Source organism: Roseovarius sp. CAU 1744 (assembly GCF_039839345.1).
In the GTDB taxonomy this organism is placed as follows: Bacteria; Pseudomonadota; Alphaproteobacteria; order Rhodobacterales; family Rhodobacteraceae; genus Roseovarius.
In genome coordinates, this window is the sequence record NZ_JBDOQV010000010.1 from 112,156 (window position 1) to 168,085 (window position 55,930).

The 55,930-nt window shown below is 62.5% G+C and carries 56 protein-coding genes (1 of these 56 cut by a window edge); 30 read left to right on the top strand and 26 right to left on the bottom strand.

Annotation, left to right across the window (positions count from 1 at the left end):
• Positions 1–645: 645 nt before the first annotated feature.
• The 8 genes from AAFO92_RS19320 to AAFO92_RS19355 all read right to left on the bottom strand — a co-directional run bounded on the left by AAFO92_RS19320 (position 646) and on the right by AAFO92_RS19355 (position 6,571).
• Positions 646–1,659, bottom strand: a complete 1,014-nt coding sequence (locus tag AAFO92_RS19320; RefSeq protein WP_347537976.1) for a hypothetical protein — start codon at positions 1,657–1,659, stop codon at positions 646–648.
• Complete coding sequence (locus tag AAFO92_RS19325) at positions 1,659–2,909, bottom strand: hypothetical protein (RefSeq protein ID WP_347537978.1); 1,251 nt, start codon at positions 2,907–2,909, stop codon at positions 1,659–1,661. Before AAFO92_RS19325 ends, AAFO92_RS19320 begins: the two co-directional genes overlap by 1 nt.
• Positions 2,899–3,318 (bottom strand): hypothetical protein, encoded by a 420-nt coding sequence (locus AAFO92_RS19330; RefSeq protein ID WP_347537980.1) that lies wholly within the window; start codon positions 3,316–3,318, stop codon positions 2,899–2,901. Before AAFO92_RS19330 ends, AAFO92_RS19325 begins: the two co-directional genes overlap by 11 nt.
• Before the next feature lie 226 nt (positions 3,319–3,544).
• Positions 3,545–3,820, bottom strand: a complete 276-nt coding sequence (locus tag AAFO92_RS19335) for a hypothetical protein (RefSeq protein WP_347537982.1) — start codon at positions 3,818–3,820, stop codon at positions 3,545–3,547.
• Positions 3,821–3,979: 159 nt separating this feature from the next.
• Complete coding sequence (locus tag AAFO92_RS19340) at positions 3,980–4,276, bottom strand: hypothetical protein (RefSeq protein WP_347537984.1); 297 nt, start codon at positions 4,274–4,276, stop codon at positions 3,980–3,982.
• 100 nt (positions 4,277–4,376) lie between these two features.
• Positions 4,377–4,577: a helix-turn-helix domain-containing protein gene (locus AAFO92_RS19345; RefSeq protein ID WP_347537986.1), complete on the bottom strand. Its 201-nt coding sequence runs from the start codon at positions 4,575–4,577 to the stop codon at positions 4,377–4,379.
• Between the two features lie 96 nt (positions 4,578–4,673).
• Positions 4,674–5,372, bottom strand: coding sequence for a hypothetical protein (locus AAFO92_RS19350; RefSeq protein ID WP_347537988.1), 699 nt, complete (start codon positions 5,370–5,372; stop codon positions 4,674–4,676).
• The gene (locus tag AAFO92_RS19355; protein ID WP_347537990.1) at positions 5,369–6,571 is read right to left on the bottom strand and encodes an integrase arm-type DNA-binding domain-containing protein; all 1,203 of its coding nucleotides are present in this window, start codon (positions 6,569–6,571) and stop codon (positions 5,369–5,371) included. The genes AAFO92_RS19350 and AAFO92_RS19355 overlap by 4 nt, the downstream gene beginning before the upstream one ends.
• A 289-nt stretch (positions 6,572–6,860) precedes the next feature.
• Here AAFO92_RS19355 and AAFO92_RS19360 point away from each other — a divergent pair, with 289 nt between their 5' ends.
• From AAFO92_RS19360 to AAFO92_RS19390, 7 genes are all read left to right on the top strand, one after another.
• Positions 6,861–7,793 (top strand): aminotransferase class IV, encoded by a 933-nt coding sequence (locus AAFO92_RS19360; protein ID WP_347537992.1) that lies wholly within the window; start codon positions 6,861–6,863, stop codon positions 7,791–7,793.
• Positions 7,794–7,956: 163 nt separating this feature from the next.
• A complete protein-coding gene (locus AAFO92_RS19365; protein WP_299845301.1) occupies positions 7,957–9,003 on the top strand; it encodes a rod shape-determining protein in 1,047 nt (348 codons plus the stop codon).
• Positions 9,004–9,034: 31 nt separating this feature from the next.
• The gene (gene mreC / locus AAFO92_RS19370) at positions 9,035–9,961 is read left to right on the top strand and encodes a rod shape-determining protein MreC (protein WP_347537994.1); all 927 of its coding nucleotides are present in this window, start codon (positions 9,035–9,037) and stop codon (positions 9,959–9,961) included.
• Entirely contained in the window at positions 9,954–10,487 is a 534-nt protein-coding gene (locus AAFO92_RS19375) for a rod shape-determining protein MreD (RefSeq protein ID WP_347537995.1), read from the top strand. The genes mreC and AAFO92_RS19375 overlap by 8 nt, the downstream gene beginning before the upstream one ends.
• A complete protein-coding gene (mrdA, locus tag AAFO92_RS19380; protein WP_347537997.1) occupies positions 10,484–12,427 on the top strand; it encodes a penicillin-binding protein 2 in 1,944 nt (647 codons plus the stop codon). Before AAFO92_RS19375 ends, mrdA begins: the two co-directional genes overlap by 4 nt.
• Positions 12,424–13,563 (top strand): rod shape-determining protein RodA, encoded by a 1,140-nt coding sequence (rodA, locus tag AAFO92_RS19385; RefSeq protein ID WP_347537998.1) that lies wholly within the window; start codon positions 12,424–12,426, stop codon positions 13,561–13,563. The genes mrdA and rodA overlap by 4 nt, the downstream gene beginning before the upstream one ends.
• A 5-nt stretch (positions 13,564–13,568) precedes the next feature.
• Complete coding sequence (locus tag AAFO92_RS19390; RefSeq protein WP_347538000.1) at positions 13,569–14,501, top strand: glyoxylate/hydroxypyruvate reductase A; 933 nt, start codon at positions 13,569–13,571, stop codon at positions 14,499–14,501.
• Here AAFO92_RS19390 and AAFO92_RS19395 read toward each other — a convergent pair whose 3' ends face one another.
• Entirely contained in the window at positions 14,502–15,278 is a 777-nt protein-coding gene (locus tag AAFO92_RS19395; RefSeq protein ID WP_347538002.1) for an SseB family protein, read from the bottom strand.
• Positions 15,271–15,858: a uracil-DNA glycosylase family protein gene (locus AAFO92_RS19400; protein ID WP_347538004.1), complete on the bottom strand. Its 588-nt coding sequence runs from the start codon at positions 15,856–15,858 to the stop codon at positions 15,271–15,273. Before AAFO92_RS19400 ends, AAFO92_RS19395 begins: the two co-directional genes overlap by 8 nt.
• A 197-nt stretch (positions 15,859–16,055) precedes the next feature.
• Between AAFO92_RS19400 and AAFO92_RS19405 the strand changes: the two genes are divergently transcribed.
• The 3 genes from AAFO92_RS19405 (at position 16,056) to AAFO92_RS19415 (ending at position 18,781) form a co-directional block, all read left to right on the top strand.
• Positions 16,056–16,400 carry a metalloregulator ArsR/SmtB family transcription factor gene (locus AAFO92_RS19405; protein WP_347538006.1) on the top strand — a complete coding sequence of 115 codons (345 nt, stop codon included), beginning with the start codon at positions 16,056–16,058 and terminating at the stop codon, positions 16,398–16,400.
• On the top strand, positions 16,393–17,421 hold the full coding sequence (locus AAFO92_RS19410) for a permease (RefSeq protein WP_347538008.1): 1,029 nt from the start codon (positions 16,393–16,395) through the stop codon (positions 17,419–17,421). Before AAFO92_RS19405 ends, AAFO92_RS19410 begins: the two co-directional genes overlap by 8 nt.
• Positions 17,422–17,533: 112 nt before the next feature.
• Positions 17,534–18,781, top strand: a complete 1,248-nt coding sequence (locus AAFO92_RS19415) for a Na+/H+ antiporter NhaA (RefSeq protein WP_347538010.1) — start codon at positions 17,534–17,536, stop codon at positions 18,779–18,781.
• 45 nt (positions 18,782–18,826) lie between these two features.
• On the opposite strand, the gene AAFO92_RS19420 is transcribed toward AAFO92_RS19415, so the two are convergent.
• Complete coding sequence (locus AAFO92_RS19420) at positions 18,827–20,257, bottom strand: NCS1 family nucleobase:cation symporter-1 (RefSeq protein ID WP_347538012.1); 1,431 nt, start codon at positions 20,255–20,257, stop codon at positions 18,827–18,829.
• Positions 20,258–20,447: 190 nt separating this feature from the next.
• Here AAFO92_RS19420 and AAFO92_RS19425 point away from each other — a divergent pair, with 190 nt between their 5' ends.
• From AAFO92_RS19425 to AAFO92_RS19450, 6 genes are all read left to right on the top strand, one after another.
• Positions 20,448–21,134, top strand: a complete 687-nt coding sequence (locus tag AAFO92_RS19425; protein ID WP_347538014.1) for a GntR family transcriptional regulator — start codon at positions 20,448–20,450, stop codon at positions 21,132–21,134.
• Between the two features lie 282 nt (positions 21,135–21,416).
• On the top strand, positions 21,417–22,076 hold the full coding sequence (locus AAFO92_RS19430) for an ATP-binding cassette domain-containing protein (protein ID WP_347538016.1): 660 nt from the start codon (positions 21,417–21,419) through the stop codon (positions 22,074–22,076).
• Complete coding sequence (locus AAFO92_RS19435) at positions 22,054–23,670, top strand: capsule biosynthesis protein (RefSeq protein WP_347538018.1); 1,617 nt, start codon at positions 22,054–22,056, stop codon at positions 23,668–23,670. The genes AAFO92_RS19430 and AAFO92_RS19435 overlap by 23 nt, the downstream gene beginning before the upstream one ends.
• A 33-nt stretch (positions 23,671–23,703) precedes the next feature.
• Positions 23,704–24,537 (top strand): 3-deoxy-8-phosphooctulonate synthase, encoded by an 834-nt coding sequence (kdsA, locus tag AAFO92_RS19440; RefSeq protein WP_347538020.1) that lies wholly within the window; start codon positions 23,704–23,706, stop codon positions 24,535–24,537.
• 16 nt (positions 24,538–24,553) lie between these two features.
• On the top strand, positions 24,554–26,050 hold the full coding sequence (locus AAFO92_RS19445; protein ID WP_347538022.1) for a phosphomannomutase/phosphoglucomutase: 1,497 nt from the start codon (positions 24,554–24,556) through the stop codon (positions 26,048–26,050).
• 207 nt (positions 26,051–26,257) lie between these two features.
• Positions 26,258–26,851, top strand: a complete 594-nt coding sequence (locus AAFO92_RS19450) for a YceI family protein (RefSeq protein WP_347538024.1) — start codon at positions 26,258–26,260, stop codon at positions 26,849–26,851.
• Positions 26,852–26,962: 111 nt separating this feature from the next.
• Here AAFO92_RS19450 and AAFO92_RS19455 read toward each other — a convergent pair whose 3' ends face one another.
• The 7 genes from AAFO92_RS19455 to AAFO92_RS19485 all read right to left on the bottom strand — a co-directional run bounded on the left by AAFO92_RS19455 (position 26,963) and on the right by AAFO92_RS19485 (position 33,859).
• Positions 26,963–27,391, bottom strand: coding sequence for a DUF1330 domain-containing protein (locus AAFO92_RS19455; RefSeq protein WP_347538026.1), 429 nt, complete (start codon positions 27,389–27,391; stop codon positions 26,963–26,965).
• Positions 27,388–29,400: a M3 family metallopeptidase gene (locus AAFO92_RS19460; RefSeq protein WP_347538028.1), complete on the bottom strand. Its 2,013-nt coding sequence runs from the start codon at positions 29,398–29,400 to the stop codon at positions 27,388–27,390. Before AAFO92_RS19460 ends, AAFO92_RS19455 begins: the two co-directional genes overlap by 4 nt.
• A complete protein-coding gene (gene moeB / locus AAFO92_RS19465) occupies positions 29,378–30,445 on the bottom strand; it encodes a molybdopterin-synthase adenylyltransferase MoeB (protein ID WP_347538030.1) in 1,068 nt (355 codons plus the stop codon). The genes AAFO92_RS19460 and moeB overlap by 23 nt, the downstream gene beginning before the upstream one ends.
• A complete protein-coding gene (gene dut / locus AAFO92_RS19470; protein WP_347538133.1) occupies positions 30,445–30,906 on the bottom strand; it encodes a dUTP diphosphatase in 462 nt (153 codons plus the stop codon). Before dut ends, moeB begins: the two co-directional genes overlap by 1 nt.
• A gap of 40 nt (positions 30,907–30,946) precedes the next feature.
• The gene (gene coaBC / locus AAFO92_RS19475) at positions 30,947–32,140 is read right to left on the bottom strand and encodes a bifunctional phosphopantothenoylcysteine decarboxylase/phosphopantothenate--cysteine ligase CoaBC (RefSeq protein ID WP_347538032.1); all 1,194 of its coding nucleotides are present in this window, start codon (positions 32,138–32,140) and stop codon (positions 30,947–30,949) included.
• Between the two features lie 70 nt (positions 32,141–32,210).
• Positions 32,211–32,942 carry a ChaN family lipoprotein gene (locus tag AAFO92_RS19480; RefSeq protein ID WP_347538034.1) on the bottom strand — a complete coding sequence of 244 codons (732 nt, stop codon included), beginning with the start codon at positions 32,940–32,942 and terminating at the stop codon, positions 32,211–32,213.
• A gap of 38 nt (positions 32,943–32,980) precedes the next feature.
• Positions 32,981–33,859 (bottom strand): RNA polymerase factor sigma-32, encoded by an 879-nt coding sequence (locus tag AAFO92_RS19485; RefSeq protein ID WP_347538036.1) that lies wholly within the window; start codon positions 33,857–33,859, stop codon positions 32,981–32,983.
• Positions 33,860–33,964: 105 nt separating this feature from the next.
• On the opposite strand from AAFO92_RS19485, the gene cobU reads away from it, so the two are divergent.
• The 4 genes from cobU to AAFO92_RS19505 all read left to right on the top strand — a co-directional run bounded on the left by cobU (position 33,965) and on the right by AAFO92_RS19505 (position 37,695).
• A complete protein-coding gene (gene cobU, locus AAFO92_RS19490; protein WP_347538038.1) occupies positions 33,965–34,486 on the top strand; it encodes a bifunctional adenosylcobinamide kinase/adenosylcobinamide-phosphate guanylyltransferase in 522 nt (173 codons plus the stop codon).
• Entirely contained in the window at positions 34,483–35,055 is a 573-nt protein-coding gene (locus tag AAFO92_RS19495; protein WP_347538040.1) for a histidine phosphatase family protein, read from the top strand. The genes cobU and AAFO92_RS19495 overlap by 4 nt, the downstream gene beginning before the upstream one ends.
• A 58-nt stretch (positions 35,056–35,113) precedes the next feature.
• On the top strand, positions 35,114–35,995 hold the full coding sequence (locus AAFO92_RS19500; protein ID WP_347538042.1) for a glutathione S-transferase: 882 nt from the start codon (positions 35,114–35,116) through the stop codon (positions 35,993–35,995).
• Between the two features lie 185 nt (positions 35,996–36,180).
• Positions 36,181–37,695, top strand: a complete 1,515-nt coding sequence (locus tag AAFO92_RS19505; RefSeq protein WP_347538044.1) for a YifB family Mg chelatase-like AAA ATPase — start codon at positions 36,181–36,183, stop codon at positions 37,693–37,695.
• Here the strand turns inward: AAFO92_RS19505 and AAFO92_RS19510 are convergent.
• Genes AAFO92_RS19510 through rsmI form a run of 4 tightly spaced genes read right to left on the bottom strand, consistent with a single transcriptional unit; the run spans position 37,682 to position 40,820 of the window.
• Entirely contained in the window at positions 37,682–38,569 is an 888-nt protein-coding gene (locus AAFO92_RS19510; RefSeq protein ID WP_347538045.1) for an alpha/beta hydrolase fold domain-containing protein, read from the bottom strand. The two genes, AAFO92_RS19505 and AAFO92_RS19510, sit on opposite strands and share 14 nt — an antisense overlap.
• Positions 38,566–39,501, bottom strand: coding sequence for a glutathione synthase (gshB, locus tag AAFO92_RS19515; protein ID WP_347538047.1), 936 nt, complete (start codon positions 39,499–39,501; stop codon positions 38,566–38,568). Before gshB ends, AAFO92_RS19510 begins: the two co-directional genes overlap by 4 nt.
• A gap of 57 nt (positions 39,502–39,558) precedes the next feature.
• Complete coding sequence (locus tag AAFO92_RS19520) at positions 39,559–39,942, bottom strand: YraN family protein (protein WP_347538049.1); 384 nt, start codon at positions 39,940–39,942, stop codon at positions 39,559–39,561.
• Between the two features lie 14 nt (positions 39,943–39,956).
• Positions 39,957–40,820, bottom strand: a complete 864-nt coding sequence (gene rsmI / locus AAFO92_RS19525) for a 16S rRNA (cytidine(1402)-2'-O)-methyltransferase (protein WP_347538051.1) — start codon at positions 40,818–40,820, stop codon at positions 39,957–39,959.
• An 86-nt stretch (positions 40,821–40,906) separates the two neighbouring features.
• On the opposite strand from rsmI, the gene AAFO92_RS19530 reads away from it, so the two are divergent.
• The 6 genes from AAFO92_RS19530 (at position 40,907) to murJ (ending at position 48,663) form a co-directional block, all read left to right on the top strand.
• On the top strand, positions 40,907–42,076 hold the full coding sequence (locus AAFO92_RS19530) for a penicillin-binding protein activator (RefSeq protein WP_347538053.1): 1,170 nt from the start codon (positions 40,907–40,909) through the stop codon (positions 42,074–42,076).
• A 20-nt stretch (positions 42,077–42,096) separates the two neighbouring features.
• A complete protein-coding gene (locus AAFO92_RS19535; RefSeq protein ID WP_347538055.1) occupies positions 42,097–44,865 on the top strand; it encodes a [protein-PII] uridylyltransferase in 2,769 nt (922 codons plus the stop codon).
• Between the two features lie 193 nt (positions 44,866–45,058).
• Positions 45,059–45,877 carry a 4-hydroxy-tetrahydrodipicolinate reductase gene (dapB, locus tag AAFO92_RS19540; RefSeq protein WP_347538057.1) on the top strand — a complete coding sequence of 273 codons (819 nt, stop codon included), beginning with the start codon at positions 45,059–45,061 and terminating at the stop codon, positions 45,875–45,877.
• A 53-nt stretch (positions 45,878–45,930) separates the two neighbouring features.
• Positions 45,931–46,284 carry a dihydrodipicolinate reductase gene (locus AAFO92_RS19545; RefSeq protein WP_347538059.1) on the top strand — a complete coding sequence of 118 codons (354 nt, stop codon included), beginning with the start codon at positions 45,931–45,933 and terminating at the stop codon, positions 46,282–46,284.
• A gap of 162 nt (positions 46,285–46,446) precedes the next feature.
• Positions 46,447–47,043: a VPLPA-CTERM sorting domain-containing protein gene (locus tag AAFO92_RS19550; protein ID WP_347538061.1), complete on the top strand. Its 597-nt coding sequence runs from the start codon at positions 46,447–46,449 to the stop codon at positions 47,041–47,043.
• 81 nt (positions 47,044–47,124) lie between these two features.
• Positions 47,125–48,663, top strand: coding sequence for a murein biosynthesis integral membrane protein MurJ (gene murJ, locus AAFO92_RS19555; RefSeq protein ID WP_347538063.1), 1,539 nt, complete (start codon positions 47,125–47,127; stop codon positions 48,661–48,663).
• A gap of 8 nt (positions 48,664–48,671) precedes the next feature.
• Here murJ and AAFO92_RS19560 read toward each other — a convergent pair whose 3' ends face one another.
• Positions 48,672–49,358, bottom strand: a complete 687-nt coding sequence (locus tag AAFO92_RS19560; protein ID WP_347538065.1) for a rhomboid family intramembrane serine protease — start codon at positions 49,356–49,358, stop codon at positions 48,672–48,674.
• A gap of 73 nt (positions 49,359–49,431) precedes the next feature.
• On the opposite strand from AAFO92_RS19560, the gene trpS reads away from it, so the two are divergent.
• The 3 genes from trpS (at position 49,432) to AAFO92_RS19575 (ending at position 52,024) form a co-directional block, all read left to right on the top strand.
• The gene (gene trpS / locus AAFO92_RS19565) at positions 49,432–50,451 is read left to right on the top strand and encodes a tryptophan--tRNA ligase (protein WP_347538067.1); all 1,020 of its coding nucleotides are present in this window, start codon (positions 49,432–49,434) and stop codon (positions 50,449–50,451) included.
• 163 nt (positions 50,452–50,614) lie between these two features.
• A complete protein-coding gene (locus tag AAFO92_RS19570; RefSeq protein WP_347538069.1) occupies positions 50,615–51,103 on the top strand; it encodes a VOC family protein in 489 nt (162 codons plus the stop codon).
• Positions 51,104–51,157: 54 nt separating this feature from the next.
• The gene (locus AAFO92_RS19575) at positions 51,158–52,024 is read left to right on the top strand and encodes a branched-chain amino acid aminotransferase (RefSeq protein ID WP_347538070.1); all 867 of its coding nucleotides are present in this window, start codon (positions 51,158–51,160) and stop codon (positions 52,022–52,024) included.
• Positions 52,025–52,184: 160 nt separating this feature from the next.
• Here AAFO92_RS19575 and AAFO92_RS19580 read toward each other — a convergent pair whose 3' ends face one another.
• From AAFO92_RS19580 to AAFO92_RS19590, 3 genes are read right to left on the bottom strand one after another with little or no spacing between them, the layout of a single operon-like run.
• Positions 52,185–52,814, bottom strand: coding sequence for a class I SAM-dependent methyltransferase (locus AAFO92_RS19580; protein ID WP_347538072.1), 630 nt, complete (start codon positions 52,812–52,814; stop codon positions 52,185–52,187).
• The gene (locus tag AAFO92_RS19585; RefSeq protein WP_347538074.1) at positions 52,811–55,207 is read right to left on the bottom strand and encodes an FAD-dependent oxidoreductase; all 2,397 of its coding nucleotides are present in this window, start codon (positions 55,205–55,207) and stop codon (positions 52,811–52,813) included. The genes AAFO92_RS19580 and AAFO92_RS19585 overlap by 4 nt, the downstream gene beginning before the upstream one ends.
• A gap of 2 nt (positions 55,208–55,209) precedes the next feature.
• Positions 55,210–55,833, bottom strand: coding sequence for a helix-turn-helix domain-containing protein (locus AAFO92_RS19590; RefSeq protein ID WP_347538076.1), 624 nt, complete (start codon positions 55,831–55,833; stop codon positions 55,210–55,212).
• A 68-nt stretch (positions 55,834–55,901) separates the two neighbouring features.
• On the opposite strand from AAFO92_RS19590, the gene AAFO92_RS19595 reads away from it, so the two are divergent.
• A protein-coding gene (locus tag AAFO92_RS19595) for a hypothetical protein (RefSeq protein WP_347538078.1) crosses the window boundary here: on the top strand, positions 55,902–55,930 show its 5' end (the start). It continues 802 nt past the right edge of the window; only the first 29 of its 831 coding nucleotides appear in the window; the start codon lies at positions 55,902–55,904; its stop codon lies off the right edge, out of view.

The following is a 55,930-nucleotide window of genomic DNA, read 5'->3' on the forward strand; positions in this document are numbered from 1 at the left end:
ATTAGGTAGATGGCCGCTTTGATTTTAGGATGATACAGTCTCGGTTTCTCTATTCGTCATTAAGGGCGACCGCCGCACCACGGGCGGCAGCTAATTACTAAGCTATTCGTCACCAGTCTCACAAAACATCCTCGTGGCAGCGAGCGCATGTATTCTGGTATTTGTAGTAGCTCAACGGCCCCGTTCTCGGCTTCAGGTACACGCGACCACAGATTTCGCATCTGGCGAAAAACAGCCTCAACAGCTTACCGAACATTGTTTCCCCAATTTTTTGTTGTCGGCCCTCACAAGGGTTAGTTAATTTCCTAGTTTAGTTTCGCGTGTGTTAACAGGTTTCTTTCTTGCGATGGTTGTAGTTCGGGCTTTCAGTTGACGCTTTCGGTGCGGTCGGTGGTGAGTTCGCCTGCGTCACCCAGGAAATCGATATCCGGGATGAAGGCTTGGGCCAGCAAATGGACCTAACGTACAGACCTTGCCCAATCGTGCTAAAGCACCCACATAAGGCTTATGAGAGTCGAGTTTTTTAAACCTGGTTGCGCTCTGGGCAGGCATTATCTCCGCGTCTGTTTCGCCGAGTTTATTGCCTTACGTACTGGCATATTTCGTGGGCTGGATTTTGTGGTCCAGCACGAAAGTGCAACGCGCTTAAGGTTGCGGTACAGCCCGCACCCCCTGAGTGGCAAGAATTGCTTGAAGTAACCCCTGCCGCGATGGCGACGGCTGTCTCGCAATTGGCCTGCCGTTCCTTAGCAACCCCCCGAGCCGTTTGACCTGGCTGCGCAGCATGGCGTCACCGCCAAAGCGACCGGCTTCTCCCAATGCAGGCGGGATAAGGAACAGGGGATTGCCGGTGATGCCGCTTGTGGCCACGGCTGCACCGGCCCCACCTAAGGAAAGCCCTCCAGCCGATGGGGCAAGTCGTGACAGCAGTCGTAGACCGTTCTGCGTGGGTGTGCCCTTAACAATGTCCCTCATCGCTTGCAGTTCCCACTCATCGAACTTCCGACGCTCTTTGGGATTGTCGAGGATGCGGCGAATGTTCTGGCGAATGGCGTTGACTTCGTTGCCACCTGAACGCGGAATGCGCGCCACTGCCAGCGGAGACAACCCGCCAAGCAGCCCACCGAGGACCTCTGCCATGGTATTCCCACCCGTGAGGTCAGAGGCAGCCTGTGTGCCTGTACCAGCGCCTACAGCAGATGCTGCCAGACCACCCAACACAGGAGCAGTCTTTTTGGCCGCTGCGACAGCAGGTGTGCCGGGTATGGCGAGCGCCCCAGTTTCCCGAGCAATGCTTCGGGCATATCGTTGCGACCCAGTCTGAGGCTCTGCATCGGTAATGGCTCCAACTCCGCCCAGCATCCCCTCAAAGCTCTGCGAACCACCAACAGGGTTGGTTATTGGTTGAATGTTTGCGCCAGTTGCGCGGTTAATCCCCGCCGCGCCAAGATTGATGCCTGCGGTCATCAAGTCCACTGGCGCTCCAAGAGCAGCGGCTAGGCCCTCGTTCACCCCGTTACCAACTTGCTCGAAGATATTGGTCTGCGTGTCGGGGACAAGCCCTCGCCTACGCGCCTCTGCCAGCGGCGCTTTGTACTTGTCCGGCAGGATACCTCTGCGCTCTGCCTCCAACAGCAACTCAATGCGACTCTGTTCCATCACTGCGCTCCTTCCAGCAGTTTGAGCAGGTCATCATCGGAAACCCCCGTGAAGTCTCCCGATTGTATGGATTGCCCGGCCTTGGCTTTAGCATCGGCCCACCAGGTGTTGGTGAAGATTGGGTTCCGCGCGGAGAACTCGGCCAGTTCGTCTTCAAAGCCTAAATCAAGGCGGCCGTTCTTGCGTTCGTAGTCGCGTGCCATTTTGGCAATTTCCTGAGAGCGTTTGGCCATGGCGCGCTGCACTTCGATTAGCAGCGCGTTGCCTTCTGGCGTATTTCCAAGGCCCGGCACCTGGTCGAGCACAAAGCTGCGGTCTGCGTCTGAGAAACCAGCCCCGAGCGAGCCACCCATCACATCCAAAGCGGCTTGCTTGGAGACAGCGTTAAAGGCCTCCATACTGTCGATACCATCTGCGTCAAAGCCCAGCGCCCGCGCAGCCCGCTTGGCAAATTGAATGCCGCCCGAGCCAAAACCGGAGAAAAAGCCATCATCGCCCATACTACGGCTCATGGCGTCTAAAGCGGTGATAGTCCGCTGCGCTGTTCGTCCTGCGTCTTGGATGTTGTTGGCCAAGTCCCCGAAGGCCTTGCCGCGTGTCTTGTCATACTCAGTCTCTTGTTTGGAACCGCCTATGCTGATGCTCGTGTTGCCCCCGCCGATTTGTGTGGCTCGTAGGGATCCGTTTTCAGCAACCACGTTGTAGGAGTGCTGTGGATCGAGCCCCAGGGCGGCAGCCGTTTCACCTGACGCGATATAGCCCGTAGACTGTGGAACCTGCATATCCGGCAGCACCAACTCCTGTGTATCAGCGTAGTATTTCCGGCCGTCCGCACCTTCGACGATCCGGCGCTGCGGAGCGTGTTGCGGGTCACTGTAATCCGCAATCAACTCGCCGGTGTGCGTGTTGACCAGCCTGCCATTGACGACTGCGGTCTTAGGTTTGTCGCTCCCAAACATTGCTTCGTAGACAACTTTCAATGCCGCCCCGGGGGGCATGGCTGCCAATAACTGACGTTGCTCTGAGTTGAACTTCGACAGGACGCCGCTTTGCTCAAGCAATTTGCGCTGCTGATTGCTTTGCTCTCTTCTTGCGAGAGCCTGATGCGCTCGCGATAGATTTACTGGTTGACCATGTGCTAGTTGCGACAGGCCCACTCCCAAGCCCTGCAAGGCGATGCTTCTCTCTGGGGTGAGCCAACCGCTCGCGGGGCTCGGGAAGGAATTCGAGTTATTGCCCTCAGGTGACATGGTTACGCGCCTCAATGTTGATTGTGCTTGTATGTGGTGCATCGGGAAAGTGTTCGACGAAGCCAACCAGCTCCCAGATTGCAAGGAGTTCGATCCACGCTTCTTGGTCATCGATATGCGCCGGGATGTCGTCAGGGCGCGGGCGGATGATAAACCCGAGTAAATTCGTGCTGCTGGTCCCGCAGGCGAGATAATGCACTCGGTCTGCGTTAGCGACATTGGTTCCCGGAAAGGCTTGTGAGACGGATGGAGAAACCCTCGACACAGCCGTCTCCCCTGTCCGGATCACCTCCGCCACGGTGGAACGCAGTACCTCCTTCGCAGGTCGAGCAATACCCTCTGGCAGCATCGATCCGACAATACCGTCGATGTCCACCAAAAGGTCTAAGTCAGGTGTGCCTAGGGTCATGGCGATCCCCTTCTTCGGCGCGCCAAGGCGGCAGCTCGAAAACGGATTCTTCCTTCTGCTTATTGAGAGATAGCTTTTTGCCTGATTGCGCCCGTTTCATGCTTTCTACTTTTCGCTCCGCTCTGCTACGAACCTATCCGAGTATGTGCACCTTAACGGTAACATATTACCCCATTTTTGTACAGCATTTGGCTGAGAAATATTGGGGTGTGTAAGGTCCAAGCGGTTATAAATCCCGTACCTCATCTCCCAGCACGATGACAGTTTTTGCTGCGTTAGACAGACGTTCGTGACAGACCTCTTTGTACTCAGCTACAAACCGTCTTTTGAATGTTGCGATGTCCTCATCACGCTCGCGGTCAGCCATATACACAACCCCATCTTCCAACCTGGCTTCAGCGCCGGTGCAATCCACGCCCAGATACTCAATCTCAGGCACAACCACGACGAAGCCGACGCCGGAGTGATCTTCCAGTTTTTTGATCCGTGATGTCAGTCTCATGATCTTGCCTCCAGTGCAGACAGTCGTTTTTCCATTTCAGTTGTTTCCAGTGTACGCCTGTAGCTCTCCACTAGCCCCATCACACTTGCAGCCTCCAACGGGGTTAGCTCACCCCCTGAAACGGCCTGTAGGACCGCCTGAGCCGCTTCTGCTGCGTCGCTATGCACCTGCGCCGGTGATCGGGTTGCCGGGGTAGAACTTGGTATCGACTTCCAGCCCCGTTTCCCGCTTCAGGATGTGCACCACGTCCGAGAGACGGACGGGCGATGCACAAAAGAAAGGTGCCGCAATCAGCAGATCCATCACTTGGCGCTGACGTTTAGAAAGGGTGACCACCTTCGGTTTGCTGTCGCCATTCTGGAGTTCGTATTGAGCGGGGCTGCGTTCTTGGGGCAGATCCGCGATCCGCATGATGCGGACCGTGTTGGTTGGTGGTTTGGTTTTGATGTCGGTCATATCAACGTCCTTCTGTTGTAAGGACCGCCGAACTGCGCTAAACTCGCTGATGCTAGGCAACGAATTGAGCCCCAGTCCGGACAATCCGGCTGGGGTTTTCTTATGCGGCCTCACGTTGAGCTTTGGCGGCGTCTATGCGTTTGGCGAGTTCCGACAAAGACAGCCGAGTCATCGGACCAATTTTCATCGGTTTTGGTAGCGTTCCATCAGCAATACGACGCCAAACGGTCGCCACACTGCAATCCAGAATTTCGGCAGTTTCTTTGACTGAAACCAGTTTGTCTGTTTCGTCTGCAGTCATATTCAACACCTTGCTGTAATTTGCGTTGTGTTGAGAGGGTATGTTGCAGAATGGGAGCGTTCACGCAGAGCTAGGCCGCGCTTTTCGACTTAAGCTCTACCTAGTTTTGCTCCGATCCAACCAAGACTGAAACGTAGCCTCGACATTCCAATCGCGGCCAAGTGCCTCAATCAAGTCGGCGACAAACGCATAGTATCGCGAGCCGATAGATGGCTTTAGTGGTGGAGCTTCGCCAGTATAATTTTCCCAAATTTTTCGGGCGTTTTTGATTAACGCTACCTTGGCCCAGGTATCGTGCGCTTTCTCTTGTGTGTTGATACTACGAAGTCCTCCAACTTCTTTTCGCGCCGTTTCTATGGCGTTGACCTGACCATCCAAAACTCTTGCTGGGATATCGAATGACTCTGCGTCTCCGCCGTACAAACCCGCTAGGAGAGAAGTAAAGATAAGCTGAACAGGATCAAAAACCGCTAAAGGTTGGCCGCCATCGCTGTCGCTGACGGCGACTAATCTGCGCGCGAGTTGAAGTCGCTTCTTTGAGTTTTCTCTGTGCGCTGTTTCAAGAGTTTTTGTAATCTCTGGTTCAAGGTTTGAAAACGCTCGCCATGCTTGGCGCAATCCTGCATCCATTTCGTCCAGAAGGCGCTCTTGCTGACGTGTGTCAGTGGTACCTAGCCGCGTGTGATCTAGTAGAATGAGCTCGTTGTATAACAAGTGTGCGTAGTCTGGTATCTGCTGAGATCCAAAGTAGTTTTGAATAACGTTTAGTACTGAATTGCTACTGTCCACACTCACCGTACCATCCTCACGACTTCACCCGAACCACCAGTGACATGATCGGCCCAGCGCTCCATCAAAACGCGACGCTGCTCCAGGAAATCCGTCCTGCGATATGCGCGCTCAACCTTTGACCCGGTAACGTGGGCAAGAGCGGTTTCTGCAACCTGCTCCGGCGCATCGGTCGCTTCAGCGCACCAGGTTCTAAAGCTTGAACGGAAGCCGTGCGGGCGAAACTCCAATTCTCTGCGCTCCATCAGGCGGCTCATTGTGGCGTCAGAAGTCACACCCCTGCGCTGACTGGGAAACAGGAAGCCATCCCGCGCCAGGGGTTTCGCCTGCTCGATCACGTTCAACGCCTCTTTTGAAAGTGGCACCCTGAAATCCGCCTCATTGCCCTTGAGGGCCTTCATATTTTCTGCCGGTACCGTCCACACGTCGCCGTCGATTTGATCCAATCGGCAAAAGCGAATGGGCTTCGACCTGAGATTTGTCAGAATGAGCAAACGCAATGCCAGGTGCGCAATGGTTCCCTTGTTGAGGGTTTCGTAAAAGGCCGGAACTTCCTGCCATGGCATCGAAGGAATATTCTGGATCACGTGCCGGGTTTTACCCAACAGTTCCCTTGCTTTTTCGGTCGCCTGCATATCCACGTCCAGGCCCATCGCTGCTGCGTATCGCAACGTTATACGAAGCCTGTTCAGCGCCTTTTGCGCTGTGTCTGCCTTTTCGTGCCAGATGGGAGCCAGCGCGTTCTTTACATCGCGCTGGTCGATATCCTCAACCGGGACATTCCCAAGCTTTGGCAGAACGTAGAGCTTTAGGGGCGTGAACCAGCGCCCAGCTTTACCATCGTCCCGCAACTCGGCCTTGCGGGCTTCGAACGCTTCTTGGGCTATCGTGTCCAGTGTGTGATCGGCTTTAGCAGCTTCGCGCTTCTGCTTTTCTCGTACTTTAATCGGGTCCTTTCCCTGTCGGGCAACGGCCCGCCACTTCGCTGCCTTTTCCCGTGCTTCCTTCAAGGAAACTCCAAACTCGCCTTTGCTGTCGAAGCGACCTAACCCCATTTCCCTGCGCCGTCCGTGAACAGTGACGCGCAGAAACCACTGCCCGCCGCCATCAGGTCTCAAGTGCAACCATAGCCCGCCACCATCGGAATATTTGCCAGGAGAAGAATTCTTGATCCGGGTGGTGGTCAGTTTGTTCAATGCTCTCATTTTTCGATCCACCCAAGTGTCCACCTCTATATATAGTATAGGGTGCTACAGGATGAAACGGTTTGAGACACTAAACCGCTCTAAAAAATTGGAATCCTTAAATTTCTGATACAGCATGACACTACATGATATAGTGTTTCAATGCTCCCCAGCAGCACCATGATCCCGGACCTTCAGTACCAGAGCATGCCGTTTGCGCCGTTGGCTAAATCCGCCGGACGTACTAGACAGGGCTGTGCGCTGGATTAGCACCGGATCTGATCCGACATCGTGAGACAGGACAACGCAAATGACCGATCAGCAGAACCGGAAGACGACCCACGACTCGGAGGAGGATCTGCGCAATCGGGACATCAAGATATTCCTGAACGGCCGGATCGTCCCCAGATCCGAGGCCGTCGTTTCGGTATACGATTCGGGCTTCCTGCTGGGTGACGGCATGTGGGAGGGGCTGCGGCTTTATAACGGCAGATGGGCTTTTTTCGACGAGCATATGGACCGGTTGTTCAACAGCTGCAAATCTGTCTCATTGGATATCGGCATGACGCGTGAGGAAATCCTGCAGGCGCTCAACGCCACCGCCGAGGCCAATGGCATGACCTCGGACGCGCATTGCCGGCTGATGATCACGCGCGGGCCCAAGGCGAAACCATTTCAGCATCCGGGCCTGTCGCGGTCGGGACCGACCGTGGTGGCGATCCTCGAACATTCCAAACCCGCCGACAGCCTGCAAAGCAAGGGGATCCGCCTGGCCACCGTCCCGCAGGTGCGCGGCTTGCCGATGAGCCAGGACGCCAAGTATAACAGCCATTCCAAATTGAACTGCGTGATCGCCTGCCTGCAGGCGGAACAGGCCGGTGCCGACGAGGCGCTGATGCTGGACCCGCATGGTTTCGTGAACACCACCAATGCCTGCAACTTCTTCATCGTGCGCCGGGGCGAGGTCTGGACCTCGACCGGCGACTACTGCATGAACGGCGTGACCCGGCAAAAGGTGATCGACCTGTGCCGCGCCAATGACATTCCCGTCCACCAGAAGAACTATTCGCTCTACGAGGTCTATGGCGCCGACGAGGCGTTCCTGACCGGCACGTTCGGTGCCCAGACCCCGGTGGCGGCGGTGGACGGCAAACCCATCGGCACCCATGATGGGGCGGGCCCGGTGACGCGGCGCATCCGCGAGCTCTACAAGGCCCTGGTCAAGGAAAACACCACGGTCTGATCAGCGCCCGGGACCAAGGGGTGATCTGACATTCCGGCAACTACATGCTGAGCGCATTAAAACAGGGACTTTCGCCCATTCCCCATGACATCTATAAGGTCAGGCAAAGCACCGCTTCAATTGCGGGCCTATTGAGCACTTACACCACAGGACGACCCGTAACATGTCAATATTGCACAGAATTCCGGGACTGTTCTCGCAGGACATGGCCATTGACCTGGGAACAGCCAACACGCTTGTTTACGTCAAGGGCCGTGGGGTGATCCTGTCCGAGCCTTCGGTGGTGGCCTATCACGTCAAGGACGGTGTCAAGAAAGTGCTGGCCGTGGGTGAGGATGCCAAGCTGATGCTGGGCCGTACCCCCGGCAGTATCGAGGCGATCCGGCCGATGCGCGAAGGGGTGATTGCCGATTTCGACACCGCCGAGGCAATGATCAAGCATTTCATCCGCAAGGTCCACAAACGCTCGTCCTTTTCCAAGCCCAAGATCATCGTCTGCGTGCCGCATGGCGCCACACCGGTCGAGAAACGCGCCATTCGCCAGTCGGTGCTCAGCGCCGGTGCGCGCCGCGCGGGCCTGATCGCCGAGCCGATCGCCGCGGCCATCGGCGCCGGGATGCCGATCACCGACCCCACCGGCAACATGGTCGTCGATATCGGCGGCGGCACCACCGAGGTGGCCGTGCTTTCGCTGGGTGACATCGTCTATGCGCGTTCGGTCCGGGTCGGCGGTGACCGGATGGACGAGGCCATCATCAACTATCTGCGCCGGCAGCAGAACCTGCTGGTCGGCGAATCCACCGCCGAGCGCGTGAAAACGTCCATCGGCACCGCACGGATGCCCGATGACGGGCGCGGCAGCTCGATGCAGATCCGCGGGCGTGACCTGCTGAACGGCGTCCCCAAGGAAACCGAGATCAGCCAGGCCCAGGTGGCCGAGGCGCTGGCCGAACCGGTCCAGGCGATCTGCGAGGCGGTGATGACCGCGCTTGAGGCGACGCCGCCCGATCTGGCGGCGGATATCGTGGATCGCGGCGTGATGCTGACCGGCGGCGGGGCGCTTCTTGGGGATCTGGATCTGGCACTGCGCGAGCAGACCGGGCTGGCGGTTTCGATCGCCGATGACAGCCTGAACTGCGTGGCGCTTGGCACCGGCAAGGCGCTGGAATTCGAAAAACAATTGCGCCACGCGATTGACTACGACAGCTGAGGCGGCCACCTTTTAAACAAAGGGAGAGCCATTGGCAAAAGACCGAGGACATACCGGGGAATTCACCGGCCCGCTGAAGCGACTGCTTTTCGGGGTGCTCGTGTTGTGCCTGCTGGGTCTCTTTTTGCTGTGGCGCATCGACAGCCCGCGGGTGGAACGGTTTCGCGCTCAGGTGACGGATCGCGTCGTGCCCAGCTTTGACTGGGCGATGGGCCCGGTCACCGGCACGGTCAACATCCTGCGCGATTTTCAGAGTTACACGCGCATCTATCAGCAAAACCAGGAATTGCGGCGCGAGCTGCAGCAGATGAAGGCGTGGAAGGAGGCCGCGTTGCAGCTTGAGCAGGAGAACGCGCGCCTGCTGGATCTGAACAACGTGCAGCTTGACCCGCGGCTGACCTATGTCACCGGTGTCGTTCTGGCCGATAGCGGATCGCCTTTCCGCCAGTCTGTCCTGCTGAATGTCGGCGGTCGCGATGGCATAGTCGATGGCTGGGCGGCGATGGACGGGCTGGGGCTGGTCGGGCGCATTTCGGGCGTGGGCAACAAGACCGCGCGGGTGATCCTGCTGACCGACACGTCCAGCCGGGTGCCGGTGACTGTGCAGCCTTCGGGGCAACACGCGCTGCTGATCGGTGACAACACCGCCGCCCCGGTGATTGATTTCATCGAAGATGCCGATCAGATCCGGCCGGGGGATCGGGTGATGTCCTCGGGCGATGGCGGTGTCTTTCCCGCAGGTCTGCTGGTGGGACAGGTTGCCGAAGACCCTGGCGGCAGGATGCGTGTCCGGCTGGCGGCGGATTACGAGCGGCTGAAATTCCTGCGCGTCCTTCGCGACTATGGCAACGACGGCATCGCCGATCCGGGCAACCTGATCGCGCCCAGGGTCTTGACCGACCCGACCGAGACACCAGAGACCGCAGACGGTGCGGCGGCGGAGGGTGGCAATGGCTAGCACCGGTCAGCCCTGGCTCATGCGTATCGTCTACCTGCTGATCTGCCTGGTGCTGCTCTTCGTGCAGCTCTTGCCGCTGGATACCGTGCCCAAGGTGTGGGCAGCGCCCGAGCTGGTTGTCGTCGTGACCTTCGCCTGGGTGCTCAGGCGGCCCGAATACGCCCCGCCCTTCCTGATCGCGATGATCTTTCTGCTGGCGGATCTGCTGGTGCAACGCCCGCCGGGCCTGTGGGCCGCGCTGGTCCTGCTGGGCAGCGAAACCCTGCGCAACCGCGCCCCGGGGCTGCGCGATCTGACCTTCCCCGTGGAATGGCTGACCGTGACGACAACGCTGATCGTCATGACATTGGGCTATCGGATCATTCTCGGGGTCACCGTTGTCGATCAGGCACCGCTGGGGCTCAGCCTGATCCAGCTGGTGATGACGCTGATCGCCTACCCGGTGGTCGTCCTGATCACCCAGACGGTCTTTGGCGTGCGCAAGATCTCCCCCGGCGACGTCGAGGCGGGGAGGCAACGCATATGAGACGGCCCACGAAGGATACCGCCGACAGCCTGCGCGTCATCACAAGGCGCGGATTGATCCTGGGCGGCGCCCAGGCCGGGTTCATGGGGTTGCTGGCGCTGAGAATGCGCTACATGCAGGTCGAACAGGCCGACCAGTTCCGCCTGCTGGCGGAAGAGAACCGTATCAATATCCGGCTGATCCCCCCGGCGCGGGGCCGCATCTTTGACCGTACCGGCGCCATCGTCGCCGAAAACGCCCCCAGTTACCGCATTACCATGGTGCGCGAGGACGCGGGTGACGTTGAGGATGTGATTGCCCGCCTGTCGCGATTGGTCGAGCTGGACGAGGATCTGCTGAAGCGCGCCCGGCGCGAGCTGAAAGAGCTGCGCGGCGACACCCAGGTCACCGTTGCCGACCGGGTCAGCTGGGATGAAATCAGCCGTGTCGCGGTAAACGCCCCGGCCCTGCCCGGCGTCACGCCCGAGGTCGGGCTTTCGCGGCACTATCCCGGCGGCGGCGATTACGGCCATATCGTCGGCTATGTCGGCGCGGTCAGCGACCGCGACCTGGAAAAGATCGACGCGCCCGACGCGCTGTTGCTGATCCCGCGCTTCCAGATCGGCAAGATCGGCCTTGAGGTCAAGATGGAGGAGACCCTGCGCGGCACCGCCGGCACCAAGCGGGTCGAGGTCAACGCCGCGGGCCGCGTCATGCGCGAGCTGGACCGCAAGGAAGGCGAAGCCGGGAAAGACATCCAGATCACCATCGACAACAAGCTTCAGGCTTATGTCAACGATCGTCTGGACGGCGAAAGCGCCGCGGTGGTCGTGATGGATTGTCAGACCGGTGATTTGCTGGCCTGCGCGTCGGCCCCGAACTACGACCCCAACCTGTTCGTGCGCGGCATCTCGAGCGCGGATTACAAGGCGCTTCTGGAAAACAAGTATCGCCCGCTGCCCAACAAGGCGGTGCAGGGTGTGTACCCGCCCGGATCGACCTTCAAGATGGTGACGGCGCTGGCGGCGCTTGAGGGCGGTTTCGCCAACCCGGGCGAGACGGTCTATTGCCCCGGCCACCTGCGGGTCGGCGGCCGGCGGTTCCATTGCTGGAAACGCGCGGGCCACGGCAATGTCGATCTGCACCGGTCCCTGCGGGAAAGCTGCGATGTCTACTATTACGAGATGGCCCAGCGGGCGGGGGTCGAGCGGATCAGTGCAATGGCGCGCAAGCTGGGCCTGGGTGTGGTCCATGACCTGCCGATGACCAGCGTGTCCGAAGGGCTGGCACCCACCAAGCAGTGGAAGATCGAAAGCAAGGGCAGCGAATGGCTGCTGGGGGACACGGTCAACATCGCCATCGGCCAGGGATACGTGCTGGCCTCGCCCTTGCAGCTGGCGGTCATGACCGCCCGTCTGGCCACCGGAAAATCGGTCAAGCCGCGCCTGATCAAATCGGTGAACGGCGTCGAGGAACCGGTTGAACCGGCGGAATCGCTTGGCATCAACGAAAACCTGCTGCGGCTGGTGCGCAAGGCCATGTACGCGGTGTCGAACAGCAACCGCGGCACCGCCTATCGCAGCCGCATCATCGAGGACGCCTTCAAGATGGCCGGCAAGACCGGCACCAGCCAGGTCCGCAATATCACCAAGGCCGAACGCGCCCGCGGCGTCACCCGCAACCAAGACCTGCCCTGGGAACGGCGCGACCATGCGCTCTATGTCAATTTCGCGCCCTACGACAACCCCAGGATCGCGGTGGCCGTGGTGGTCGAACATGGCGGCGGCGGGTCGACGGCGGCCGCGCCCATTGCCCGCGACGTGACCCTGCAGACACTCTATGGCGGCGAGCCGCCCCTGACCGCCTATCCCGAACGCGACCGCGCCCGGATCAAGGCGCAGCAGGAAAAACTGCGCAAGGCGCGGCCCGAAAGCAGCACGGAAAAGAGCGACCGCGCATGAGTTATCTTGAATATACCGTCAAGACGACACCCAGTGGGTTTCGCAAGGTGCTCTATCTCAACTGGCCCTTGATAATCTTGCTGATCGCCGTCGCCTCCGCCGGGTTCCTGATGCTCTATTCCGTGGCGGGCGGGTCCTTTTCCCCTTGGGCGGCACCGCAGATGAAACGCTTTGCCCTCGGGATCGCTCTGATGATCTTTGTCGCGATGGTGCCGATCTGGTTCTGGCGCAACATGTCGGTGGTGGCCTATATCGTCTCGCTCCTGTTGCTGGTCGCGGTCGAGCTTGTGGGCATCGAAGGCAAGGGCGCGCAACGCTGGATCAACCTGGGGTTCATGCGCCTGCAACCCTCTGAACTGATGAAGATCGCGCTGGTGATGATCCTGGCCGCTTATTACGACTGGCTGCCGCTGAAAAAGACCTCGCGGTTCATCTGGGTGGTGATCCCGGTCATCCTGATCCTGATCCCCGTGGCGCTGGTGCTGAAACAACCCGATCTCGGCACCTCCATCCTGCTTATCACCGCGGGTGCGCTGGTGATGTTCCTGGCCGGTGTCCACTGGGGGTATTTCGCCGTCGTCACCGCGGCGGTCGTGGGGCTGGTTACCGCCGTCTTCCAAAGCCGGGGCACCTCGTGGCAACTGCTCAAGGATTACCAGTTCCGGCGGATCGACACCTTCCTTGACCCGGCCAGCGATCCGCTGGGCGCGGGCTATCACATCACCCAGTCCAAGATTTCGCTGGGGTCGGGCGGCTGGACCGGGCGCGGTTTCATGCAGGGCACGCAATCGCGGCTGAACTTCCTGCCCGAAAAGCACACCGATTTCATCTTTACGACCCTGGCCGAGGAGTTCGGCTTTGTCGGCGCCTTTTCCTTGCTGTCGCTCTATGCGCTGATCGTGTTCTTCTGCATCATCGCGGCCCTGTCGAACCGGGACAGGTATTCGTCGCTGCTGACGCTCGGGATCGCCGCAACCTTCTTCCTGTTCTTCGCGGTCAACATGTCGATGGTCATGGGGCTGGCGCCGGTTGTCGGCGTGCCCCTGCCGCTGGTCAGCTACGGCGGGTCGGCGATGCTGATCCTGCTTCTGGGCTTTGGCCTGATCCAGAGCGCCCATATTCACAAACCAAGGTGACCTGCATGCCGGTCAACGTGCTCTTTGCCGCCCTTCCCGAGCGGTGGAAAACCTACGAAGCGCCCCTGAAATCCGCGCTGACCGCCGCCGGTGTCGAGGCCGATCTGCGCATGGAGTTTCCGCCCGAGAAGGTCGATTACATCGTCTATGCCCCCAATAGCGAGGTGCAGGATTTCTCCCCCTTCACCCGCGCCAGGGCGGTGCTGAACCTCTGGGCCGGGGTCGAGGATGTGGTGGGCAATGAAACGCTCCGGATTCCGCTGGCGCGGATGGTCGACCACGGGCTGACCCAGGGGATGGTGGAATGGGTGACGGGCCACGTGCTGCGCCATCACCTGAATACCGATCTGCATGTGCATGGTCAGGACGGGGAATGGCGCCGATACGTGCCGCCGCTGGCCGGGGACCGCGGCGTGACGATCCTGGGGCTGGGCGCCCTGGGCACGGCCTGCGGCCAGGCGCTGGTGCGGCTGGGCTTCAAGGTTGCCGGCTGGAGCCGATCCCCCAAGAACGTGCCCGGGATAACCTGCCTGTCCGGCGAGGAGGGCCTGCGCGAGGCTCTGAGCAGCGCCGAGATCCTCGTGCTCCTGCTGCCGTTCACCCCGCAGACCGGGAACATCCTGAATGCCGCGACAATGGCGCAGATGCCCAAGGGGGCGGTCGTCATCAATCCCGGACGCGGACAGCTGATCGACGATGACGCCCTGCTGGCGGCACTGGACAACGGCCGGATCGGCCATGCCACGCTGGATGTCTTCCGGGTAGAACCCCTGCCCGCGGATCACCCTTACTGGGCCCATCCCCGCGTCACCGTAACACCGCATATCGCCTCGGAAACGCGGCCCGAAACCGCCGCGCAGGTGATTGCCGAGAATATCCGGCGGGGCGAGGCAGGCGCGCCGTTCCTGTATCTGGTGGATCGCGAGCGAGGTTATTGATTACCTGAGAAGCGGCGGTTTTGCCGGGTCCGATCCGGGTGCCTGACGCTGCCGCAACTCTGTCTGAGGCAGGTCGAAACGCAGGCCGACCCTGGCAAGGCTGGCCGCCGCGGTGTCGGTGCCATCGAAGAACCCCACGTCAATCGTGCCGGCCTCCAGCCCCGAAAATCCAAGCGCCTGTGATACGCTCTGCGCCAGTGCGCCTTGCGCATCGGCCCGCGCGCCCACGAAACCCAGCAGATGGCCGGCGCTACCGTTCTCATAGACGGCCCCGACAAGATAGGCGCTCTCGGCCAGGCCCGTGGCGGCGGCAAGACGGGTATCAAGCGCGGTCAGGAAGGTTTCGGGCAATCCGGTTGGCGGTGTGAAATGCTCGATTCGCGCGGTCACCTCGTCCGGGATCGTGTCCATCGCCGCCAGCCAGGCGACCGCTTCCGGCGGCAGCAGGAGGGACGAGGGCGCGACATCAAGGTTCAGGCCAAGGCCCAGCCGCTGCGGCGCCAGCATCTGACAGATCGCCCGGCCGGACAGCGCCGCATAGGGCGCAATTCTGCCGGTGAACTGCGCCAGCCGATCCTCGCGATCAAAGACCAGGACAAATGCCCCATCAGACAGTTCGAAGGTTTCCGGTGAGATCCGATCGCCAGCCGCGTCGGATTTCAAGAGCAGGAACAGCTCGGACCCGGCCAGCTTTTCATAAAACCGCAACCGCGCGGCATCATCGGTCTCATCGGCCTGCATGGCGGCATGGGTCGTGTCCAGAATCGTCTCAGTCATTCATGACCTTTTGGACTTGCGCGCGAAGTTTCGGCAAGAGCTCTGCCTCGAACCACGGGTTTTTCTTCAGCCAGCCAGTATTGCGCCAGGACGGGTGAGGCAAGGGAAAGATACGCGGCGCGTGTGTTTGCCATTCCTTCACGGTATCGGTGACGCCGGTTTTCACGCCCATATGGTATTTATGGGCATACCCGCCCACCAGCACGGTCAGCGCAACCTTGTCCAGCGTTGCCATGACCTTTTCATGCCAGGTCTTGCCACAGATCCCGGGCGGCGGCAGGTCCGAACCCTTGGCGTCATAGCCCGGGAAACAGAAGGCCATCGGCACGACCGCGACGCGCGCGCGGTCATAGAAATCATCCGGTGTCAGGCCAAGCCAGTCGCGCAGGCGATCACCGGACGGATCATCAAACGGTTTGCCGGATTTATGCACCCGCATCCCCGGCGCCTGCCCTGCGATCAGCAATCGCGCCGAAGGCCTGAACCAGACCACCGGGCGGGGCGCATGCGCCGTATGGGTCGCGGCAAAGCGGTCGGCACAAAGGCGGCAGTTGGAAATGTCGAGGGCCAGGTCGGTCATTGCTTTCTGTCTGTCTGGCACGGTTTCTACATAGGTTTCGCAGGTTTTGCACGCCGGCCGCTCACGCCATGCGAGATGGTGAATGGCGAGCCAGATAATTTGAACGATTGGCTGGGTTGGGTGCAGCCCGTCCATTATTTCGACAGTTATAGAAATAATGCTTGCAGGAGAAATTTAATTTCTATAATTCTAGAAACATGAAACAGACAGCGATTCCCGATCTTGACCTCGCCCTTGCGGCCTCGACCTTTGCTGCGCTTGGCAGCGAACAGCGGCTGGCGGTCCTGCGCAGCCTGGTGCGCGCCGGCCCGGATGGGCTGAGCATCGGCGCGTTGGGGGCGCGGACCGGCATCACCGGATCCACCCTGACCCATCACGTGAAAATCCTGACTCAGGCCGGGCTGGTCAAGCAGGAAAGGCGCGGGCGCAGCATCATCTGCGCGGCGGTCGCCTATGACGAACTAAAGACAATCTCTGAATTCCTGTTGCGCGAATGTTGCGCGGACAGTGATCACCCGCATGAAGGACATGGCCATGACTGACACGACACTGACGCCGCGCGCCCCTAAATGGCGGATCGACAAGGCCTGGGCGGCGCTGGTCGTGATACTGGCCCTCGTCGCGGTGCTGGACCGGGCGCAATTCTGGCCGACGGTGGTCTTTGCCAGCGGGGCGCTTTGGCACACCGCCCCGTTCATCGCCTTTGCGGTGCTGGCGGTGGCCTACATGAAGGCCAGCGGCGCCGAAACGCTGCTGGCGCGCGCATTCGAGGGGCGACAGGCGCGGATGATCGTGCTGGCGGCGCTGCTTGGCGGGCTTTCGCCCTTCTGTTCTTGCGAGGTGATTCCATTCATCGCCGCGATGCTGGCGCTTGGGGCGCCACTGGGGGCGGTGATGGCGTTCTGGCTGGCCTCGCCGCTGATGGACCCGGCAATGTTTCTGATCACCTCGGGCACGCTGGGCTGGGAATTTGCCATCGCCAAGACGGCCGCCGCCGTCAGCATCGGCCTGATGGGCGGGTTCGCCACGATGATGGCTTCGAATTCGCGGGTGTTTGCCGACCCGCTGCGGCAGAAATCGCAGGGCTGCGGCGGTTGTTGCAGCAGCGACAAGCCGTTCGAGGGCAAACCCGTGTGGACATTCTGGTCCGAGGGCGCACGGCGCGAGACCTTCCGCAAGACCACGCTCGACAATGCGCTGTTCCTGCTGAAATGGCTGGCCCTGGCCTATGTGATCGAGGCGCTGATGCTGCAATATATCCCGGCTGAACTGGTTGCCAGGGTGCTGGGGGGTGAGGGCCTCTGGCCGATAATTCTGGGGGCCGTCGTGGGCGCGCCCGCCTACCTCAACGGTTATGCCGCGGTGCCGCTGGTCGATGCGCTGCTGGCGCAGGGCATGACGCAGGGCGCGGCAATGAGCTTTGTGATTGCCGGCGGCATCAGCTGCATCCCCGCCGCCATCGCCGTCTGGGCGCTGGTAAAACCGCGTGTCTTTGCCGCCTATATCGGCTATGCGATGCTGGGCGCGGTACTGGCTGGCATGGCCTGGCAGGTCGTCGCCTGACAGGCCCCGGCATCCGGCAGGCAACCGGCTGCGGCTGACCCGCCCGCCGGTTGCCGCCCTGAATGAAATATCCTACTCCTGACACAAACCAGTCCGGGACAGGGTGGGGCACATGTATCGCGTCTGGCACTTCGTTGCCGAATATTCTCTTCTGCTGATTTTCGGCGCGGTCATTGCCCTTGTCTGGGCCAATATCGACATACACAGCTACCATGCCTTCACCGAGTTCGTGATCTGGGATCACGCGCCGATCGGGCATCTGCATGACGGGCACCGCACCCTGACGCTGCATTATCTGGTCAATGACGTTCTGATGGCGCTGTTCTTTGCCATCGCCGCCAAGGAAGTGTGGGAGGCGGTGATCCTGAAGAACGGCAGCCTGCGCGGCAAGAAGGCCGCGACCCCCCTGTTCGCGACCGCGGGCGGCATGTTCGGCCCGATCGCCGTCTACCTGGGGCTGGCGGCGATGCTGGGCTCGGACACCTATTCGGCTGTCGCCAACGGCTGGGCCATTCCCACGGCCACCGACATCGCCTTCAGCTACCTGGTGGGGCGGGTTGTCTTTGGCGCCGGCCATCCGGCGGTGCGGTTCCTGCTGCTTCTGGCCATCGCCGATGACGCGGCCGGGCTGATCATCCTGGCGGTATTTTACCCGTCTTCCGAGCTGGCGCCCGCATGGCTGTTATTCTCGTTTGCCGCGGCGGCGCTGGTCTATCTGCTGTTCAACTGGCTGCCGCGCCTGCTGGACCGGGGCAAGCAGGACCGGCCGAATTCAACCCGTATCCGCAAGAGCCTGGGTGGCCTGCCCTACGTGATCGCCGGATGCGCCAGCTGGTACGGCTTCATGCGATCGGGCCTGCACCCGGCGCTTGGCCTGTTGCCGATCGTGCCCGCCATCCCCCATGCCGATCGTGCCTTCGGCATCTTCAGCGAGGTCGAGAAATACCTTCATGATCTGCTGAACGTGCTGGAACATGCGTTGAAACATCCCGTCGAAATCGTGCTGTTTCTCTTTGGCCTGATGAATGCCGGGGTCGCGTTTTCGGCCATCGGCGACGCCACCTGGCTGGTGCTGGCGGGCCTGATCATCGGCAAGCCGGTCGGCATCCTTCTGTTCGGGTGGCTGGCGGCGGGGCCGATGGGGCTGGGCATCCCCCAGGGGATGCGGGTTGTTGACCTGGTCGTGATCGGCTTTGTCGCCGCCATCGGGTTTACCGTCTCGCTTTTCGTTGCCTCAGTCGCCTTCGACCCCGGACCGGTCCAGGATGCGGCCAAGATGGGGGCGCTTTTCAGCTTCGCGGCGGCGGCTCTGGCGATCCTTGCCGGCAGGTTGACGAAGATAGAAAGATGGGACGACTGACAAGCCAGCGCCCGGACCACCGGCCCGGGCGCCCGACATTCCGGCCTATTCGGGGTGGGCGCCCCGGCTCCGCAGGTAGTAGATGAACCCGCCCAGGACCGCACCGATGATCCACGCATAACCGGCAAGCTGGCTCAGGACCGGCACCCAGACCGTCGCCACCGAGAAGACCGCGGCGACGCCGAACGCCACCAGCGCATGGTCATTCCAGCCATTACCGTAATGATAGGTGCCACCCTGCATGTCATACAGGTCGTCACGTTTGAGCGATTGTTTCCGCAGCAGGTAATAATCGACAATCATGATACCGTAGAGCGGGGCAAGCGTTGCGCCAAGCGTGTTGACGAAACCACCGATACCGACCTGGCTGATGAAGCTGGTCCAGAGACCGCCGATGACCAGCGCGAAACCCGACGTGATCAGGCCCGCCTTGCGAAAGCTGATCCTGGACGGCGCCAGGTTGGCAATGCCGTTCACGGCGGGGATGAAATTTGCCACCAGGTTGATGCCCACGGTCGCCGCGAAGAAGGTGATCGCCGCGATGACCCCCAAAATGACACTGTCTGTGCGGCCCACGATCTCGGTCGGGTTGATGATTTCTTCGCCATAGACCACCGCCGCGCCGGCCGTGGTCAAAAGCGCCAGCGCCGAGAACAGGATCATGTTGAAGGGCAGCCCGGCCAGATTGCCGCGGATCATCGCCTTTTTGTCCTTCGCATATCTGGAAAAGTCGCTGAAGTTGATCATCACGGCGGCGAAATACGCCACCATCGTGCCGACGATGGCGATGAACCCCGCGATTTCCGTGCGCATCGTCCCCTCGGGGTTGGCAAAGATCGTTTGCGCCTGTGACAGCAACTGGCCGTCGGATTTGATCCACAGCACGACCACCAGCCCGATCATCACCGCATAGACGAAGGGGCCGGCGATGTTCAGAAAGGTCTCGACCCATTCCATACCATGCCAGAAAATCCAGATGTGGAACGCCCAGACGATCACGAAGGAAAGCCAGTCAATGCCGGTCAGACCGAGGATTTCGGCACCACCTGTGATCCCCGTGACCGACCGGATCAGCAGTGCCAGTGCGGTCGATGCGAAATAGACCTGCACCCCGTACCAGAACACTGCAACCGTGGCTCTCAGCACCGCCGGCAGTTTCGCCCCCGCGGTGCCCATGCTGGCCCGTGCAAGCACCGGGTAGGGGATGCCGTAGCGTTCCCCCGCCGCGCCGGAAAGGTTCACCAGAAACATCACCAGCAAACCGGCGGCGATCAGCGCGGCAAAGGCGGTCCAGCCGCTGACCCCGTAGGAGATGAACAATGACGCCACCAGCGAATAGCCGAATAGCGACTGGATATCATTGGCCCAGACGTTGAAGATCGCGAACCATCCCCAGGATTTCTCTTCGGCAGATACCGGGTTCAGCGTGTCATCGCCCCCGTGTGTTCCGTCCATTTCAGCGGTCATGCTTTGCATGTTTCCTCTCCTATCTCGACAGGTCGCAATCCGCGGCACCCGTCATCCCCTCTTGTTTTCGGCAGGCAACTTGCCTGGTATTGCATCTAACATTTTAGTTGTTATCTTAGATTGTGGATATATAGAGAATCCGATATGACCTTCTTGAAATACAAGAAAATCGCAGCCAATCCCGAAGATGCAGGAACCGATGACTGATCGTGCCGGCGGCGCCGGCAGGGTGCCCAGTGATCATTCCAGCCTGCTGATCGAACAGGCGCACAAAGCCTTGCTTGAGCGGTTGCGCGACGGGCGCCTGACTAGCGGCGGCTTCTTGTCGATGCCGATGCTGGTGAAACAGCTGGAGTTGCCGATTGCCGCGGTGCGCGATGCGGTGAAAAGGTGCGAGGCATGCGGATTGCTGACGGTGCTTCCCAAGCGTGGCGTCGCCGTCATGGATGCAGGCCCCGAGATGACGCGCGAATGTCTGGAATTGCGCGCCATGTTCGACTGCGAAGGCGCCCGGCGCCTGATCACACAGGGCGGCTCGATCCCTCTTGACCAACTGCGATCGGCACACGAGAGCCTTCGGGATGCCGCGCGGGACCGGCTGACCCCGGAGATGCCCAAGCGCGCGATCGAGGTCGATTTGTCATTGCACGATGCGCTGGCGGCGGGGATCGGCGGGGGACTTGCCGGAAGGCTCTATGCCGAGAATCGTGACCGGATCGCGGTGATACAGAATACCCGCCCTTTCCTGCCCGACCGCATCGTGCCCGCAATGGACGAACACCTGGCGATCATCGCCGCGATAGAGGCACGCGATACCGGGGCCGCCACCGCCGCGATACGCGAACATCTGTCGGGTACGCTCCGGTGGTGGGGGATCGGTGTCTGAGGCCAGGCGCCGGTTGTTTTGGCCGACAAGAACAGGCCCCGACCGCAACACAGTTACCAGTTGAGCACCAATCCGGCCAACAACCGGATGCCTTCCTGCGTGCGATGCAAGCGGGAGGAAACCGCGATTTCCGCCGTTTTATTGCATCAGGCGCCATAAAATTCCCCTGTTTTATTGGCCTGACAACGATAAATCCGACATAATGCCGCAAAACTTGGCTAAACAAGCCTTAACACTGCCCCGCTACAAGAGGGCAGGTCGATGCAGTACCGGAGCCCTTGGATGCTCGAGTTCGAGAATGTCAGCAAGTCCTTCTGGACAGGCACCCAGCGCAAGGTGATCCTTGAAAAGGTCAGTTTCCGCGTGGAGCTTGGCCGGTCGCTTGGCATTCTGGCCCCGAACGGCACCGGCAAGACGACGCTGGTCAACATGATGGCGGGCCTCGAGAAACCGGACGAGGGCGAGATTCGCCGACAATGCCGCATCAGCTTTCCTCTGGGTTTCATGGGGGGCGTGATCAACAAGATCTCAGCGATGGAAAACAGCCGCTACATCGCGCGGCTTTACGGGCTGGACCCGGATTATATCGAGGCCTTCTGCCGCTGGATGTGCAACCTGGGCGAATATTTCGATCAGCCCCTGGGCACTTATTCCTCGGGGATGAAGGCGCGGTTCACCTTTTCGCTGATGCTGGCGCTGGATTTCGACATGTACCTGATCGACGAGGGCATGCCCAGCTCGACCGATGTCGAGTTCAACCGGAAAGCCGGTGAGATATTGCGCGAACGCCTGCGCACGACGACGGTAATCATCGTGTCGCATCAGCCCGGCACGCTTGAAAAATTCGCCCGCGAGGCCGCCGTTCTGATGGGCGGCAAACTGCACATGTTCGATACCTTGGAAGAGGCAAAACGGCTATATGACTACGAAACCCAAGGCTAGAAAATTCCGCATCCGGCGTAACACGCCGTCCGCGACCCCCTCCGAGGCCGCGCCGCCGGACCGCGCCGACCAGACCGCGAACCCGACACCCGAGGCGGCGTCGCCGGGGCAGTCGGGGCAGGTCAGCTCGGCCCGTGAAATGGCGGCCTCGCAGGATATCGACGAGATCCGCAAGGAGGGGTTGACCGGCCGTCAATTGCGCATGGCCCGCCGGATGGCGCAGAAACACGGGCTGGCCCCGGTATCGGATTTCGACGCGGTCCGCCTGCTGCGGAAAAAGGGCATCGACCCGTTCCAGCGTATCAATATCCTCGAAGTCGTCACCGGCGGGACCACCCAGACCGAAGCGCAGGATGACACCGGCCAGGAACGCGTGCAGTTGCCGCAGACGATCCCGGCGGACCGGCAGACCCTGCCGTCAACCGACCTGAGCCCATCGGAGCAACGCGCCGCCGAGATCATGGACATCCAGCGTGACATCGCCAGGCGGCGGCAGCGCAAGCTGCTGTTGTTGCTGTCACGGCTGACGGCCTTCATCTTTCTGCCGACGCTGATCGCGGGCTACTATTACTACGCCGTGGCCACGCCGATGTATGCCACCAAATCCGAGTTTCTGATCCTGACCGCCGATGGCGGAAGCGGCGGCGGCGGTGGCGGCCTCGGGGGGCTCTTGCCCAGCCAGTTCGCCACCGGGCAGGATTCGATCGCCACGCAATCCTATCTGCAATCCAAGGATGCGATGCTGCGGCTGGACACCGATCTGGGGTTCCGCGCGCATTTCAGCCAGCCGCATATCGACCCGATCCAGCGGCTTGACCCGGATGCCAGCAACGAGGCGGCCTACAAGCTTTACAAGAAATACGTGAAGCTGGGTTATGACCCTACCGAGGGCGTGATCCGGATGGAACTGTCCACCGCCGACCCGGAAGTCAGCGCGCTGTTTTCCCAGCGGCTGATCGAATATGCCGAAGAGCGCGTGGATGAACTGAGCCGGGAAAAACGCCTGGATGCAGTAAAGACCGCCGAGCAGGGACTGGAAGAGGCCAAGGCAGAACGCCGCGCCGCCCAGCAACGCATGGTGCGGTTGCAGGAAGGCACGATCCTGGACCCCGAGGGAGAGATTGCCGGTATCCGGCAGCTTGTCAGCACGGTCGAGCTGCAATTGCAGGAAAAGCAGCTGGCGCTGGATATCCAGTTGAACAACACCCGCCCGAACAAGGCCAAGGTCGATGCCCTGACCAGCGAGATCGAGGTGCTGCGCACCGAGTTGAACAAGCAAAAGGCACGGCTGAACCAGGCGACCGAGGGCGCCAGCTCGCTGGCCTCGCAAACGGCCGAGATCCAGATGGCGCAGGCCGATCTGGCCACCGCCGATCTGGTGTTGCAGGCAGCGCTCGAAAGCAAGCGGCTGAGCGAGATCGAGGCCAACAAGCAGGTGCGCTACCTCACGGTCAGCGTGCGCCCCGTCGCCTCGCAGGATCCCTCCTATCCGCGGGCGTTCGAGAACACGATCCTTGCCTTCCTGATCTTTGCCGGTATTTACCTGATGATATCGCTGACCGCGTCGATCCTGAAAGAGCAGGTTTCGTCATAGCGGCGGCCGAACAGAGCAAGGATGGCGCCGCCCATGAAACAGGTAAAGATCGCCGGGCTGAGTGTGGGCAATGACCAGCCGCTGACCATCATCGCCGGCCCCTGCCAGCTGGAAAGCGCGGATCACGCCCAGATGATCGCCGGCACGATGAAAGAGGCCTGCGACAAGGTCGGTGCGCAATTCATCTTCAAGGGGTCGTTCGACAAGGCCAACCGCACCTCGCTTTCGGGCAAGCGCGGCCTTGGTATCGACGAGGGCCTGAACGTCATGCAATCGGTCAAGGGCTCGCTGGACGTGCCGGTGCTGACGGATGTGCACCTGCCCGATCAATGCGCGCCGGTGGCCGAGGTCTGTGATGTGCTGCAGATCCCCGCCTTTCTCTGCCGCCAGACCGATCTGCTGCTGGCCGCCGGGGAAACCGGGGCGGCGATCAACGTAAAAAAGGGGCAATTCCTGGCCCCATGGGAAATGCCAAATATCGTCACCAAACTGGAAAGCACCGGCAATACCCGCCTGCTGCTGACCGAGCGCGGCACCTCGTTTGGCTACAACACGCTGGTCGCGGACATGCGGTCCCTGCCGCAGATGGCAGCGACGGGTTATCCCGTGGTGATGGATGCCACCCATTCGGTACAGCAGCCCGGTGGCAAGGGCGGGTCCACTGGCGGGCAGCGTGAATTCGCCCCGGTGATGGCACGGGCGGCGGTCAGCCTTGGCGTGGCGGCGGTGTTCATCGAAACCCACGAGGATCCCGACAATGCGCCCTCGGACGGGCCGAACATGATCCATTTGTCCGACATGCCCCATCTTGTTGACACATTGATGCGCTTTGACGCGCTGGCGAAAGCCAATCCGGTTTCGATCTGAAGAAAGAGTAACACCCGTGAACAAGCCCCTGCCCGCCGTCACCCCCAACACCTGGGAATTCCTGCGCGATGCGATGATCACCCCTACCGGGTTCCGCGAATATGACGCGCGGTGGAAATACCCGGACGAGATCAACCTGCCCGGCATCACGGCGCTTGGCCTGGGGCTGGGCACACAAATGCAGGCGCGCGGGATCGAACCGGTGATTGCCGTCGGCAACGACTATCGCGACTATTCGCTTTCCATCAAGAACGCCCTGATCCTGGGGCTGATGCGCGCGGGCATCACAGTCAAGGATATCGGCCCCTGCCTCAGCCCGATGGCCTATTTCAGCCAGTTCCACCTGGATGTGCCGGCCGTCGCCATGGTCACCGCCAGCCACAACCCGAACGGCTGGACCGGGGTGAAGATGGGCTTTGACCGTCCGCTGACCCACGGGCCGGACGAGATGGCGGAACTGCGCGACATCGTGCTGGAGGGCCGGGGCAAGGACCGCCCGGGCGGTTTCTACGAATTCGTCGACGGCGTGCGCGAGGCCTATCTGGACGACCTGGTGGGCGATTTCAGGATGACGCGGAAGCTGAAGGTCGTCTGCGCCACCGGCAACGGCACCGCCTGCGCCTTTGCACCGGAACTGTTCGAACGGCTTGGGGTCGAGGTCGTGCCTTCGCACAATACGCTCGATTACACGTTTCCCAATTACAACCCCAACCCTGAAGCCATGGAAATGCTGCATGACATGGCCGCCAGCGTTAAGGCCAGCGGCGCGGATTTCGCGCTTGGCTTCGACGGTGACGGCGACCGTTGCGGCGTGGTGGATGATGAGGGCGAGGAGATCTTTGCCGACAAGGTGGGCGTGATCATGGCGCGCGACCTCAGCAAACTGCATCCGAACAGCACGTTCGTCGCCGACGTGAAATCAACCGGACTTTTTGCCAGCGACCCCGAGTTGCAGGCCAACGGCGTCACCGCCGATTACTGGAAGACCGGCCACAGCCACATGAAACGCCGGGTCAAGGAAATCGGCGCGCTGGCCGGGTTCGAGAAATCCGGCCACTACTTCCTGGCCGAGCCGGTGGGCCGCGGCTATGACTGCGGAATGCGCGTGGCGGTCGAGATCTGCAAGCTGATGGACCGCAATCCGGCAATGTCGATGTCGGACCTGCGCAAGGCGCTGCCGGTCACCTGGTCCACTCCGACCATGTCGCCCTATTGCGCGGATACCGAAAAATACGACGTTCTGGACCGGCTGGTCGGGAAACTGGTCGCCAAGCAAGAGGCGGGCGAACAGGTTGCCGGGCGCGCGATAAAAGAGGTCGTGACGGTCAACGGCGCGCGGGTGATCCTTGACAATGGCAGCTGGGGCCTGGTGCGGGCATCATCGAACACGCCGAACCTCGTGGTGGTCTGCGAAAGCAGCGAAAGCGAGGCCGAGATGCGCGCGATCTTTGCCGATATCGACGCGGTGATCCGCACCGAGCCGTCCGTGGGTGACTACGACCAGACGATCTGAGGACGCGGGTAATTCGCCGCGCCAAACCGGCGGGTTTCCACCGGTCAGGGCAGACGGCTTCACGATTGCGCGAGCGCCCTCAACGAGGCCGGCATCCGTGGCATAACATGCTGGTGCGGAAAGTTCATGCTTTCAGGCATTTGTGCCCCAGTCGGGGGCACTGCAATGCCCGCGCGCCGACAACCGGAATTTCTTGAGGGATCTTACATGAAACATTCTCTGAAACTGTTCTCTTCCACCACGCTGGCGGCACTCTTCCTGGCCGCGACACCGGCGCTTGCAACCACCTACAAGACCGACCAGGGGCATACCGAGGTGCGGTTTAGCTGGAGCCATGCCGGCGTCTCGGTGCAGTCCGCGGAATTTACCGTCGCGACGGGCACGCTTGAACTGGACCCGGAAAACCCGGCGGGCGCGTCCCTGACGGCCACTGTGCAGGCGGATAGCCTTGCCACCGGTTTCGGGCCACTGGACGACCATGTGAAAAGCGCCGATTTCCTGGAGGTCGAGACCTATCCGGAAATCACCTTTGTCAGCACCGGGGTCGAGGTGACCGGCGAGAACACCGCCAATGTCACCGGCGACCTGACGATTCACGGCACGACGTTGCCGGTGACGCTTGATGCAACCATGACGCATATTGGCGAACACCCGCTTGGCGGCGCGATCGACTATTACAAGGGCGACTGGGTGGCCTTTTCGGCAACGACCGAGATCGACCACCAGGCCTTTGGCGTGGGGGGGTTTTCGACCGGTCCGATTACCATCGACATCGTGACCGAAATGAAGGCCGCTGAATAGGTATTTCCATGGTGGGCCGGGCGCTGCCAGGTGGCGCCCCGGCCAACCGTATCTCAGCGGCAAATCATGCGATGAACCGGTAGCTTATGATCCGGGCGCCGCGCGCGCGTTTCAGTCTGCCGCCCCGCCAAATCCGGTACCGGAATCGGCCGGGCGCAAACGGACCAAGCGCGAATCCAGCACCGCGGCCTGCCGATGCGTCACCGCCTCGCGATAGACCGGATCGCGGATCATTTCGACAAAGGCGGCAACGGACGGGTATTGAGCGATGAAACATTCATCCCAGGCCTCCTCCGCAGGACCGATCAGCATTTGTTCGAACCGCCCGCGCCAGACGATCCGCCCGCCCAGCCGGGAAAACACCGGGTAGCTGTCGCGCCCGTATGCGGCATAGGCCTCTGCCCCGGTTGCCTTGCGTCCATCGGGATAGGCCGCCCGTTCGCGAAACTTCACCAGGTTCAGCATGTGGATCGGGCCAGGTCCGTCATTTTCGCGGAAAACGGCAAAGCTTTCCTTGGTGGGATCGATGTAACCGGTCAAGCCGCCAGCCCTCGGCCTTTCAACAGCGCCTCGACGCCGGGCAGGCGGCCGCGAAAGGCCAGGTACAATTCTTCGGCCTCGCGCGATCCACCGGTCGAAAGGATATTTTTCTCCAGCGCCCTGGCCTGACCTGCGTCAAACGCATCGCCGGCCTCTTCAAAGGCGGCAAAGGCATCGGCATCCATCACCTCGGACCACATGTAGCTGTAATAGCCCGAGCTATAACCATCGCCCGAGAACACATGCGCGAATTGCGGCGTGGCGTGGCGCATGGTGATCGCCGAGGGCATCCCGATCTCGCTTAGAACCTCGGCCTGCATGGCCATCGGGTCGACGGGTGGGTCGCCTGCGTGAAAGGCCAGATCGACCAGCGCCGAGGCGACATATTCCACCGTCTGGAAACCCATGTCGAAATTCGCCGCGCCCAACACCTTTTCCAGCATCTCCTGCGGCATCGCCTCGCCGGTTTCGGCATGGGTGGCGAACTCGGCCAGGACCTCCGGCACTTCCAGCCAATGTTCGTAAAGCTGGCTGGGCAGTTCGACGAAATCACGCGCCACGTTGGTCCCCGAAAGGCTCTCGTAGGTCACATCGGACAACATCTGGTGCAGCGCGTGACCGAATTCGTGGAATAGCGTGCGGGCATCATCATAGCTCAGCAGCGCCGGGTCGCCCTTGGCAAAATTGCAGACATTGATAACCACCGGCCCCTGCAGTTCGGGGAACCTGGCCTGCCCCCGCATCGCCGAACACCACGCGCCCGACCGCTTGGAGCCGCGCGCGAAATAATCACCGATGAACACGGCCACATGGGCACCGTCGCGCGTCACCTCCCACGCGCGGCAATCGGGGTGATAGAGCGCCACATCGACCGGCTTGAAATCGAGGCCGAACAGGCGATGCGCACAGGCAAAGGCCGCCTCGATCATCCGGTCCAGCTGCAAATAGGGTTTCAGCGCCGCCTCATCCAGATCATGTTCGGCCTTGCGGCGTCTTTCCGCATAATAGCGCCAGTCCCACGGTTCCAGATCGCCATTGATCCCGTCGGTCTGCATCATCGCGGTCAGCACCTTGGCATCGGCCTCGGCGCGGGCCTTCGCGGGTTCCCAGACATCCATCAACAGCTCACGGACGGCATCGGGGGTCTTGGCCATTTCAGTTTCCAGCTTGAAATCGGCAAAGCTGTCATAACCCAGAAGCCGCGCCCGTTCCTGCCGCAGTTTCAGCGTTTCGGCCGCGATGGCGCGGTTATCCGTCTCGCCGCCATTCGCGCCCCGTGCGGCCCAGGCGTTGAACGCCATCTCGCGCAGGTCGCGCCGGGGCGAAAATTGCAGGAACGGCACGATCAGCGACCGCGACAGCGTGATCACCGGGCCATCCAGGCCCTTTTCCCTTCCCGCCGCGCGGGCCGCGTCGACGACAAAGGCCGGCAACCCCTCCAGGTCGCCTTCGGACAGGTCCATGTGCCAGGCAGCCTCATCAGCCAGAAGGTTCTGGGTAAAGGCAGTACCCAGTTCGGCCAACCTTGCCATGATCTCGCGCATCCGTTTCTCGGCCTCGCCGGTCAGCGCCGCCCCGGCCCGCACGAAACGGCGCCGGGTCAGGTACAATAACCGGTCCTGTTCTGGTGTCAGGTCAAGCCCGCCCCGCTGCTGCCAGAGCGTTTCGATACGCGCAAAAAGCGCCTTGTTGCCATGCACCTCCGAGCTGTAGGCGGCAAGTTTCGGGCTGAAGATGCGCTGCAATTCCTGCCGTTTCGGGTTGCTGTCGGAACCCACCAGCGCGAAGAATACCGACAATACCTTGTCCAGCGCCTTGCCCGCCGTCTCCAGCGCTTCGATCGTGTTGGCAAAGCTGGGTGCCCCGGGGGCATCGGCAATCGCGTCGACCTCCGCCCGCGCCTCGGCCAGCGCGGCATCGAAGGCCGGCTCGAAATCGGCGTCCGACACCTGGTCGAACGGTGCGATTTCAAAAGGCGTGTTCCAGTCAGCCAGCAGCGGATTCGTCATGAATGTCTCCTTTGCCGCCGCAGATCGGACAATCCGCGCGGGGTCTGAGGGTGAATTTCCGGCTTTCGCCGTAAAGCGCGTCATAGATCAGCATTTGCCCGCGCAGGGGCGTGCCCGCCCCGGTGATCAGCTTCACCGCCTCGACCGCCATCATCGCGCCCAGTACGCCGGGCAACGGGCCCAGCACACCGGCCTCGGCGCAGGACGGGGCCAGTTCAGGCGCCGGTGCCTGAGGGAAAATGCACTGGTAACAGGGCGCGCCGCCTGCCGGATCAAATACGCTCAACTGCCCTTCCCATTGCGACAATGCACCCGAGATCAGCGGTTTTTCCACGGCAACGGCGGTCTTGTTGGCCAGGTAACGGGTGTCGAAATTATCGGTACCATCGAGGATCAGATCGTATTCGGCAAAAAGCCCGGGCGCGATATCTTCGGTCAGCCGGCGCTGAAAGGGGCGCACCGTAACCGAGGGGTTCTGCGCCAGCATTGCGTTGAGGGCCGATTGCACCTTGGGTGTGCCGATATCGGCATCACGGTGGATCACCTGCCGCTGCAGGTTTGAATTGTCGACCACGTCATCGTCGATCACCCCGATGGTGCCCACACCCGCCGCCGCCAGGTAAAGCAACGCCGGCGAGCCAAGCCCGCCCGCGCCAATGACCAGAACACGTGCGTCGCGCAGGGCTTTCTGCCCCGGCCCGCCGATTTCGCGCAGCACGATGTGGCGGGCGTACCGCTCCAGCTGGGTATTGGTAAAGCGGCCCGGCTGTGCCGGTTCAGGTGCCGCGGGTTGCGCCCGTGCCCTGAGCCGCCTGAGCCCGGCGCGGTAGGCCAGCACCAACGAGGCAAACCCACCCAGCAGCAGCCACAAGGCGGCGCTTTCACCTGTGGCCATGCGCAGTGCATGCCCCTCCGGCAGCACCAGATGCAACAGCACCACGCCCAACCACAAGATTCCGATCGTGCCCCATCGCAGGCTTTTGGGCGTGCCCATCGCGGCGCCGATACCCCAGAGCGCACCCGCCATGACCAGCACCAGCAGCATCAGCCGTGCCCTGTCGAGCCAAATCCGCCCGCCCCGCGCGCGGTATCCGCCAATGTCGTCACCAGCGCGAAGGATGCCCGCACCACCGGGGCCACGACCATCTGCGCGATCCGCATCCCGTGGGTGACATGAAACGGCTCTGTCCCGGCATTCATCACGATCACGCCGAGGGGCCCGCGATAATCGCTGTCGATGGTGCCCGGCGTGTTGGGCAGGGTGATGCCGTGCTTCAGCGCCAGGCCCGAGCGCGGGCGCAGCTGCACCTCGTAGCCCCGCGGTATCGCCAGCCGCAGCCCCGTGGGCACAAGCGCACGCGCGCCCGGGGCAATCGTCATGCCGTCACGGGCCGCTTGCGGAAAATTCGCCCGCAGGTCCGCCCCCGCCGCCTCTTCGGTCTCGTACGCAGGCAGGTCCAGGGACCGGTCAGCACCGTCGTCCCAAACGAACTGAACCGTCACCATCCCCTGCCCCTTCATCTTGGCAAAAATACTCAAAATTTTCTCAGACCAACGCCCCGGCAATCCGCTCGGCCAGCCGGGCGGCCACCTGATCCTTGGCCAGGCGCGGCCAGTCCTCGGCGCCGTCATCCGTGATCAACGTGATGTCGTTTTCCGTCCCGCCCATGATGCCGGTGCCGGCGCTCACGTCATTGGCCACTATCCAGTCACACCCCTTGCGTTTGCGTTTGGCCGTAGCATTGGCCACCACATCGTCGGTTTCCGCGGCGAACCCCACCACCAGGCTCGGACGGTTCTTTTTCGCACCCGCGACCCTGGCCAGAATATCCGGGTTCTCGGCAAATTCGATCTGCGGCAGCCCGCCGCTGGTCTTCTTCATCTTGCTCGCGCTTTCCTTTGCCACGCGCCAATCGGCCACGGCGGCGGCAAAAACCGCCGCATCCACCGGCAGCGCGGCCTCGACCGCCTCCAGCATCTGCTGCGCCGTCTGGACCGGCACCACCTCAACACCCGCGGGCGGCGGCACATCGGCCGGGCCGGTCACGAAAACCACCTCGGCGCCGAGCGCGCTCAGCGCGCGGGCAATCGCCGTGCCCTGCGCCCCGGAGGACCGGTTGGCGATATAACGCACCGGATCAATCGGCTCGTGCGTCGGGCCCGAGGTGACCAGCACGCGCCTGCCCTTCAGGGGTCCGTCGGCCAACGCCGCCTCGATCGCGGCAACGATTTCCAGCGGCTCGGACATGCGGCCGGGGCCATATTCGCCACAGGCCATATCGCCTTCGTTCGGGCCGACAAACATGATTCCGTCCGCATCAAGCGTGGCCCGGTTGCGCCGCGTCGCGCGATGCTCCCACATGCGCACATTCATCGCCGGCGCGACCAGCACCGGCGTATCCGTGGCCAGCAACAGGGTCGAGGCCAGATCATCGGCATGGCCCTGAGCCATCTTCGCCATCAGATCGGCGGTCGCCGGGGCCACCACGACCAGATCGGCACTGCGGCTCAGCTCGATATGCCCCATTTCGGCCTCGTCGGTCAGGTCAAACAGGTCCTGATATACTTTTTGGCCCGCCAGGGCGGAAACCGATAGCGGCGTCACGAATTCCGCGCCCGCGCGGGTCAGAACCGGCGTGACCGAGGCCCCGCGCTCGCGCAGTCGCCGGATCAGGTCGAGCGACTTGAAGGCGGCGATTCCGCCGCCGACGATCAGAAGAATGCGCTTGGATGCCAGCATGGGCCATCTTCCTTGTGAGTCTGGCGAGACAGTATTGCGGGAAATTTCCGGTTACAAGAGAGCGGCACGGCTATTGAAAGGCAAGGCAGGGATCGGGCCGGGGCTGCACCGGGCTGGAAACGACTTCGTCGAAACCGCCCTGCAACGGCGCATCATCCTCGGTCTGGCCGACCACGTGCATATCCGGCGCATCCGCGACCCGGGCCAGAAGGGCGGGCACACCCCAATCCTTGCGGGCGTGTCCGTTTCCGGTAATCACCGCGACCGGACCGCCCGTGGCGCGAAATGCGTCGATCGCCGCACGCGCGATCAACGCATCGCGCAGGCGCTGAATCTCGACCATCGGCGCCAGCATCTCGTCGGGCAGGGCGTCGCAATGGGCTGCGGCCTGTAATGCCTCTCTTGCCACCTGCTGGTTTTCCGGCAAGGGATCATCCAGGCCAAACATCATCGCCCCGTTTCCAAACGCAGCGGCAACACCCCTGCTCGCCGCCTCCCGCGCAGCATCCCCGGGCACGTGGGCGCCGTAAATCCGTGCGTCGGGTGCCGCGTCGAAAATGGGGTGATACATCGTAAAATCCGGCCAGCCGGACGCGTCCCAGTCCAGATAATCCTGCAATCCGGTGGGAGAACGGTATTCTGGGACAACCTCGCCATAGAAACGGTCAGGCGAGACCATCTCGAAGACCAGCGCCTTGGGCTGCAGGTCCATCACGCGCTCAGCTTGCACGGCGTGATGATGCGGATTGTCGTGGATTTCACCCAGTATCAGAATGTCCTGCGCACCGGCGGGCAGCGTCATCACACACAACTGGACCAGTGCAGCGGTAAAGAGGCATTTCATACCAAGAGGTTATGAACCTCGGACCCGTGACGTTCAAGGTGTTTGCGCATCTTGATAAAGGCTGCGGCCTCCAATTGCCGAACGCGTTCCTTGCTCAGGTTCAGTTCTTTTCCCAGGCTGTCCAGCGTTCGGGGTTGTTCGCGCAATTTGCGCTCGCGCACGATGAACCGCTCACGTTCGTTGAGCACGCTCATTGCCTGGGTCAGCCAGCCGCGCAATGCGGCCTGGTCATGTTCGACCTCGACCAGTTGCTCGGCGTGCGGGCCTTCGTCCTCGATCGTGTCCACCCATTCGCGGCCCTCATCCTCGGTCGATTGGGTTGCGTTGAGCGAAAAATCGGACCCGGAAAGGCGGCCCTGCATCATTTCGACATCACGAAGCGGCACGCCAACCTCATGGGCGATCATCTCGCGCAGCTGATGACCGTCCAGTTCCTCGCCCTTGGCCATCGCTTCGCGTTCGATGCGTGCCTGAACCCGGCGCAGGTTGAAAAACAGGGATTTCTGGCTTGAGGTGCTGCCGGTGCGGACCATCGACCAGTTTCGCATCACGTATTCTTGGATCGAGGCCTTGATCCACCAGACCGCGTAGGTCGAAAAGCGGACTCCGCGGTCCGGGTCGAACTTGTCGGCAGCTTTCATAAGGCCCAGCCCCGCCTCCTGGATCAGATCATTCATCGGCGCGCCATAGCGGCGGAACTTGGACGCCATGGATATTGCCAGCCGCATGTAGGCATTGATCAGGCGATGCAGCGCGGCTTCGTCCCGCTCATCCCGCCAGGCATAAGCCAGTTGGCGCTCCGTTTCGGCGTCCAGCATTTCCGCCTTCATCGCGGTGCGCGACATTCTGTTCTGATCGGGTACGTCAAGAGCCATATGTGATACCAACGCGTCAGATTGAGCTTTGTTCCCTGTTTAAGTATTCCATGGAGTGGTACGCAGGCCCAATCAAAGCGGATCAAAAAAGGGTGCGAATCCGTCATGTTGCCGAAACTGACCTTGGTTCTGGGGGGCGCGTCCTCGGGGAAATCGGCCTTTGCCGAAGGATTGGCCAAAGCATCGGGCCTGCAGCTGACCTATCTGGCCACGGCGCAGGTACTTGATGACGAGATGCGAAAAAAGGTCAGCAAACACAGGAAGATGCGCGGCGAAGGGTGGAAAACGATCGAGGCGCCGTTGGACCCGGCCCCGGCGCTCTCGGGCGCGGCGGATCGCGATGTGGTGCTTTTCGACTGTGCGACGATGTGGCTGAGCAATCATATGCTGGCGGAAAACGACCTTGGTGCCGCCGAGGCGGCGCTTATGGCGGCCCTCGACGGGGCAAAGGCCCCGGTGATCGTCGTCTCCAACGAGGTCGGCCTGTCGGTCGTGCCGGAAAACCGTCTGGCGCGGAGGTTTCAGAACGCGCAGGGTGCGCTCAACCAACGTCTGGCAGGCCGGGCCGACCTGGTGGTGAACGTGATCGCCGGGCTGCCGCAGCTGCTGAAGGGCCATCTGCCATGAGCCGGTTTTTCTGGGTGCGGCACGGGCCCACCCATGCACGGGCAATGGTCGGGTGGTCGGATATTCCGGCGGATCTGAGCGATGCGGCGCAGATTGCCCGGCTGACGGCGCACCTGCCGAAGAACGCGCTGGTGGTCTCGTCGGACCTGAAGCGCGCGACCGCAACAGCCGATGCGATTGCCGGGGCGCGCGACCGCCTGCCGCCGGACGCCGACCTGCGCGAGATTCATTTCGGCGCATGGGAAATGCAGATGTTCGATCGTATTTCCGATCAGGACCACGTGCGCCGCTTCTGGGATCATCCGGGCGATGTGCGCCCGCCCGGCGGCGAAAGCTGGCACGAGGTTCAAGCGCGGGTGGATCGCGGGGTGGCGCGGCTGCTGACGGCCCATCCGGGGCGCGATATCATCGCGGTGGCACATTTCGGCGCGATCCTGACGCAGGTGCAGAAAGCCCTGCGGATAGATCCATACGAGGCGTTCGGCCACCGGATCGACAACCTGTCAGTGACCGAACTGCACTGGGACGGCAGCCACTGGCTGGCGAAAGGCATCAATCACGTTCCGTGATGGGCCGCCGCACAATGTTTCGTTTTCCCACCCTGCGGGCTGCGGCTAGTCTGGTGTCATGACCTATGATCTGATCCTTGGCGATTACGCCTATTCCAGCTGGTCGCTGCGCGGCTGGCTGTTGTTCGAACGTTTCGGCATCGCCCGCCGGACCGGAATGGTGAATTTCAAGAAGGGCGGCGTCGCCGAGCAGATGCCCGAATGGGCGCCCGCCCGGACGGTGCCCGCGGTGCGCACGCCCGAGGGTGCGCTTCTGACCGAGTCGATCGCGATTGCCGAGGAACTGGCTCAGCGTCATCCCGAGGCCGGCCTGTGGCCGGACGAACCCGGGGCGCGTGCCACCGCACGGAGCCTGGCCGCAGAGATGCACGCGGGCTTTGCCGCGTTGCGCGGTGAATGTCCGATGAACCTGCGGCTGGCCTATGCCGGCGTGACCCCCTCGGAGGCCGTCGCGGCGGACCTGAGGCGGCTCGAAGCGATCTGGGATTACGCGCGCGATCTATGCACGCCGGACGGGCCATGGCTTTGCGGCGCGTATTCGGCCGTGGATGCGTTCTATGCCCCGGTGGCCGCACGGATTGCCGGATATGGCCTGCAGGTATCAGAAAGCGCACAGGCCTATGTGTCCGCCCATCTGGCAGATCCGGCCTTTCGTCGCTGGCGCGCGATGGGGTTGGTGCACGGAGAGGTACTGGACCGCTACCGGAAACCCTTCGCGGTGGCTGACTGGCCGGGGCCCGTACCCCTGCCCGCGCGGGTCAGCAATGCCGATCCGGAAAATGCCAACTGCCCCTATTCCGGAAAACCGTCCACCCACATGCTGGAGCTGGAAGGCCGTGTGTTCGGCTTCTGCAATGCGTTCTGCCGCGACAAGACCGTGGCCGACCCGGCAGCATGGCCCACCTTCATGGCATTGCGCGACCGGCCGTCATCAGATTGAGTGCGCTGACGCGCACGCCGGATCTCTCGTCGCCCGCCTCCGGCGATCTCCTCGGACCGCGCGTGACCGGCGAAGCGCCCCTGCCGCCACGACGAGCATTCGGGAAGGCGTTAACCTTTCGTCAATCACTCGGTCCTTATCGTTAACTCCGGGTGGTTAACCATGATTGACGAAAGGCAGGGGGAATGGTCGCACGCGCCTACACGGTGGCATTCGAAGGCGTCGAGGCGCGGCAGGTCGAGGTCCAGTGCGCGGTCACGCCGGGCATGCCGGCCTTTTCCGTGGTCGGTCTGCCGGACAAGGCGGTCAGCGAAGCCCGCGACCGGGTGCGCACGGCGTTGAGCTCGATGGCCATTGCCTTGCCCTCAAAACGCATCACCATCAACCTCAGCCCCGCGGACATGCCCAAGGAGGGCAGCCATTTCGACCTTCCGATCGCGCTTTCACTGCTGGCCGCGCTGGAGATTATTCCAAAAGATGCGGTGGAGGGCACGACATCGCTTGGCGAATTGTCGCTTGACGGTTCGCTTGTGCCGGTGATCGGCGCCCTGCCCGCCGCCATGGCGGCTGCCGAGGTCGAACATACGCTGCTATGTCCCAAGGCCTCGGGGGCCGAGGCGGCCTGGGTCGACATGGTGCAGGTGATCGGCGCCTCCTCTCTGGCCGATGTGGTGCGTCACTATACCGGGCAATCGCCGCTGCCCCCCGCCACGCCGGGCGAGGTTGTGCAGGCTGCCGGTGGGCGCGACCTGCGCGACGTGAAGGGGCAGGAGCGCGCCAAGCGCGCCCTGGAAATCGCCGCCGCGGGGCGGCATCATCTGATGATGGTCGGCACGCCCGGCTCGGGGAAATCCATGCTGGCGGCGCGCCTGCCGGGCATCCTGCCACCCCTGACCGCCGCCGAGGCGTTGGAAACCTCGATGATCCATTCCCTGGCCGGGCTGCTGGACGAGGGCGGGATCAACCGGACGCGCCCCTTTCGCGAGCCGCATCACACCGCGTCGATGGCGGCGATCGTCGGCGGCGGACGGCGCGCCGGCCCGGGTGAGATCAGCCTGGCGCATAACGGCGTTCTCTTCATGGACGAGTTCCCGGAATTTCCCCGCACCGTCCTGGAAACACTGCGTCAGCCGATCGAATCCGGCGAGGTCATGGTGGCGCGCGCCAATGCCCATGTGAAATACCCCTGCCGGTTCATGCTGATCGCCGCCGCCAACCCGTGCAAATGCGGCTATCTCAGCGATCCGGCGCGGGCCTGCACCCGTGCGCCGATCTGCGGCGAAGATTACATGGGCCGCATATCCGGCCCGCTGATGGACCGGTTCGACCTGCGGGTCGAGGTGCCGCCGGTGGCCTTTACCGATCTCGACCTGCCGTCCTCGGGCGACAGTTCGGCGACGGTGGCCGGACGGGTGCAACAGGCAAGGGCGGCGCAACAGGCGAGATTTGCCGGAAGGTCCGACATGCGCCTCAATGCCGATGCCGAAGGCGAGGCCCTGGAGGAGATCGCAACGCCCGATGCCGAAGGTCGCGCGCTGCTGACCAGGGTGGCCGAACGCTTCGGCCTCAGCGCGCGCGGCTATCACCGGGTGCTGCGGGTGGCCCGCACCATCGCCGACCTGGACGGGTCGGACGCGGTCCGCCATCCGCATGTCGCCGAGGCTGTCAGCTATCGCCTGACCGGCGTCAAAGACGCCTGATCCAGCCCGCCAATTGCCGCAAGGTACGATCCGCCTCGGGCAACAGACCCCGAAAGATGGGCCAGACATGCGGCAGGTCGTGTTCGATCACGCAGGTCACCGCCACGCCCTGATCTTTCAGCTGCGCGGCCATCCGGCGGGTATCGTCCAGCAGGATCTCGGTATCTCCCACCGCGATCCAGACCGGACAGGCGCCGGCAAAGCCGGCATGCAGCGGCGAGGCGCGCGGGTCTGCCTTGTCGGCCCCATCCAGATAGACAAGTGCCATTTCCGCGGCACGGTCAGCGGGCAATATCACCTCGGCAGACCTGTTGTCGTGCACGCTTTGCGCAGAAAGGCTGAGATCGGTCAAGGGCGACAGGCAGAAACAGCCGCGCGGCTGCGGCAGGCCCAGTCGCGTGATCTCGCCCAGCAAGGCCAGTGCCAGACCGCCCCCGGCGCTATCCCCCCCGAGGATGACGCCGCCCGGGGTATTCATCACCGACCGATATGCCGTCAGCGCGTCCTCGACCGCCGCGGGAAACGGGTGTTCGGGGGCCAGACGGTACCGGGGCAGAACCGCGCCAAGGCCGGCATACCGGCAAAGCCACGCCACCATCGCCCGGTGGGTACGCGGCGAGCCGAAACCGTAGCCACCACCGTGAAAATAAAGGATCAAGGCGCCCTCTGACACGCCCCCGATGCCCGTGGCTGGAACCATATGGCCCTGGTGGTCAAGAATGCGATCTTCGAATGCCGTGCCGCGCGGCGCATGAAACAGGATTCGCGCCTTCGCCTCGAACGACCGGCGCACCTGTTCCAGCGACGCGCGCTTCAGGTGCGGCTTCTCTGTCAGCTTCAGCCAACGGTTCAGCAATAACGCGCGCAGGCTCATGAGCGCCTGGCCTCGATCGCCTCCCAGATCCGCGCGGCGACGTTGATCCCGTCGAAACGCTCCAGCTCCTGAATGCCCGTGGGTGAGGTCACGTTGATTTCGGTCAGATAGTCGCCGATCACGTCGATCCCCACGAAAACCTGCCCCTTCTCGCGCAGGAGCGGGCCGATGGTGGCACAGATCTCAAGGTCCCGCGCGGTCATCTCGATCTTCTCCGGCCGTCCGCCCACATGCATGTTCGACCGTGTCTCGCCCGAGGCAGGCACGCGGTTGATCGCGCCGACCGCTTCGCCATCCACCAGGATTACGCGCTTGTCGCCTTTCGACACGTCGGGCAGGAATTTCTGCACGATCAGCGGTTCGCGGCTGAAGCCCGTGAACATCTCGTGCAGCGAGGTCAGGTTGCGATCCTCTTTCTTCAGCAGGAACACACCCGCCCCGCCATTGCCGTACAGCGGCTTGAGGATCACGTCGCCATGTTCCTGCTTGAAGGCGCGGATCGTCTCGAGATCGCGGGCGATGGTCGTGGGCGGCATCAGTTGCGGAAAATCGAGAATCAGCAGTTTTTCAGGAAAGTTGCGCACCCAGAACGGGTCATTGACAACCGTCGTCCCCGGCATCAGCCGCTGCAGCAGATGGGTCGTGGTGATGTAGAACATGTCGAAGGGCGGATCCTGCCGCAGCCAGACAACGTCGAATTCCGCCAGATCCACGGCGGTTTCCTCGCCCAACGAGAAGTGATCGCCCACAACCCGCTGCACGCTCAGCGGCCAGCCGCGCGCGGTGATGCGACCCTGGTCATAAGCCAGCTTGTCGGGTGTGTAGTAGAACAGTTCATGGCCGCGCGCCTGCGCTTCCTCGGCCAGGCGAAAGGTGCTGTCCGCGTTGATGTCGATCGGACCGATCGGGTCCATCTGAAAGGCGATTTTCATGGCGCTGCCCCTTGTTCAAGCTCCCTTTACATGGGGCAACGGCGCCAGAGGTTCAATTCAGAAATGCCCAAAGGCGTTTTCGATGATCTCGACCCGCCCGGTTGCATCCAGCGTGGCCAGGTCGAAACGCACATCGCTCAGCTGGCCACGGGGGGCAGAGGCCAGGTATTCGGCCGCGGCGGCATGTATGCGCCGCATCTGCGCGGGATGGAGGCTGTTGATGGCGGCGTCCGTGCTTCGAGCCTTCTTGACCTCGACAAACACGATCAACTCACCCTGGCCAAATATCAGGTCAATCTCGCCGCCCTTCCCCCGCCAGCGGTTTTCCAGCAACCTGCAGCCGCGGCGTTCATAATCCCGGGCGACCTGTGCCTCGGCCATCCGGCCCGACAGGTCGGCGCGGCGTCCTGCGTGGCACCGTGCGTCGGCTGTATCCGTCAATCCGTCCTGCGGCGTCACTTGCCCGCCTCCAGCTTCAGCGCCAGTTGATAGACCTGCCGCCGTTTCATCCCCAGTTCGGCCGAAACCCGATCCGCCGCATCGCGCACCGACAAGGTCTCAAGTGCCTGCAGCAGCTTCTCTTCTATGTCGGCTTCGCTAACAGAAGGTGAATCTCCGCGGCCGATCAGCACCACGCATTCCCCCTTGAGCGACCGCGACGCGCATTGTACCGCCAAGCCGGCCAAGGGTCCGCGCAGCACCTCCTCGAATTTCTTGGTCAGCTCCCGCGCCAGAACCGCCTGTCTGTCACCACCCAGAACCTCGGCCGCGTCTTTCAGCATGGCGGCAACCCGTTTGGGCGATTCGTAGAAAACAAGCGTACCCGGAACGCCTGACAGCGCGCGCAGCGCGGTTTTTCGCCTAGAGGCGCTATTGGGCAGGAACCCGGCGAAATGGAACTGGTCGGTGGGCAAACCCGCCACGGTCAGCGCGGCAATCACCGCCGACGGCCCCGGTGCCGATACCAGCGCATGACCCGCCTCGACCGCCGCCCGTGTCAGATCAAAGCCCGGATCCGCCACCATCGGCGTCCCGGCTTCAGAGGCGTAGACAACCGACTGTCCCGCGTCCAGCGCCGCAAGCAGCCTCGGCCGCACCTTGTCGCCATTGTGATCGTGATAGGCCACCAGCGGGCGCTCGCCCGGCGCCACGCCGTGGATTTCCATCAGCTTGCGCAGGCTGCGCGTATCCTCGGCCACCAGCACATCTGCCGAGCTCAGGATATCCAGAGCCCTGAGCGTGATGTCCCGCGCCGTTCCGATCGGCGTGGCGATCAGGTAAAGACCCGGCGGCAGTTTGCTTTTGATCGGATTCCCCACTGGACCCGCCCCGTTTGACGTTTATGATTGCATCCCAAAATGCAGCCGCAAAAGAGCATCTGCCGCCCAGAGGGAGTGAGTTACCCATGTTTGCCGTTTTGTCCACCGCCCGCAAGTCCGTCGCACGACTTGTGATTCTTGCATCCGCTCTGTGGATCGCCGCCTGTGAACCGGTCTCGCTGTCGAATACCGGCGCGATACCCGGCGACACCGTTGCCGTTGCGCTTCTGGTGCCGCATGGCGCGTCAAGCGTGCAGGAACAGAAACTGGCGCGCGATCTGGAAAATGCCGCACGTCTGGCCGTTTCGGACCTGAACAACGTCCAGATTGACCTGCGCGTCTACAGCACGGCAGGCAATGCGGCGCAGGCCCGTGCCGAGGCGATCAAGGCCGTCAACGACGGGGCCCGGATCATCGTTGGACCGCTGCACGCGGAATCGGCAAATGCGGTCGCGGTCGCGGTTGCCGGGCAGGGCGTAAACGTGATGGCCTTCTCGAATAATTCCACGATCGCCGGCGGCAACCTTTTCATCCTGGGGCAGACTTTTGAAAACACGGCCGGCAGGCTGGCACGCTATGGGGCGCAGAACGGCAAGAACCGGGTCGTGACCGTCTATGCCAACAACCTGTCCGGCCAGCTGGGCAAACAGGCGATCGAGCGCGCGGTCAGCGCGGCAGGCGGCAGCAATGTGGGCAGCGTCGGCTACGAATTCTCGCAAAACGGCGTGGTTGATGCTGTGCCGCGGATCACCTCGGCAGTGGCAGCGGGCAACGCCAACGCCATTTTCCTGACCTCCAACACCGCCGGCGCGCTGCCGCTTTTTGCACAGATGCTGCCCGAGGCGGGCCTGCCCCCGGAAGAGGTGCAGTATATCGGCCTCACCCGCTGGGACACGCCGCCGCAAACCCGCAGCCTGCCGGGCGTGCAGGGCAGCTGGTTCGCCATCCCCGACCCCTCCCGCACGGCGCAGTATAACAGCCGCTTCACCGCCAGCTTTGGCGAAACGCCGCACCCGCTGAGCGGCCTGGCCTACGACGGAATCGCCGCCATCGGTGCCCTGAGCGAAGCCCGCGGCAGCGGGGCGCTGTCGCGGAACGCGCTGACACAGGCGGCCGGCTTTCAGGGCGTCACTGGCGTCTTTCGCCTACTGCCCAACGGCAGCAATGAACGCGGCCTGGCCGTGGCCACGATTCGCGACAGCCAGGTGTCCGTCATCTCGCCGGCGCCCCGGGGCTTTGGCGCGGCAGGGTTCTAAGCAGGGTCAGACACGGCAGAATGACAGAAAACCGATCTTATCCGGATGATCTGATCTGCCCGGCGAAAGAGATTTTTGATCACAATACCATTCGCCGCCAGCTGGCCGAGGCGGCGGATCAAAGCGGTGACGACCAGATGCTGCTGCGCCGCTCGGCGGTGGGAATACTGGGCGCGGCGCAACGCAGCGGCCGAGATGCCATCGCCGCCGCCCTGGCCGCCCATCCCTTCGAGGCCGCCGCCACCATCCGTTCCTACAGCTGGCTGACAGATTGCATCATCCTGTCGGTGCTTGATCTGTCGGTCGGTCACATGCACCCATTGCCAACCCCGACCGAGGCCGAGCGGATATCGGTTCTTGCGGTTGGCGGCTATGGCCGGGGCGAGATGGCGCCGCAATCGGATGTCGATCTGCTTTTTCTGACGCCCTACAAGATCACCCCCTGGGCCGAGAGCGTCATTGAATCGATGCTCTATATCCTGTGGGACCTGAAACTGAAGGTCGGCCATGCCAGCCGCACGGTCCGCGATTGCCTGCGCCTGGGGCAGGAGGATTTCACCATCCGCACCGCCCTGCTGGAACACCGCTTTCTGGCCGGAGACGTCGATCTGGCAGAGCGGCTGAACCGTCGCCTTTGGAACGATCTGTTCAAGGGCAGCGCACCTGAATTCATCGAAGCCAAACTGGAAGAGCGCGACATCCGCCACGAAAAACAGGGCGGTCAGCGGTACATGGTCGAGCCCAATGTCAAGGAAGGCAAAGGCGGGCTGCGTGACCTGCAATCGCTTTTCTGGATTGCAAAATACGTGCACAGGGTACAGGACGCGGCCGAACTGGTGCGCCTCAAGGTGTTTACGGAAGAGGAATTCGACAAATTCACCGCCGCGCATGATTTTCTCTGGGCCGTGCGCTGCCATCTGCACCTGCTGACCAAGCGCCCCAATGACCAGCTGACCTTTGATTTGCAGGTCGAGGTGGCTGACCGCATGGGCTATGTCGATATTGCCGGGCGCCGGGCTGTCGAGCATTTCATGCAGGATTATTTCCGCCACGCCACGGTGGTCGGCGACCTGACCCGCATCTTCCTGACCAAGCTGGAGGCGGCGCATGTCAAGTCCGCACCCCTGCTGCAACGGCTGTTCAAACGCAAACGCAAGCTCAAGGACGGATATGCCGAGGTGCATGGCCGCATCGCCATCGCCAATGAAAAGAAGTTCCTCAAGGACCGGCTGAACCTGTTGAGGATTTTCGAGGAAGGCCTGCGGACGGGCATGTTGATACATCCCGATGCCATGCGCCTGGTCACCGCCAACCTGCACATGATCGACAATGACATGCGCGACGACCCGGTGGCGCAGAAACTGTTCCTGGGCCTGCTGCTGAAGCACGGCAACCCCGAACGCGCGCTGAGGCGCATGAACGAGCTGGGCGTCCTGTCTGCCTTCATCCCCGAATTCGAGCCCATCGTGGCGATGATGCAGTTCAACATGTACCACCACTACACGGTCGATGAACACACCATCCAGTGCATCAGCCAGCTGGCCCAGATCGAGCGCGGCGAGCTGACCGGGGATCTGCCGGTGTCCTCTACGATCTTCAAAGAAGGTATCAACCGCCGGGTGCTCTACGTCGCGTTGCTGCTGCACGATATCGGCAAGGGCCGGGACGAGGATCATTCCATCCTGGGTGCGCAGATCGCCCGCAAGGTGGCGCCACGACTGGGGTTGAAGCCGAAAGAGGTCGATACCACCGAATGGCTGGTGCGCTATCACCTGCTGATGTCGGACATGGCGCAGAAACGTGACATCGCCGATCCCCGCACGGTGCGCGATTTCGCCAAGGCGGTGCAGACCCGCGAGCGGCTTGATCTGCTGTTGATGCTGACGGTCTGCGACATCCGCGGCGTGGGGCCGGGAACCTGGAACAACTGGAAGGCCTCGCTGTTGCGCGCGCTCTACCGCCAGACCCGCCGCGCGATGGATGGCGGGCTTGAGGCGCTGAACCGCGAACAGCGCGGCTCGGACGCCAAGCGCAACCTGCGCGATGCGCTGACAGACTGGGATACCAAGGATATCCGGGCCGAGATTGCCCGGCACTATCCCCCGTACTGGCAGGGACTGCACGTCACCGCGCACACGGTCTTTGCCCGGCTTCTGCGTGATCTCGAGGAAGGTGAGATTGCCATCGACCTGCACCCCGACGAAGACCGCGACGCGACCCGCGCCTGTTTCGCGCTGGCCGATCATCCCGGCATCTTCTCGCGCCTGGCGGGCGCCCTGGCGCTGTTGGGGGCGAATGTTGTCGATGCGCGCACCTATACCACCAAGGACGGTTTCGCCACGCCCGCCTTCTGGATCCAGGACGCCGAGGGCCACCCCTACGAGGCCGACCGCCTGCCGCGCCTGCGCCAGATGATCCAGAAGACGCTCAAGGGTGAGATCGTCGCCCGCGAGGCGATCAAGGACCGCGACAAGATCAAGAAACGCGAACGCGCGTTCCGTGTCCCGACCCACATCACTTTCGATAACGAGGGATCCGAGATTTATACGATCATCGAGGTCGACACCCGCGACCGCCCCGGCCTGCTTTTTGACCTGACCCGCACCCTGGCCGACAACAATGTCTATATCAATTCGGCGGTGATCGCGACCTATGGCGAGCAGGTCGTCGACACGTTCTACGTCAAGGACATGTTCGGCCTGAAATTCCACTCCAAGTCCAAGCAGGAAACCCTGGAAAAGAAACTGCGACTGGCGATCAGCGCAGGGGTCGAGCGCGCAAGCGTCTGAACAGTGGCGTTCCGGGATACGGCCTGTACCGTCCCGGCCGCGGCAGTGCCGTTTGGCGGATCGTGCGGACCGAACACCCGCTGCGCAGCATCGCGGCACGGCATCACCCGGCACATCCATGCCCGATTTCGCGATTGTCCCGGCCCCGTTCCTCGGGCTATGCAGAGGGCAGGTACAGTCAGGAGCCTTTGACATGAGTGATCTGCCGGGAATCGTCGTGACCGGAGCCTCGGGCCGGATGGGCCAGATGCTGATCCGCACCATAGCTGACAGCCCCCGCGCGCAGCTTATCGGCGCCCTGGAACGCCCCGGACATGACTGGATCGGTCAGGACGCGGGTGCGGCGATGGGCGGGGCGGATCTGGGCGTGACCGTCACCGATGACCCGCTGGAGGTGTTCGCCAAGGCGCAGGCGGTCATTGATTTCACCGCCCCCGCCGCCACGGTCGATTTCGCCACCACCACCGCGCAGGCGCGCTGCGTGCACGTGATCGGCACGACCGGCCTGACCCAGGATGACATCAAGCGGCTGGATGCCGCGGCCCGCCACGCGGTGATCGTGCGGGCCGGGAACATGAGTCTTGGTGTCAACCTGCTGACCCAGCTAACCAGGCAAGTGGCGGCCGCGCTGGACGAGGATTTTGATATCGAGGTGATCGAAGCGCATCACAACCAGAAGGTCGATGCACCCTCGGGCACCGCGCTGATGCTGGGTGAGGCCGCCGCCGAGGGGCGCGGCGTGACACTTGATGCCTGCGCCGACCGGGGCCGCGACGGCATCACCGGCAAGCGCGAACGGGGCCATATCGGCTTTTCGGCCATTCGCGGCGGCGACATCGTGGGCGAACACGACGTGCTTTTTGCCGCGCCGGGCGAACGTATCGTGCTGCGCCACATCGCCAGCGACCGGGGCATTTTTGCCCGCGGTGCACTCAAGGCCGCGCTTTGGGGCATCGGGCGCAAACCCGGCGCCTATGACATGCTGGACGTGCTGGGGCTGAACGAAAACTGATCCAAACCCGCAGGTGGCGCGTATCTCTAGGGACAAACAAGGAGATATGAGCCATGCGTTTCGCCGTTCTTGCCGTCCTCACAGCAATCCTTGCCGCGCCGGTTTCCGCCGACGGGTTCGCCAAGATTTCCAAGAAATCGGATTTCGTTTCCCTGATCGATGGCCGTGACCTGCAACGCTTTGGCATCAAGCTGAATGTCACCCCGGAGGGGCAGATATCCGGTAAGGCGTTTGGTACCGAGGTGGTTGGCGCATGGCGCTGGCAAAACGGGTATTTCTGCCGCGATCTCTACTGGGGCTCGCGCGATCTGGGCCCCAACTGCCAGACCGTGAAAATCCAGGACAACACCCTGCGCTTCATTGCCGATCGGGGCCGGGGCGACCAGGCGGATTTCGCCCTGAAATAACGCCCACGGGTCGCGTTCACGACAGGCCGCCGCGCCGCGCACTTGATAGCAATCCGGTCGCGACGCCCCTGCCGCCGACAGTTGCCAAGCCACCGATTTGGTCGATTCGCCGAAATGCGCTATCCTGAAGCTCTATTTCAGGAATTGTTTCGGAGTTTTGTGATGCGATCATTGATATTTGCGTTTCTTTCAACACTTGTTCTGGCGCTGCCCGTCAAGGGCGCCACGCTTGTTGATCTTGTCGGCGACGAAGACGGGTTCGGCATCGGCACCAATGTGGGCGATCCCTTCAACTTTGGCGCCCTGGCATTCCCCGATGGCGATGGCACCGACGAATGGACCGGTCCGCATTTCTTTTTCGCGCATACATTTGATCTGACCGGGCTGGGGCCGCTTGCCTCGGCCACGCTCGAGATTTTTCACGGTGGGCAAGGGCAGCTGAACAACACCGGCGCGCAGGTCTTCGTCGATGGTGTGTTTGCGGGCATGTTGACCCGTTCGGTCGATTTCAACCCCGTCCCGGCAAACAATATCGCGCTGATCGACACTTTCGACCTGACGCCTTTCCTGGGCCTGTTCAACGACGGCGCGGCGAATGTCTCTCTGTTGGCGCCCACCAATAACGATTTCTGGGCGGTCGACTATTCCAAACTGACCTTCTCGGACGGCATGGGAGCGATCCCGCTGCCCGCCTCGCTGCCGCTGTTAATGGCGGGGCTGGGCCTGCTTGCCGCGGCGCGGCGGCGCAACAGGCACTGATCCGCGGGTTCGGCGCCCCCTTCCCCCTCGGAGCCTGATCCGCTACTCCTGCGGCAACCGCCCCCGGAGCGAGGCCCGAGCATGAAACCCACCCGCCTGATTTCCAGCGTGCTGACCGTTGGGGTCTGGACCCTGCTCAGCCGGGTGCTGGGATTCGTGCGCGATGTCATCATCGCCAACCTGCTGGGGCCGGGTGTCTTGATGGATGCCTATGTGGCCGCCTTCCGCCTGCCCAACATGTTCCGCCGCTTCTTTGCCGAGGGCGCGTTCAACGCCGCCTTCGTGCCGATGTTTTCCAAGCGGCTGGAGGCCGATGAGGATCCGATAGGGTTTGCGCGGCTTGCCATGTCCGGTCTGGCGCTCATCCTGCTGGTGTTGACGGGGCTGGCGATGGTCTTCATGCCCGCGCTGGTCTGGGCCACGGCCGAAGGGTTCTACGGCGACGAACGCTTTGACATCACCGTGGAATTCGGCCGCATCACCTTTCCCTACATCCTCTTCATCTCGCTGGCAGCGCTGTTTTCAGGCGTGCTGAACGCCGCCAACCGGTTTGCCGCCGCCGCCGCCGCACCGGTGCTGCTGAACGTGATGCTGGTCACCGCCATGAGCGTGGCCTGGCTGCGCGGCACGCCCGTGGCGCCGGCGCTGATCTGGACCATTCCCTTTGCCGGGATGGCACAGCTGGTGCTGGTCTGGGTGGCCGCCGACCGTGCCGGGTTGCGCATCCGGCCCGTCCGGCCCCGCTGGACCCCCGAGATGGCACAACTGGTGCGCATCGCCATACCCGCGGCGCTGGCTGGCGGGGTGATGCAGGTCAATCTGCTGGTGGGGCAGCTCGTGGCGTCGAATTACGACAAGGCGGTCAGCTGGCTCTATGCCGCCGACCGGCTTTATCAGTTGCCCCTGGGCGTGGTTGGCATCGCCGTCGGCATCGTCCTGCTGCCGGACCTGTCGCGGCGGTTGAAGGCCGATGATCACATCGGCGCACGCGAGGCGCTGTCGCGCGCGGGTGAAATTTCGCTGGCGCTGACGATCCCGTCGGCGGTGGCGCTGATGGTAATCCCGCTGCCGCTGGTCTCGACCCTGTTCGAGCGCGGCGCATTCGGCACCGACGACACCGCCGCGACGGCCACCGCCGTGGCGATCTACGGGCTGGGCCTGCCGGCATTCGTTCTGCAGAAAATCCTGCAACCGCTTTACTTCGCGCGCGAGGATACCAAGACCCCGTTCCGCTATGCCGTCGTGGCGATGGTGATCAACGCCGCGGTTGCCATCGGCCTGTCTTACGCCATCGGCTGGATCGCGGCGGCGATCGCCACGACGGTGGCGGGATGGGTCATGGTCTGGCTGCTTGTGCGCGGCACGCGGCCGTTCGGCGAAGTGGCCCGGTTCGACGCACGTTTCAGGCAACGGCTGTGGCGGATCGTGCTGGCATCGGTCCTGATGGGGGTCGTGCTGTGGGTTCTCTGGATGCTGTTGGGTCCGATGCTTGGCATTCCGGGGCTGCGCTGGATCGCGCTGCTGGTGCTGATCGTTCTGGGCAGCCTCAGCTATTTCGGCATCGGGCAGATGATCGGCGCGTTCAGAATGTCGGAACTGCGCGCCTCGCTGCGGCGCTGAGGGCGGAATTACTGCCGCCGGATGCGGTCTCGGATCTTGGCCCAACCGCCCGGCGCCAGCAGGAAAGACAGTGCAAAGCCGAAGGCAAAGCCGCTGACGTCGGCCAGCCATTCGCCGTTGCTGCCAAAGAGCACTCCAAAGATCAGTTGCAGCGCCATCAACACACCGATCAGCGAGAAGGCACGCGCCTGCTGCGCGCCCATCTGCCCCAGTTTCAGCCATATCAGATAGGTGAACCCGCCGATCAGCCCGTAGACGCCGGGAAAGGCCCCCACCAGCATCAGCTGCTGCCCGGCAAGCGCCCCGTAAATCACCGCGCCGCCGACAGAAGAAGCAATGAACAACAGCAGCGTGGCCCATTGGCTGAAGACTTCGCCCACGAATTTGCCCAGGGCAAGCAGCATCGCACCGGCGAAAAGCGCGTGGGTGAACGTGCCGTGAATGAAGATGTAGCTGACATAACGGATCAGATGTTCCGCCGGATACCGGCCGTTCTGCAGCATCCAGGCCGCGACATCGCTGTTGACGCCGTAGCTGCGAATCGCCGAAACCCGCCAGCCGATCCCGGCCGGCCCGCCGGCCAGCCCGCGCGCACCCAGCTGGAACACCAGTTCGATCCCCATGATGACCAGGAAAAGCGCCACGATGACCGGCGGCAACGGATTGACCGGGCTGATGTTTTCGGGGCTGCTCATGCCTGCTCTCCTTGACGGGGCTTTGGCCCATGGGTAAGCGAGGCGGACGAAGAAATCCAGTCGGAGTTGACAAATGACCGAGGCGGCGTTCACACCGCGCGTATTCTCAGGCATCCAGCCATCGGGCGGGCTGACCCTTGGCAATTACCTGGGCGCGCTCAAACGGTTCGCGCAGGCGCAGGACCGGGGGATCGAGACGATCTATTGCATGGTCGATCTGCATGCCATCACGGTCTGGCAGGATCCCGCAAAGCTGCGCCATGCCACGCGCGAGCTGTGCGCGGGTTTTATCGCCTCGGGTGTCGACCCCGAAAAATCCATCCTTTTCAACCAGTCCCAGGTGGCCGCGCACGCGCAGCTGGCCTGGATCTTCAACTGCGTCGCGCGCATGGGCTGGATGAAGCGCATGACCCAGTTCAAGGACAAGGCCGGCAAGAATGCCGAAAACGCGTCGCTGGGGCTGTTTGGCTACCCGGCACTGATGGCCGCCGACATCCTGGTCTATCACGCCACGCATGTGCCCGTGGGAGAGGATCAGAAACAGCACCTCGAGCTTACCCGCGACATCGCCACCAAGTTCAACCACGACTACGGCATTGATTTCTTTCCGATCACAGAACCGGTGATCGAAGGTGCGGCCACGCGGGTGATGAGCCTGCGCGACGGGTCGAAAAAGATGTCGAAATCCGATCCGTCGGACATGAGCCGGATCAACCTGACCGATGATGCCGACACGATCGCCAAGAAGATCCGCAAGGCCAAGACCGACCCCGAGCCGCTGCCCTCCGAGGTGGATGGGCTGGAAGGCCGCCCCGAGGCGCGCAACCTTGTCAACATCTTCGCCGCCCTGTCCGACCAGTCCGTTGACCAGGTGATGGCAGAGGTCGGCGGCAAGGCATTTTCCGAATTCAAGCCTCTCCTGGCCGATCTGGCCGTGGCGCAGATGTCACCGATCTCGGACGAGATGTCCCGGCTGATGCAGGACGTGAGCGAGATCGACCGTATCCTGGCCGACGGCGCCGACCGTGCCCGCGCCATCGCCGCGCCAATCCTGCGGAAAACATACGAAATTGTCGGCATGGTCGGGGCATAAGACCCGCATATCCCGCTTAGTGGAAGCAACGGTTTTCACACCGCTCAGGTGACGCGCCGGCCCGGCATTGTGACATGGCGCACAGATTCTGGGCGAAAACGCCGGATTGCGCGGTTTGGCGCAGAACACATATCCTTCTTTTGAACAAGAGAAGGCGTCTGTCATGACCGAACCCATCCATCCTCAAGCCCGTATCGGACACGTGCACCTGAAAGTGGCCGATCTTGATCGGGCGATCGCGTTCTACAGCGGTGTGTTGGGGTTTGAGCTGCAACAGAAATTCGGCACGCAGGCGGCGTTCCTGTCCGCCGGCGGGTATCATCATCATCTGGGCCTGAACACCTGGGACAGCCTTGGCGGAACACCGGCACCCAAGGGGCATACAGGGCTCTATCATACGGCAATCCTCTATCCCTGCCGCGCGCAGCTGGCCGACGCGGTGGCGCGGGTCAAGGCCGCCGGGATTCCCATCGAGGGCGCGGCGGATCATGGGGTGAGCGAGGCTGTCTACATCTCGGATCCCGATGGCAACGGTGTCGAGCTCTACCATGACCGTCCCGAGGCGGACTGGCCCCGTGGCGCGGACGGATCGCTGGCGATGGTGAACCGGCCGCTCGACATTGACAAACTTTTGGCCGACGCCCCGCGCTGAGACTGGACCTCTCTGGTCGGGCGTCCTAGGTTTGCGGCGAATCCGGGGGACACCATGGCGACAGGCAAGAATATCCGCACCTATTTCAACGGCAGCTGGCACGAGGGCGACATCGCCGTCATGAAGGCCGCAGATCACGGCATGTGGCTGGGCAGCAACGTGTTTGACGGGGCCCGGCTGGCCAACGGGCTGACACCGGACCTGGACAGGCACTGCGCGCGTGTCAATGCCTCGGCCGAGGCGCTGATGGTCACGCCGACCGTGACGCCCGAAGAGATGGTCGGGATCGTCAAGGAGGGGCTGCAGGCCTACGCGCCGGACGCGGCCGTCTATATCCGTCCGATGTACTGGGCAATCGACGGCGGTCTGTCGGCAATCGTGCCCAAGGAGGGCGGCGGCACCGGCTTTGCCATCTGCCTGGAAGCGATCGCGATGGCCCCGCCCGAAGCCTCGGCCACGCTGACCCGAACCCGGTTCCGCCGCCCGGTTCTGGAGAATGCGGTGGTGAACGCCAAGGCCGCCTGCCTCTATCCCAACAACGCGCGGATGCTGGCCGAGGCCCGCAGCAAGGGATTCAGCAATGCGCTGGTGGCCGATGCCCTGGGCAACGTGGCCGAAACGGCGACCGCCAATGTCTTTGCCGTCAAGGACGGAGAGGTCTTTACCCCCGTGCCCAACGGCACCTTCCTGGCAGGAATCACCCGGGCGCGGCACATCAGCAACCTGCGGGCCGACGGTGTGGTTGTGCATGAGAAGGTGATGGGCTTTGACGAGTTCCACGATGCCGACGAAATCTTCCTGTCGGGCAATATGTCCAAGGTCACGCCGGTGACCGCCTTCGACGATACCAATTACCAGATCGGCCCGATGACCCGCCGCGTGCGTGACATGTACTGGGATTGGGCGGCGACGGCGGGCTGAACGACCCGATTGATCCTGCCTCGTCAAGTGCCGCGACATGCGCGAAGATCGCCTCTCGGGCGGGCAAAGTGTGACCCAGGAGCCCGAGATCAGATCGAAGGTTTAGGCAGGCCGGCACCGGGGCCGACAATATCCTGGGCTGTCATCGTGCCGGGTGCGTTCACGGGCCAGTCTTGCGATAGACATGAAGACGGTGCGTCACATCCTCGGCACCATAGGGCATCGACCGCAGGCTTGCGCTGGACCAGACCTCTTGCCAGGCACCTGCATCCGACAGGGCCGCGATACGTGCCGGATAGGCGGGCTCCTGCGCGGGATCGTCGCGCAGGCTGAACACGATCGGCGCGCCCGGTTTGGCGACGCGTATCAGCCCGTCCAGGCTGTCGGGCGGGGCATGGTTTGGCGTGATCGTGCCGATACACAGGACCGCGCCCATGCTGTCATCCGGCAGGTCCAGCCGGGGCCCCAGGGCGCCCTGATGCAATTCGGCATAGATCCCTTTCTGCCGCGCAACGGCCAGCATCCCCTCCGACAGGTCGAGACCGATCAGCGGACCATAGCCCAGATGCGCCAATGCTTCGGCCTGAAGGCCGCCACCGCACCCCGCATCCAGGATTGGCGCGGTTTCGGGCGGCACGAACCGTGCAAACACCCCGGCAGCAAGGGCGGGCAGGCGATACCCCATCGCACAGAGATCGCGTTCGTAGCTATCCGCCCATTGGTCATAGGTGGCCTGCTGCTCGTCAGGACTGGTTTGCGCGTAGGATTTGAGTACCTTGTTGTCATTCATGACCTCAGCCTTTCATTCCGCGGATCCCAGGGCATGTCGGGCAAGACTGTTGCCGCCACAGGGCTGCCCAGAAGCGATACCTCAAGCCGGGTGCCGGCCTGCTGCGCGTCCTCGGACAGAAACGCGATGGCAAGGGATTTCCCGACCGCGTGGCCATAGGCCGCCGATGTGATCGACCCCACAAGCACACCCTGCTTGAACACCGCTTCGCCGATCAGAGCATCGGTCTCTTCGCCCTCAAGGGCAAGCAGCGATATCTTGCTGCGCGGTGTCCGCGCCAGCATTGCGTCGCGGCCGACAAAGATCTTGTCCGTCGCAGCAAAACGTTCTTGTGCCACGTCCCGATGGCCGGCGTCATTGGCCAGTTCATGCCCGCCGCGGTAGAATTTCTCAAGCCGGAGGCTGTCGAGCGCCTTCGAGCCGAAGGCGGCAATGCCGTATGGTTGACCGGCTTTCCACAGCGCATCCCAGAGCAAACCGAGCCGGTCGTTCGGCGCGTGCAGTTCATAGGCCAGCTCGCCGGTAAAGCTTAACCGCATGGCAAGCAGCTTCACCCCTGCGACCGTCAGTCTGACGCAGCCCAGCCAGCGGAGCGCGTCGTTCGAAACATCGTCCGCGGTGCAGGCCGCCAGCACCTTGCGCGCTATTGGTCCGGCAAGGCACAGGATGCCGGTTTCATCGGACAGATTGGTCAGCGTGACACCGTCCATCGCAACGCCGCAATGCAGTGTCAGCCAGTCCCAGACCCGGCGTTCCGATGGCGCGCCGGTAACAAAATAAAACTCCTCGGGCCCGGTGCGGGCAATCGTGGCCTCGCCTTCGATCGTGCCCTTGCGATTGAGCAGAAGGGTCAGGCATGTGCGCCCCGCAGATGGCATCCGGTTGGCGCAGACAGCGTTAAGCCAGGTTTCGGCCCCCGGACCTTCGATACGGAACTTGGCAAAAGCCGACAGGTCGGCCAGTCCCGCGCGCTCGCGCACGGCTTCGCATTCGGCAGCGATACGGGCAAATGCGCCGGTGCGTCGCCACCCCTCCGGGTCAGGTGCGTAAAGGCGTGGTCGCTCCCAGCCGCCAGCCTCCTCAAAGGTTGCCCCCAGGGCGGCTGTTCGATCATGCGCGCCGGACAGCCTGATGCCGCGGCAGCTGTTCCGCTGATGCTGGGCGAACGGCATGGCCTGGCGCAACGTGTAATCCTCGGTCGCGCGGGCGCGGGCATATTCGGCATCGGCCCAGTGACCGAACCGGCGCGGATCAAAGGCGCGTGTGGAGATATCAGCCGACCCCTCGACCATCCACTGCGCCAGTGCCCGTCCCGCCCCGGGCCCCCAGGCGATGCCAACCGTCGCCCCGCAGGCAAGCCAGTAGTTTCGCAGACCCGGCGCCGGTCCCAGCATCATGGCCCCGTCCGGGGTATAGGTAATGCCGCCGTTGACGACCCGCCTGATCCCCCTGTTCATCAGCGCAGGCATCCGTTCGAAGCAATTCTCCAGCCACGGTGTGATCCCGTCCCAGTTGGGCGCGAACAGCTCATTCGCGCTGTCCCAGGGGCAACCGTCCAACCAGACCGCCTGCGGCGCCTGTTTGTCATACAGACCAATCAGGGCAGAGCCCTGTTCGCGGCGCATGTAGCCGCAGAAATAATCGTCACGGGTGACGGGTATCTCATGCTCCATTCCGTCGAATTCCGGCACGGCATCGGTGACGACATAATGGTGCAGCATGGTGGTAATCGGCAGGTCAAGCCCGGCCATGGCGCCCAGTTGGCGGGCGTGATACCCCCCGGCATTGACCACATGTTCCGCGACGATCGTGCCGTGTTCGGTCACGACTTCCCATTCGCCCGAGGGCATCTGGCGGGTACCCGTGACACGGCAGTTGCGGATCACTTTCGCGCCCAGTTGCCGCGCACCCCTTGCCATCGCCTGACAGGTGCCCGAGGGGTCCACATGCCCGTCGTCGGGGGTATAGACCGCGCCCAGAACGCCCGCGGACGTGACATCGTAAAGGGGATTGAGCCGCGCCACTTCGGCCGGATCAATTACATGAACCTCTTGTCCCCGGGCCAATACGGCATCGCGGATGTGATTGATCCAGTCCATATGCTCGGGGCTGGTCGCGACCCGCAGAGACCCGCAACCATGCCAGCTAACGCCGACGCCGGTTTCGTCCTCGATCCTCTTGTAGAGATCAACCGCATAGTCATGGATGGCCCCCAGGGCCTGCCCGCCGATCATCCGGCTGACCAGCCCCGCGGCGTGCCAGGTGGCGCCGCTGGTCAGTTCGGCCTTTTCGATCAGCACCGAATCCGTCCAGCCCAGGCGCGCCAGATGATAGATCACGCCTGCCCCCATATTGCCGCCGCCGATGACAACGACACGTGCATGGCTCTGCATGGCTACCGCCGCAGATTGACCGGCGTGTTGGCCCAGACGATCTGCGCCGGGGTATCGCCGGGATTGCTATAGCGATGGGGGATGTCCCCCGCGAAGGAAAAACTGTCGCCGGCATTCAGGCGAAACACCTTTTCACGCAATTGCAGATCGATCTGGCCCTTGAGCACCAGCCCGGCCTCTTCCCCCATATGAGTGTATAGCTCGTCGCCCGAATTGCCGCCCGGCTCATAGGTCGAGATCCCAAGCGCAAGCTGACCATCCAGGCTGGCCGACAGCAGATGGTCCTCGAACCCCATGTAATCGGTTGATGTCAGCCCGGAATAGCTGAGCTTGCGGCGCCGGTTGGCCCGCACGACGAAGGGGCGCTCGTCAGCCGGCACGGGGCCGTCGGTTTCAAAGAACCACCCCACCGGCACCCCCAAGGCGCCGGCAAGCTCCTGCAAGGTTGTGACCGAGGGCCTGGCCTGACCCCGCTCTATCTTCGAGATGAAGGAAACTGATTTGCCGCTGGCCGCCGCCAGATCCTCAAGCGTCAGCCCTTGCGCCCGGCGCAGGCCGCGCAGGTCTTCGCCCAGCTGTGTCAGGGCATCGTCGGTGTGGCTCGGTTCATTTTTCTTGACGTACATGACAAATTGATGGCAACAATTTTCCTAAAAGGCAATATCCAATCCAATATTGTTTTCGGAATGGCGAAATGAAACCAGAACGCTGGAACGATCCAAG

Excerpts from the sequence above, each read along its gene's own strand:
- AAFO92_RS19505 (WP_347538044.1), top strand. The coding sequence starts at position 36,181 with ATGGTCGCACGCGCCTACACGGTGGCATTCGAAGGCGTCGAGGCGCGG.
- AAFO92_RS19570 (WP_347538069.1), top strand. The coding sequence starts at position 50,615 with ATGACCGAACCCATCCATCCTCAAGCCCGTATCGGACACGTGCACCTG.
- murJ (WP_347538063.1), top strand. The coding sequence starts at position 47,125 with ATGAAACCCACCCGCCTGATTTCCAGCGTGCTGACCGTTGGGGTCTGG.
- AAFO92_RS19330 (WP_347537980.1), bottom strand. The coding sequence starts at position 3,318 with ATGACCCTAGGCACACCTGACTTAGACCTTTTGGTGGACATCGACGGT.
- AAFO92_RS19535 (WP_347538055.1), top strand. The coding sequence starts at position 42,097 with ATGACAGAAAACCGATCTTATCCGGATGATCTGATCTGCCCGGCGAAA.
- AAFO92_RS19450 (WP_347538024.1), top strand. The coding sequence starts at position 26,258 with ATGAAACATTCTCTGAAACTGTTCTCTTCCACCACGCTGGCGGCACTC.
- AAFO92_RS19590 (WP_347538076.1), bottom strand. The coding sequence starts at position 55,833 with ATGTACGTCAAGAAAAATGAACCGAGCCACACCGACGATGCCCTGACA.
- AAFO92_RS19360 (WP_347537992.1), top strand. The coding sequence starts at position 6,861 with ATGACCGATCAGCAGAACCGGAAGACGACCCACGACTCGGAGGAGGAT.
- AAFO92_RS19575 (WP_347538070.1), top strand. The coding sequence starts at position 51,158 with ATGGCGACAGGCAAGAATATCCGCACCTATTTCAACGGCAGCTGGCAC.
- kdsA (WP_347538020.1), top strand. The coding sequence starts at position 23,704 with ATGAAACAGGTAAAGATCGCCGGGCTGAGTGTGGGCAATGACCAGCCG.
- AAFO92_RS19580 (WP_347538072.1), bottom strand. The coding sequence starts at position 52,814 with ATGAATGACAACAAGGTACTCAAATCCTACGCGCAAACCAGTCCTGAC.
- mrdA (WP_347537997.1), top strand. The coding sequence starts at position 10,484 with ATGAGACGGCCCACGAAGGATACCGCCGACAGCCTGCGCGTCATCACA.
- AAFO92_RS19545 (WP_347538059.1), top strand. The coding sequence starts at position 45,931 with ATGCGTTTCGCCGTTCTTGCCGTCCTCACAGCAATCCTTGCCGCGCCG.
- AAFO92_RS19405 (WP_347538006.1), top strand. The coding sequence starts at position 16,056 with ATGAAACAGACAGCGATTCCCGATCTTGACCTCGCCCTTGCGGCCTCG.
- AAFO92_RS19480 (WP_347538034.1), bottom strand. The coding sequence starts at position 32,942 with ATGACGCTGCCCGCCGGTGCGCAGGACATTCTGATACTGGGTGAAATC.
- AAFO92_RS19320 (WP_347537976.1), bottom strand. The coding sequence starts at position 1,659 with ATGGAACAGAGTCGCATTGAGTTGCTGTTGGAGGCAGAGCGCAGAGGT.
- AAFO92_RS19410 (WP_347538008.1), top strand. The coding sequence starts at position 16,393 with ATGACTGACACGACACTGACGCCGCGCGCCCCTAAATGGCGGATCGAC.
- gshB (WP_347538047.1), bottom strand. The coding sequence starts at position 39,501 with ATGAAAATCGCCTTTCAGATGGACCCGATCGGTCCGATCGACATCAAC.
- AAFO92_RS19550 (WP_347538061.1), top strand. The coding sequence starts at position 46,447 with ATGCGATCATTGATATTTGCGTTTCTTTCAACACTTGTTCTGGCGCTG.
- cobU (WP_347538038.1), top strand. The coding sequence starts at position 33,965 with ATGTTGCCGAAACTGACCTTGGTTCTGGGGGGCGCGTCCTCGGGGAAA.
- AAFO92_RS19395 (WP_347538002.1), bottom strand. The coding sequence starts at position 15,278 with ATGACTGAGACGATTCTGGACACGACCCATGCCGCCATGCAGGCCGAT.
- AAFO92_RS19510 (WP_347538045.1), bottom strand. The coding sequence starts at position 38,569 with ATGAGCCTGCGCGCGTTATTGCTGAACCGTTGGCTGAAGCTGACAGAG.
- moeB (WP_347538030.1), bottom strand. The coding sequence starts at position 30,445 with ATGCTGCTGGTGCTGGTCATGGCGGGTGCGCTCTGGGGTATCGGCGCC.
- AAFO92_RS19355 (WP_347537990.1), bottom strand. The coding sequence starts at position 6,571 with ATGAGAGCATTGAACAAACTGACCACCACCCGGATCAAGAATTCTTCT.
- AAFO92_RS19495 (WP_347538040.1), top strand. The coding sequence starts at position 34,483 with ATGAGCCGGTTTTTCTGGGTGCGGCACGGGCCCACCCATGCACGGGCA.
- AAFO92_RS19560 (WP_347538065.1), bottom strand. The coding sequence starts at position 49,358 with ATGAGCAGCCCCGAAAACATCAGCCCGGTCAATCCGTTGCCGCCGGTC.
- AAFO92_RS19375 (WP_347537995.1), top strand. The coding sequence starts at position 9,954 with ATGGCTAGCACCGGTCAGCCCTGGCTCATGCGTATCGTCTACCTGCTG.
- AAFO92_RS19390 (WP_347538000.1), top strand. The coding sequence starts at position 13,569 with ATGCCGGTCAACGTGCTCTTTGCCGCCCTTCCCGAGCGGTGGAAAACC.
- AAFO92_RS19460 (WP_347538028.1), bottom strand. The coding sequence starts at position 29,400 with ATGACGAATCCGCTGCTGGCTGACTGGAACACGCCTTTTGAAATCGCA.
- AAFO92_RS19340 (WP_347537984.1), bottom strand. The coding sequence starts at position 4,276 with ATGACCGACATCAAAACCAAACCACCAACCAACACGGTCCGCATCATG.
- AAFO92_RS19500 (WP_347538042.1), top strand. The coding sequence starts at position 35,114 with ATGACCTATGATCTGATCCTTGGCGATTACGCCTATTCCAGCTGGTCG.
- AAFO92_RS19425 (WP_347538014.1), top strand. The coding sequence starts at position 20,448 with ATGACTGATCGTGCCGGCGGCGCCGGCAGGGTGCCCAGTGATCATTCC.
- AAFO92_RS19530 (WP_347538053.1), top strand. The coding sequence starts at position 40,907 with ATGTTTGCCGTTTTGTCCACCGCCCGCAAGTCCGTCGCACGACTTGTG.
- AAFO92_RS19485 (WP_347538036.1), bottom strand. The coding sequence starts at position 33,859 with ATGGCTCTTGACGTACCCGATCAGAACAGAATGTCGCGCACCGCGATG.
- AAFO92_RS19435 (WP_347538018.1), top strand. The coding sequence starts at position 22,054 with ATGACTACGAAACCCAAGGCTAGAAAATTCCGCATCCGGCGTAACACG.
- AAFO92_RS19420 (WP_347538012.1), bottom strand. The coding sequence starts at position 20,257 with ATGCAAAGCATGACCGCTGAAATGGACGGAACACACGGGGGCGATGAC.
- AAFO92_RS19415 (WP_347538010.1), top strand. The coding sequence starts at position 17,534 with ATGTATCGCGTCTGGCACTTCGTTGCCGAATATTCTCTTCTGCTGATT.
- AAFO92_RS19430 (WP_347538016.1), top strand. The coding sequence starts at position 21,417 with ATGCTCGAGTTCGAGAATGTCAGCAAGTCCTTCTGGACAGGCACCCAG.
- dapB (WP_347538057.1), top strand. The coding sequence starts at position 45,059 with ATGAGTGATCTGCCGGGAATCGTCGTGACCGGAGCCTCGGGCCGGATG.
- rodA (WP_347537998.1), top strand. The coding sequence starts at position 12,424 with ATGAGTTATCTTGAATATACCGTCAAGACGACACCCAGTGGGTTTCGC.
- AAFO92_RS19325 (WP_347537978.1), bottom strand. The coding sequence starts at position 2,909 with ATGTCACCTGAGGGCAATAACTCGAATTCCTTCCCGAGCCCCGCGAGC.
- dut (WP_347538133.1), bottom strand. The coding sequence starts at position 30,906 with ATGGTGACGGTTCAGTTCGTTTGGGACGACGGTGCTGACCGGTCCCTG.
- AAFO92_RS19345 (WP_347537986.1), bottom strand. The coding sequence starts at position 4,577 with ATGACTGCAGACGAAACAGACAAACTGGTTTCAGTCAAAGAAACTGCC.
- AAFO92_RS19335 (WP_347537982.1), bottom strand. The coding sequence starts at position 3,820 with ATGAGACTGACATCACGGATCAAAAAACTGGAAGATCACTCCGGCGTC.
- AAFO92_RS19365 (WP_299845301.1), top strand. The coding sequence starts at position 7,957 with ATGTCAATATTGCACAGAATTCCGGGACTGTTCTCGCAGGACATGGCC.
- AAFO92_RS19400 (WP_347538004.1), bottom strand. The coding sequence starts at position 15,858 with ATGACCGACCTGGCCCTCGACATTTCCAACTGCCGCCTTTGTGCCGAC.
- coaBC (WP_347538032.1), bottom strand. The coding sequence starts at position 32,140 with ATGCTGGCATCCAAGCGCATTCTTCTGATCGTCGGCGGCGGAATCGCC.
- AAFO92_RS19585 (WP_347538074.1), bottom strand. The coding sequence starts at position 55,207 with ATGCAGAGCCATGCACGTGTCGTTGTCATCGGCGGCGGCAATATGGGG.
- trpS (WP_347538067.1), top strand. The coding sequence starts at position 49,432 with ATGACCGAGGCGGCGTTCACACCGCGCGTATTCTCAGGCATCCAGCCA.